The organism is Zavarzinia sp., from assembly GCF_041650655.1.
GTDB lineage: Bacteria > Pseudomonadota > Alphaproteobacteria > Zavarziniales > Zavarziniaceae > Zavarzinia.
The window spans coordinates 1-53,507 of record NZ_JBAZKR010000018.1; the positions used below are offsets into that span (position 1 = coordinate 1).

A 53,507-nucleotide genomic window follows, 5' to 3' on the forward strand; every position below is an offset into this window, starting at 1 on the left:
GCGCGGTCGTCGCCGACTGGATCGAGGATTACAATACCGAGCGGCCGCATTCCTCGCTCGGCTACGAGACGCCGGCGGCCTATGCCGCCGGCCTACGCAAGCAACGGAGGGGCATGCCCCTCCCGTTGCTTCAATCTCCAACATGCGGAATTCTAACCACGGATCTCTGCTTCCAGCTGGATGAAGCACCGGGGTCAGGTCAGTGCGCCGGGCCTTGTTGGTCGTACTCCTGGCACCACATTCACGATAGGGGATATCGGAGATCGGAATATTCGGAATAGCAGAGTGACAAGGTTTGATATTTATAGATTTGAAACATTACAAAGTGCACTAAATTCTGGTCGACAAACAGTTCCTATCACTATTACCGGCGTACCAGACGACTGGAGTTGTCCGCCATGACGACACCGCTCAAAATAACTTCTCTAGTAATCGCCTTATTCGAACTTTGTGCTGTGGCCACGTTGGCAGGCCCCTCTAGCGCAAGTGATGGCAGGCAAATTGGAATTTGGAGTGAGAAGGGGCGGATTCCTCAGGTTGTCGATGGTGCCACGGCGGATGTTGTTGCCCCGGACGGTGGGTATGCGGTTCGTGGAACCGCCAATGGCCTTCAGCTGGTTGACGTCAACGGTAAGGTAGACGCTCTGCCTATATTGGCAACTGCGCCGCTTTGGGAAGTGATTTGGGCTCCTAATTCAAAAAGTTTCGCGATAAATGCGAGCGACGGTGGAACGGTGGGTACCTGGGATTCTGTTGTCTACAGATTGGACCATGCGCCTCCTTTCGCATCACTCGATGTATCATCCTTGGCTCGAGCAGCATCCGCCGATCTCCCTCAGTGCCGTGAACGCGAAGACCTAAACGTGGCCGTTGTGGGGTGGGCAGCAGATGGGGCCGAGGTTCTGGTCGTGGCGGAAGTACCACCGCATTCATCGTGCATGAATATGGGGGACGTCGTTGGATTCCGAATTTCTGTTAGATTGGGAAAAATTTTGGAACAACTGCCGGAACAAGCATTGCGACAGCAGTGGGGCCCTGTGCTTGGCTGCAGGTTTCAACAAGCATGCAGACTCAACTAGCTTGTCAGGGAATGACATACATAAAGTACCCTGGAAACTTAATTTCGCTGCTGTGAGCCGCTTAGCATATCATTGTGAAAGCACTACTTCGCCCTGACCACCAATTTCCTCCGCGTGACCCACCCGGCGTGTCAGTGTAGTAGCCATACTTCACACTATGCGGCGTCCGAGTGATCTTCAGTATCACTCGCGGGCTTGCCGATCCATTCCGGCGAGACGCGCCGACAACGCCCGGCTCATGCCGTCCAATGCGTTCGCGATCGCCAGCATCCGCCGTGCAACCCGCGGGCCTTTCTCCCGACGGGCATATCCCCGCAGCTCTGACGCCGAGAGGTCGCCCCTGATCCGAAGGCCTCGCATGGCACCTCCACTACCGCCATGCCTCCCTTGAATCAGATTTCGACCCCGCCGGGAATCCCTCACGAGTCAGCCATTCATGGAACTGGTATAAGAGATAACAGACCGGAAAAACTCTAACTTCAAACGATCCAGTTTTCTGGGCTCACATCAGCCGGACCAAAGGTTCCGCTACAAAGGGAATGGAGCGCCGCCGATAACGCGCAGCCAGCCGTTCCCGATTTCGAACGTGGATCGATTGAGCCTCAATGTCATGAGGGACAGGATAAGCCAGCCCGCCGGAAGGTAAGATTGTACCTGAGCGGGTCCGCCGCCGGATGGTGGCCGGCCCTAAGCGGCGCGACGCCGTGGAAGAACAGGCGCGACGGGCCGCCCCAGACCACGACGTCGCCCTGGACCAGGGGAATGCGGCGCGCCGGATCGTTCCGTTTCGGCCCGCCGAACAGGAAGACGGCCGGCAGACCCAGCGAGACAGAGACGATGGGTTGCGTGAAATCCTGTTCGTCGCGGTCCTGGTGCAGGCCCATGCGGGCGCCTGGGGCATAGCGGTTGATCAGGCAGGCGTCGGGGGCGAAACCGGGGTAGCCGCCAGCTTCCGCTGCGGCCGTGGCGACGGCGGCGAAGGCCGGCGGCAGGCTGGGCCAGGGCGCGCCGCTCGCCGGGTCGGTCGCCTGGTAGCGGTAGCCGCGGCGATCCGTGACCCAGCCGAGCGAACCGCAACAGGTCATGGCGACCGACATCGTCTGGCCGCCCGGCGTTACCATGTGACGAAAGGGCGCTGCCGCCGCGACCGCCTCGATCCCGGACAGCAGCGCGGGCGCTTCGGCACAAGCGAAGCCGCGCAGCAGGACGGCGCCCGGCGCGATCGTTTCCGTCCCGGCCTCCGGGTGTGTCAGGGGGGCGAAAAGGTCGCCGGTCATGCGCAGGCCGCGATCAAAGCCCGGGCCGCGGCCGGATTGGCCTCCTTGAAGCCGCCGATGACGAAGAGGAAGACGTCGCGGGGCGGTCCCGGCGGCTGGGGCACCCCGGCGCAGGCGAGGTCTTCGGGCACACGGCCTTCGGCGAGGTCGCGGGCGCGGGCCGCCCAGCGGGCGATGGCCGCCGCGTCGTAGCCGCCGGCCATTTCGGTCGTGCCCATGATGCGGAGATAGGCGAAGGGGGCCGTCGGGTCGGCGATCTGGGGATAGGGACTGTCGCCGGCCGTGATCACGGCAACGCCGTGGCGGCGGGCGAGCGCGACGAATTCGGGACAGGCGAAACTCGGGTGGCGCACCTCGACCGCATGGCGGAGCGTGATGCCGTCGCAATCCCGCGGCAGCAGCGAGAGAAAGGCGGCGAAATCCTCGGGTTCGAAACTCTTGGTCGGCATGAACTGCCAGTTGATCGGACCGAGCTTGGCGCCCAGCCGGGTGATGCCGCCGGTGACGAAACGCTCGATCGATGGGCCCGCCTCGGCCAGGACGCGGCGATTGGTGGTGAAGCGCGGCCCCTTCAGGGTGAAGACGAAACCGTCCGGCGTCTCGTCGTGCCAGCGCTGGAAACTTTCCGGCTTCTGGGAGCCGTAATAGGTGCCGTTGATCTCGATCGCGGTGAGCTGTCCGGCGGCATAGGCGAGTTCCTTCGCCTGCGCCAAGCCCGCCGGGTAGAAGCGGCCGCGCCAGGGCGGGAAGGTCCAGCCCCCGATACCGATCCTGATCCGCCCTTCCGCCGCTTTGCCCTGCTCCGCCATGGCCGTCTCCTTCGAGACCAGGAAAGCAAATCCCGGGGCCGAAGGCGACCCCGGGGCTAGAGCCGATTGACGATTCATTGAATCGGCAATCGGCTCAAATGCTTTGATAGCGCGGTTTCTGACGGCAAACCGGTTTCCACTTCGCCGGAAACCGCGCTGGCGTTTCTATTCTGGCTTCAGTCCGTCAGCACGCGATTGGCGCCCTGGCGTTCCAGCATCCAGCCCGGGTATTCGGGCGGCAGGATGCTGACCGCGTCGAGCGCGGCGATTTCTTCCGGCGTCAGGCGAAGCCCGGTCGCCGCCAGATTGTCGTCCAACTGCTCGACCGTCTTGGCGCCGACGATGACCGAGGTCACCACCTTGCGCTGGAGGAGCCAGGCCAGCGCCACCCGGGCGACCGAGACGCCGTGGGCTTCGGCGATCGGCCGCATGGCGTCGATACAGTCGAAAGCGCGTTCCTTGTTCACGGGCGGGAAGTCGAAATTGGCCCGCCGTGCGCCCTCCGGACCCTGGCCCTCGCGGGCATATTTGCCGGAGAGCAAGCCGCCGGCGAGCGGGCTCCACACCATGAGGCCCAGTTTCTCGGCTTCCAGCAGCGGCGCGATCTCGCGTTCGAGGTCGCGGCCGGCGATCGTGTAATAGGCTTGCAGGCTGACCGGCCGGGTCCAGCCGTGCCGGTCGGCGAGGCCGAGCGCCTTCATGATCGTCCAGGCCTGCCAGTTGGAGAGGCCGATGTAGCGGACATGGCCCTGGGTCACCAGGTCGTCGAGCGCGCGCAGCGTCTCCTCGATCGGGGTCAGCGGGTCGAAGCCGTGGATCTGGTAGAGGTCGATATAATCGGTGCCGAGGCGGCGGAGGCTGGCCTTCACGCCGTCCATGATATGCCCGCGCGAGGCGCCGCCGTCGTTGGGACCCGGTCCGGTCGTGCCGAAGACCTTGGTCGCCAGCACGATGTCGCTGCGCGGCCGGCCGGCGTTCTTCATGGCGCGGCCGGTGATCTCTTCCGCGAGGCCTTCGGAATAGACGTCGGCCGTGTCGATGAAATTGACCCCGGCGTCGAGGGCGCGGGAGACGATGCCGTCGGCCACAGACTGGTCGAGGCTGCCGATGGCGGTCCAGAAGCCGCGACCGCCGAAGGTCATGGTGCCGAGGCAGATTTCGGAAACCAGCAGTCCGGTTCCGCCGAGCTTCTTGGTGCGCATGGGATCACCTCGTCGTTGGGGGCAGGCTCCTATCTAGGCGCCCGCGCCGGCCGGCATAATGCCCGATATTCGCGACAGGCTGTTCCGGGGGAGCGAACAATCAGCCTCGCCCGGTTTCGAAGTCGCCCTTCTGGGGCGGTGCGATCGGCTTGAACTGGCTGCGCTCGGGCTTGAGGTCGAGCAGCGGCGTGCCGTCCAGGCAGTCGAGCCCCCGCACCAGGAGGACATTGCCCTCCCGCCCATCGAGGACGGCGATCGACGTGCCGATCGGATTGGGCCGCACGGGCGAGCGGATGGCGAATGTGCCCTTGGTCCGGCCGTCGCTGGCCGGGCTCTGCCGCACCAGGTCGCGCCGCGAGCGGTCGAGCCAATAGAGCACTTCGAGCTTCGAGAAGGCGTCGATCCCGTCCAGCGCCTGGTCCCAGGGCGGAAACACTTCGATCCGGCACGGCGGGCCGTCGTCCCGGCCCTGGCGCGGGCATTCCAGGCGCGAGGTCCAGGGGGTCCGGATCACGCCGATATAGACGAGACCGGCATCCCGGGGCGCCGGAGCGTCGACGGCGACCTCGTTCGGGCGGATTTCATCGAGGCGCACCATGATCCCCCCACTTCGTTATTGGACGAGGCCCCAGAATTTCAGGAGTTCGAGCGAGGAACAGACGCCGACGTCGCTGACCAACTGGCTGACTCCCCTCGGCACGACACCGCAGCCGTGGGCGGCATCGACCGGCACGGAATGGCCGATGCCCTGGAGGTCGGTGAATTGTACCGCCGGGCGGCCCGAAGCGTCGACCCAGGTCTGGCGCTGGTAGGGACCGATGCGGTCGAGCCGCGGCTGCGTCTTGTCGAGGTGGAGGAGGCCCAGCCACTGGTCCCGCACCCGCGGCCCGTTCGAGGGCGCGACCATCGGATCGTCGCTGCCCTGCCAGACCGAGAGCCGGGGCCAGGGGCCGGGCCAATCGGTCTTCGTGGTGATGCGGGCGGCCAGTTCGCCGGGATCGTCGGTGCCGAGCCCGGCCATGGCGACCGGCGCGGTCAGTACCAGGTCGGCCTGGCCGACCGGCAGCGAGCCGAACACGCCGCCTGCCGCGATCAGGTCCGGATAGCCGGCCATCAGGATCAAGGCCATGCTGCCGCCCGCCGAATGGCCGGTGACGAAGACGCGCTTCGGGTCCAGGTGATAGGCCGCGATCATGGCGACGATCATGGAATGGATCGACACCGGCTCGTCGCCACGCGGCCCCTGCTGCCAGGAATTGAACCACTGGAAGCAATAGTTGGGGTCGTTGAAGACGCTCTGCTCCGGCGCCAGCACGGCGAAACCATATTGATCGGCCAGGGTGAGCCAGCCGGTCTCGGCGACGTAGTCTTCCGCCTTCTGGAAGCAATGGTGCAGGGCGACCACCAGGGGGGCGCCGGGCTTCAGGCTCTTCGGCACATAGGCGCGCATGCCGATCTCGCCCGGGTTGTCGCCGAAGTGGCTGAACTCGGTCGTGCGCTCTTGCCGCGGCGATAGTTGAAGGGCGCAGGCACCGACCAGCAGCAGCGCCAGGCCGGACATTGCCCGCAAAAGGAACAAGCGCTTCGCCACCAGCCACCTCCCATGGTCAGGCGGGCACCATGCGGCGGCGAGGAACACTTTGCAAGACGGGGGCCGCCGCCTATAGTCCGGCCCGACCGGGCGGCCCGCAGCGGATGCCGGCTCGACGAAGAAGACCCGATCCCGATGCGTCTGCCCCAGGAAATCCTGCTCTATCTCGCCAGCCTGATCTTCATCGCCTTCACTATCGGCTATGTCGCCCATTTCCGCCGGCCGGAGGGCACGCCCTGGCCGATGCGGGTGCTGGCGATCCTGTCCGGGGCGACCACCGCCGGCGTGATCGCCGAGATTACGGGAACCAGGGCGACCTGGCCGTCCTTCGGCTTCGCCACGGTCTTCCTGCTGGCCTCCGCCGCCCTCTATGGCTGGACCATCCTGACCACGCGGCGGAGCCGCCTGTCGGTCGCCTTCTCGGGCGATTCGCCGACCTTCCTGTTGGAGAGCGGGCCTTACCGCCTGATCCGCCATCCCTTCTACACCGCCTATCTGCTCTATTGGATCGGCGGGGTGATCGCGGCGCGCCAGCCCCTCTTGATTCCGGCGGTCGCGCTCATGGCGGCCGGATTCGGCTGGGCCGCGATGCGCGAGGAACGGAAGTTCGAATCGAGCCCGCTCGGCGGCCATTACGCCGCCTATCGCCGCCGTGCCGGCATGTTCCTGCCCCGGCTCTCCGGTCGCGCATGACCCGCCATGCTTCACCCGACGCGGGCCACCGGCGCCGTGAGCTGGACCTGTTGCGGATCTTCGCCTGCTTCGTCCAGTTCCCGTTCCATACCGCGAAAGTGTTCGACTTCGATCCCGAATACCATGTGAAGAACGCGGTCCATTCGGGGGCGCTCGACCTCTTCGCCGCCTTCTGCCACGTCTGGCGGATGCCGCTGTTCTTCTTCATCGCGGGCTTCGCGGCGGCCACCATGCTGTCGTCGCGGACGACGCTGGTCTTCATCAAGGACCGCTTCAAGCGCCTGCTGCCGCCGTTGCTGGTCGGCCTGGTGCTCTTCGCGCCGGCGATCAAATATCTCGAACGGCTCGGCGGTATCGACCTCCGGCCGAGCGGGCTCCGCCCGACCAGCGGGCCGATCACCATCGACTTTGCCGATTTCTACTGGCGCTTCTTCTCGCGCCTCAACCAGTTCACCTGGTCGCACCTCTGGTTCATCGTCTACCTGCTGCTCTTCGCGCTTCTGTTCGGCTGGCTGCTGCGCCTGATGGCGCGGGGCTACGACCGCATGGAGGGGAATTTCCTGTGGGCGATGGCGCCGGCCGTGGTCGCCGCCCTGTCGGAGGTCTTCCTCCGCCCGATCTATGGCGACCTGCCCAATCTGTTCGGCGACTTCGCCAATATGACGATCGAGGTCGCCTTCTTCCTGATGGGCGGCCTCGTCTCGCGCCAGCCGCGCATCGAGCGGGTGATCGCGGCCCGGCCGCTCGCCCTGCTGGCGCTCGGCCTCGCCGCCTTCGCCCTGTTCTACTGGGGCCAGGCGGAATTCGGCTGGATCGCGCGGGCGGCCCGGGGCGTCGCCGCCTGGTGCCTGGTCGCCGGCCTGCTCGGTCTCGGCCGCCGCCTCGGCACGCAGCGCACCGCCTTCGACCGTTACATGGGCGAAGCGACGCTGCCGCTCTATGTCCTGCATCACCTGCCGGTGGTGGCGCTCGCCTTCGTCATGGTACCGACGGCGCTGCCCCTCTGGGTCAAGGCGGCGGTGATCTGCTTCGGTTCCGCCGCCATCACCTTCGCCGCCTATCACGCGGTGGTCAGGCCCTTTGGCCCGACCCGCTTCCTGTTCGGCCTGAAACCCCGGGCGGTACCGCCCGGGGCGCACCAGGTTCAGTCGACCCAGGCTCAGGCGGCCCGGGAATAGGCCGCGGACTTCTCCAGGATGTATTCGGCCACCTTCTCGGCGGTCATGATGGTGGGCGCATTGGTGTTGCCGCCGATCAGGGTCGGGTGCACCGAAGCGTCGACCACGCGGAGGCCCTCGATGCCATGGACGCGGCATTGCGGGTCGACCACGGCGAGATCGTCCGTGCCCATCTTGCAGGTGCCGACCGGGTGATAGACCGTCTCGGCATAGCGGCGGAGATAGGCTTCGATCTCCTGGTCGGTCTTGGCCGCTTCCCAGGCGAAATCATGGTTCTTCGCCCGCTTTGCGGCGAAGGCCTGGTCCAGGATGATGTCGCGCGAGAGCTTGAAGGCGCGGATCATGCACTCCACGTCCTCGCGCTTCTCGAGGTAATTGGGATCGATCGCCGGATCGGCGAAGGGATCCGCCGACTTGATCCACAGCCGCCCGTGCGAGGTCGGGCGGAGCTGGCAGGCATGGGTCGAGAAGCCGTGGCCGAACTTGGTGTTCAGCCCGTGGTTCTCGAGCAGGGCCGGAATGAAGTGCATCTGCACGTCGGGCCGCGGATCGTTCGGATTGGTGCGGGCGAAACAGCCGGCCTCGGCCACATTGGTCGTATAGATGCCCTTGCGGCGGGTCATGTAGTCGAGCAGGCCGATGATGCCGCGGTAAGACATGCGCCACGAGAAGCCGTAGGACTCGCTGGACGCCGTGCGCTGCTGCAAGGTGATGTCGAGATGGTCGCGCAGGTTCTTGCCGACGCCCGGCAGCTCGTGCTTCACCGCGACGCCGGCAGCCGTCAGGTCGGCCGGATCGCCGATGCCGGAGAGTTGCAGGATCTGGGGCGAGTTGATGGCGCCGCCGGACAGGATCACCGATTCCGCGGCTTCCTCGTAGCGGACTTGGCCGTTCTGGCGGAAGCGGACGCCGCGGGCGCGCTTGCCGTCCAGCTCGATCGCCATGACATGGGCGCCGGTCGCGATCGAGAGGTTGCTGCGCTTGCCCATGATCTCCCAGAGATAGGCCTTGGCCGCCGAATAGCGTTCGCCTTCCTTCTGGGTCAGTTGGTAGTAGCCCACACCTTCCTGTTCGGCGCCGTTGAAGTCGGTCGTCCCGTGCAGGCCCCAATGCTTGCCGGCCTCGATATAGAGGTCGCACAGCGGGTTCGGGTGGCGCGGGTCGGTGACGTTCAGGGGCCCCAGGTTGCCGTGGAACTGGTCGACGATCCGCTCGTTGTGCTCGGACTTCTTGAAATAGGGCAGCACGCGGTCATAAGACCAGTCGGCCAGGCCGAGGGCGGCCCAGTCGTTGTAATCGTCCCGGTGGCCGCGGGTATAGATCATGGCGTTGATCGAGGACGAGCCGCCCAGCGTCTTGCCGCGCGGCCAGAACATCTCGCGGCCTTCCATGTGCTTCTGCGGCACCGTGTGATAGCCCCAGTTCCGCGTCTTGGACCGCATCAGGGCGACCACGCCGAAGGGCATCTGCACCGACCAGTGGCGGTCGCTCGGGCCGGCTTCGAGCAGCAGGACCTTGGTGTTCGGGTTGGCGGTCAGGCGGTTCGCGAGGACGCAGCCGGCCGAGCCCGCACCGATGATGATATAGTCGTACATGTCTCTCCCCTGACGTTCCCACCCGAACGGGGCCGGTCTGTGCCGGCTTGAACGGTGCTCAGGTCCGTTCCGACAAATTGTCAGTCGAAAAATACCTGATCCCGGGCGGCTGAAAAGCTAAATCTCCCGCCGCCACAAAGAAAGCGGCCGGAAGGGAGAGTCCTTCCGGCCGCGACGTCGGCCCCAAGGGGCAGTCGGGGACCGACGCTATTCGGCGGCTTGACGCGGTACCGCGACCGGGGCGGCGTGATGCGGCTCCGGCAGTTTGCCCGAGAGGGCAAGGTGGAGCCGTTCCTTGTCCAGTTCGCCTTCCATGCGGGCGACCACGATGGCGGCGACCGCATTGCCGATGAAATTGGTCAGCGCCCGGCATTCCGACATGAAGCGGTCGACACCCAGGATCAGCGCCATGCCGGCGACCGGCACGGCCGGCACGACCGAGAGGGTGGCGGCCAGCGTGATGAAGCCCGAGCCGGTGACGCCGGCAGCGCCCTTGGACGACAGCATGGCGACCAGCAGCAGCAGGATCTCGTCGCCGAGGGCGAGATGAGTATCGGTCGCCTGGGCGATGAAGAGGGCGGCCATCGTCATATAGATGTTGGTGCCGTCCAGGTTGAAGGAATAGCCGGTGGGCACCACGAGGCCGACCACCGAACGGGAGCAGCCGGCCCGTTCCAGCTTTTCCATCACCGAGGGCAGCGCCGATTCCGACGAAGACGTGCCGAGCACCAGGAGAAGCTCGCCCTTGATGTAGCGGAGCAGGGCCAGGATCGAGAAGCCGTTGTAACGCGCGACGATGCCGAGCACGCCGGTGACGAAGACGATCGCGGTTAGATAGAAGGTGCCGACCAACAGGGCGAGGTTGGCGATCGAGCCGATGCCGTATTTGCCGATGGTGAAGGCCATGGCACCGAAGGCGCCGATCGGCGCCGTCTTCATCAGGATGTTCACCATGGCGAAGATTGCGGCCGAGACCGACTTCAGGAAGTCGTTCACCACCTTGCCCTTTTCGCCGGTGAGGGCGAGGGCGACACCGAACAGCACCGAAACGAGCAGGACCTGCAGGATGTCGCCGCCGACGAAGGCGCTGACCACGGTGGTCGGGATCACGTTCAGCAGGAAGGCGACCAAGCTCTGCTCATGCGCCTTCTCGGCGTAAGAAGCGACCGCCTTGGCGTCCAGCGTGGCGGGGTCGATGTGCATGCCCGCACCCGGCTGCACCAGATTGGCGATCACGAGGCCGAGGATCAGCGCGAGCGTCGAGAAGAACAGGAAGTAGAGGAAGGCCTTCAGACCGACCCGGCCGACCTTGCCGAGGTCGTTGGCGCCCGCGATCCCGGTCACCACGGTGAGGAAGATCACCGGCGAGATGATCATCTTCACGAGCTTGATGAAGCCATCGCCCAGCGGCTTCATCTCGGCGCCGAGATCGGGCCAGAAATGGCCGAGCAGGATGCCCACGGCGACCGCCATCAGCACCTGGAAATAGAGCACCTTGTAGAACGGACGGTGCCCGTGGGGCACGGCGCCAGCGGCCGGAATTTCCATTGTGACCTCCCTTGTGCCGGGCCGCCCCCGGGCGCCGCGGCATTCGCCCGCTTGTTGCGGGCCATGACCGCTTCACCTTTTGGCAAGCATTGTGCCAATGGCCGAAAGCGACTACCTAAGGGGCCAAGTGCTTGAAATTCCACGGCCACGGCGGAGTGCCGGGCCGATCCCGGAGGGTCTTCGGTGCGGCAGGCCACACAGGCTTCGGGGGCGTTGGGCGGAAATCCGCACGGGGCCAATCCGCAGGGGGCGGAAGCCTGGGCCCGCCGTATCCGGCGCGACTGGGTGGTCTTCCTGCTGGCCGGCCTCGTCCTCCTCGTGATCGCGGCGCTGGCGGCCGGCTCGCGCGCCGGCAGCGCCGCCCTCGACCAGTCGCTGGCCCAGGCGGCGACCGCGGCCCGCCTCAAGGTCGCCGTGCTGCGGGCCGAGATCGAGAAGCACCGTTCCCTGCCCTTCGTCCTGGCCGAGGATCCGGAAGTCGCCGCCCTGCTGGCCGCCCCCGGCGATCCGGCCAGGGTCGATCACATCAACCGCCGGCTCGAAGAGCTGAGCCGGGGTACCAGGGTCGGCGTCATCTATCTGCTGAACGACCGGGGCAAGACGCTGGCGGCCAGCAACTGGCAGGCGCCGGACAGTTTCGTCGGCCAGGACTATAGTTTCCGGCCCTATTTCCGGGATGCCCTGGCCAATGGCACGGGCGAGCATTTCGCCCTCGGCTCGATGTCGCACCGTCCCGGCCTCTATCTCGCGCGGCGGGTCGGCGACGAGGCGGGCGTGGTCGTCATCAAGCTCGAATTCGATGCGCTCGAGGCCGAATGGGCGGAAGACGCCATGCCCGTGCTGGTCGCCGATGCGCGCGGCATCGTGCTGCTGACCGACCGGGCCGACTGGCGCTTCCGCACCCTGGCGCCGCTGCCGCCCGAGACGCTGGCGGCGCTCCACGCCGGGCTTCAATTCGGCGACGCCCCCCTCGACCCGCTGCCCCTGGCCCTGGCGCCGGAGGGCGGCACGGCCCGCATCGGCGGCGCCGATTACGCGACCGTGGTCCAGCCGGTGCCGGGCACGGCCTGGACCCTGCATCTCTTTGCCGGCCTCGAACCCGGGCGCCGGCAGGCGGAGACGAGCGCCGCCCTGCTCGCTGCCCTCGCCGTGCTGGTCGCCATGGGGCCGGCCGGGCTCCTGTTGCGGCGGCGCCACCGCGGGGTCGAGCGGCGCGCCCGCGATGCCCGCCACCGGGAGGTGCTGGAAGCCGAAGTGGCGGCCCGCACGGCCGATCTCGTCGCGGTCAATGCCAAGCTCTCGGCCGAGATCGCGGAACGGCAATTGCTTCAGGACGAGCTCGCCCAGGCCAACCGCCTTGCCATCCTCGGTCAGATCGCCGCCAGTGTTGCCCATGAGATCAACCAGCCGGTCGCCGCCATCCGCGCCTATGCCGACAATGCCGCCGTCTTCCTCGACCGCGCGGACGGTGCCAATGCGCGCGCCAACCTCGGCCTGATCGCCGGCCTGACCGAGAAGATCGGCGCGATCACTGGCCAGCTCCGCAATTTCGCGCGGCGCACTTCGGGCGCCGTCGGCCCGGTCGAGGTGGCGGCGGTGGTCGAGGGTGCGCTCCTGCTGCTCGGGCCCCGGCTGCGCCGGCAGGACGCCCGGGTGACCAAGAAGATCGCCGACGGTCTGCCGCCGGTGCAGGGCAAGGCGGTGCGCCTCGAACAGGTGCTGGTCAATCTGTTGCAGAACGCCCTGGACGCGGCCCCCCAGGCGCCGGCCATTACGATCGAGGCGGGATTGGAGGACGGCCAGGTGGTGATCCGCGTCGCCGACAACGGTCCGGGTCTGGCGCCCGAGGTGATGGCGCGTCTGTTCACTCCCTTCGTTACCTCGAAGCCGTCGGGCCTCGGCCTCGGCCTCGTCATTTCGAGCGATATCGTGAAGGATTTCGGCGGCACCCTCGGGGTCGAGAACAGCCCCCAGGGCGGCGCCATCTTCAGTGTGAGATTGAAACCGGCATGAGCGCTTCCCCGCCCCTGGTCGCCTTCGTCGACGACGAGGCCGACCTCCGCGCCGCCAACGCCCAGAGCCTCGGGCTCGCCGGCTTCGCGGTGCAGGGTTACGACGGTGCGGCCGCGGCGCTGGCCGCGATCGGCGCCGATTTTCCGGGCGTCGTGGTGACCGACGTGCGCATGCCGGGGATCGACGGCATCGAGCTGTTCCGCCGCCTGAAGGCGCTCGACCCGGACCTGCCGGTCATCCTGATCACCGGCCACGGCGATATCGAGATGGCGGTCGGCGCCATGCGCGAGGGTGCCTATGACTTCATCTCCAAGCCCTATGCCGCCGAACGGCTGATCGACAGTGTCCGCCGCGCCCTCGACAAGCGCCGCCTGGTGCTGGAGAACCGGCGGCTCCGCCAGGCGCTGGAACAGGCTGGGGGCGATCCCCCGCTGCTCGGCCAGACCCCGGCGATGGAGAGGCTGCGCGCCCGGATCCGCAGCTTGGCCGATCTCGACGTCGACGTCCTGGTGCTGGGCGAGACCGGCTCGGGCAAGGAGATGGTGGCCCAGGCCCTGCACCAATGGGGCAAGCGGAAATCGGGCCGCCTGGTCGCGCTCAATTGCGGCGCTCTGCCCGAGACGGTGATCGACAGCGAACTCTTCGGCCACGAGGCAGGCGCCTTCACCGGCGCCGCCAAGCGGCGGATTGGCCAGATCGAATACGCCGATGGCGGCACCCTGTTCCTCGACGAGATCGAGAGCATGTCGCCAGCACTCCAGATCAAGCTGCTCCGCGTGCTCGAAGACCGAATGGTGACGCCGCTCGGCTCCAACGAGAAACGGCGGATCGACATGCGGGTGATCGCGGCGACCAAGCTCGACCTCGGCCGCGCGGTGAAGGAGGGCGGCTTCCGCGCCGATCTCGCCTATCGCCTCGACGTGGTGACGCTCACGATCCCGCCGTTGCGCGAGCGGCGGGACGACATCCCGCTGCTGTTCGAACATTTCGTGACCCGCGCGGCGGCCCGTTTCGGGCGCGAGCGGCCGGCTCTGAGCCCCGGCCTGCGCCATCACCTGGAAGGTCACGACTGGCCGGGCAATGTGCGCGAACTGGCCCATTTCGCCGATCGCGTCGTGCTCGGCCTGGTCGAGCACGAGGATGGCCCGCTGGCCGGCCGCGGCCTGGCCGACCAGGTCGCGGCCTTCGAGGCCAGGCTGCTGCGCGACGCACTCACCCGCCACCGCGGCAATGCCGCCGCCGCGATCGAGGACCTGGGGCTGCCGCGCAAGACCTTCTACGACAAGCTCCAGCGCTACGGCCTCGTCCCCGCCGATTTCCGGGAGAAGTGAGTGCGGCGCCGTCTCGGTGGCCAGCGCGCTTCGGGATCAGGCCGCCGACATGCCGCCGTCGGCCGACAGCACGGCGCCGGTGACATAGGACGCATCGGCGCCGAGGAGCCAGACAACGACGCGGGCGATCTCCTCGGCGGCCGCGATGCGGCCGAGCGGGATGGCCGCGTCATAGGCATGGTCGTCGCCCCCGGTCACCCGGTCGTAGGAGGCGGTCTTGGTGGCACCCGGGCAGACGGCGTTGATGCGGATGCCGCGGCCGGCATAGTCGAGGGCGGCGGCCCGGGTCAGGCCGACGACGCCGTGCTTGCTGGCGACGTAATAGGCGAGATGCGGCATCGCCTTCAGGCCGAAGATCGAGCTGTTGTTGACGATGCCGCCGCCGCCCCGCCGCAGCATGGCCGCCAGCTCGTAATGCATGCAGTTATAGATGCCCTTCAGGTTGACGTCGATGACGCGCGAGGCGTCGGCGGGCGAGAATTCGTGGACATCGGCGAATTCGAGCTGCAGGCCCGCATTGTTGAAGGCGAAGTCGAGGCCGCCGAAACGCCGCTCGGCAAAGGCGACCAGGGCGCCGCATTGTGCCTCGTCGGCGACATCGGTGGCCATGAATTCGGCCTCACCGCCGGCAGCGGCGACCGCGGCCGCGACCTCCTCGCCGGCGCTGCCCCGGCTGGCCAGGACGAGGCGGACACCCTTTTCGGCGAGGGCGAAAGCGGTGGCCCGGCCAATGCCGCTGCTCGCACCGGTGATGATGGCGACCTTGCCCTTCATGGTTCGTCGTCCTTTCGCCGTTTCAAAGTCCCGCCGCCCATTTGTCGGCCCAAGTGTCGCGCAGCAGGTTCTTCTGCACCTTGCCCATGGCGTTGCGCGGCAGGTTGGGGACCACGACCGCCTGCTTCGGCACCTTGTAGTTGGCGAGCTTGTCTTTGAGGCTGGCCAGCACGGCCGCCGCATCGGGGACGGGGACGCCCGCCCGGGGCACGATCACGGCGAGGCCGGCTTCACCGAAATCGGGATGCGGCATGCCGACCACGGCCGATTCCTCGACCCCGGGCAAGGCGTTGATCAGAAGCTCGATCTCACGCGGGTAGACGTTGTAGCCGCCCGAAATGATCAGGTCCTTGGAACGGCCGACGATATGGACATAGTCCTCGTCGTCGATCAGGCCGAGGTCGCCCGTCCTGAAGAAGCCGTCGGCGGTGAATTCGGCGGCGGTCTTCTCGGGCATGTGCCAGTAGCCCTGGAAGACGTTGGGGCCGCGCACCTGCAGTTCGCCGATCTGGTTGCGGCCCTGAGGCTGGTCGTTCTCGCCGGCGACGCGAAGCTCGACATCGGGCAGGACCTTGCCCACCGTGCCGGCCCGCCGTGCGCCGTTCAGCGGATTCGAGGTCAGCATGCCGGTCTCGGTCATGCCATAGCGCTCGAGGATGGGCTTGGCCGTGCGCGCCGCGAAGGCATCGAACACCGCCGGCAGGAGGGGGGCAGAGCCCGAGATGAACAGGCGCACGGGGGCCGCCGCCTCGGCCGTGAAGGCCGGTTCGGCCAGGAGCCGCGTATAGAAGGTCGGCACGCCCATGAACACGGTGGCCTGCGGCAGCCGGGCGATCACCTCGCCGGCGTCGAAGCGCGGCAGGAAGATCATCTGCGCGCCGCTGACGAGCACGATGTTGCAGGCGATGAAGAGGCCGTGGGTGTGGAAGATCGGCAAGGCGTGGAGCAGCACGTCGCCCGCCGTGAAGCCCCACAGCGCCGACAGGGTCAGGGCGTTGGACGCCAGGTTGCGGTGGCTCATCATCGCGCCCTTGGGCCGGCCGGTGGTGCCGGAGGAATAGAGCAGGGCGGCGACGTCGTCGTCGTCCCGCTCGACGACGGTCTCCAGCGGGGTGCCGGCGGCGGCCGCCTCGGCCAGGCTGCCGCCGCCCGCGGTGTCGAGGGTATGGACGGTGCGGATGCCGCAACGGGCGGCGATGGCGCCGACGGTTTCCACCGCCTCGGGTGCGCAGACCACCGCGGCCGGTTCGGCATCGCCCAGGAAATAGGACAGCTCGTCGGGCCGATAGGCGGTGTTCAGCGGCAGATAGACGGCGCCGGCGCGCAGGCAGGCGAGGTAGAGGAAGACGGCATGGGGCGACTTGTCGACCTGCACCGCGACGCGGTCGCCCGCCCGGATGCCGGCGGCCGTCAGCGCCCCCGCCATCGCCGCCGTTTCGCGCAGCATGTCGCCATAGGTGAAGCGGCGTCCGTCGGGCGTGGCGATGAACGGATGATCGTGCCGGCCGTCCAGGCGCTGGCGGAACAGGTTGAAGAGGTTCATGCGCTCCTCGCGGGTCGATGGAACCGGACAAATATCATGTCGTCCGACCTCGTCCGGTAATCCTTGTGATTACGGGCGGACGGCGACGACCTTAACAACTGCGCCCTCGCCGCCCAAGTCCGAGATTGGGGCTGGATCTCAATGGCTGAGACGGTGGCGCTCCATCGGCGTTGCCCGCCGCCGCGACGAGCGATGTAATCTCGATTGAAAATCACTCGATGATGGAGATGGCGAGATGGACGGCAACGCGAGGCGGACACGGCGGATCAAGATGATCCTGCCGGTACCGGTGCCGGCGGCGGCGATGACGATGTTCGAGCAGCAGTATCCTCCCGGATTCGTGCGCCCGGACCTGGCGGTCGAATTCGTCGCCGCCCGGGAAGGGGCGAGCACGATCGACTCGCTCTACGAGGCCGCGCTGGCCGACGTCTTCGTGCTCGAGGCCGGTGCCAGGGCAGAGGAGGAGGGCTATGACGCCGTCTGCCTCAACACCATGAGCGATTCCGGCCTGGCCGCGCTGCGTTCGCGCCTGTCGATCCCGGTGATCGGACCCGGGCAGTCGTCACAGCTCTTCGCAGCGGCTCTCGGCAAGCGTTTCTCGGTCATCACCATGTGGGATCGATGGCATTACATGTACGAGAAGACGGCACTCGAACTCGGGCTCGATCACCGTCTGGCCTCGGTGCGTTCGATCGATGTCCGGCCCGATACCGCCGAATTGCTGGCGGGCAAGGAGGATGCGGTCTTCCCCAAGCTCGAAGCGGCGGCGCGCAAGGCGATCGAGGAGGACGGCGCCGATGTCATCCTGCTCGGCTCGACCACCATGCATCAGTCCCATGCCTATCTGGCCGGCTGCCTGCCGGTGCCGGTGATCAATCCGGGCCTGGTCGCGCTCAAGATGTGCGAGGCCATGCTCGACCTGGGCCTCACTCACAGCAAGCGCGCCTATCGCGCCCCCGAACGGCCGCGCGATGGGCTTTTCGCCGCGATACCGTCGCGCTTCTGACGCGCCTATTGCGCGGCGGAATAGAGCCGGGCGCGGATGGCATCGGCTGCCGCGCTCAGCTCGGGGACGATCGCCCTCATCCGGTCCGCGTCCAGCCGCTCCGCCGCGCCGGTACAGGACAGGGCGGCGATCACCTTGCCGGTCGCCGAGCGGACCGGCACGGCGACGCAATGCACACCCCGGTAGGTCTCGCCGAAATCGAGAGCATAGGCCTGGACCTGGACGTTCATCAGTTCGCTGCGCAGGGCCTCGGGATCGGCGATGGTCGTCTCGGTCAGGCGTACGAAATTGCCGTCGTAGAGGTAGGCCGACAATGCCGTGGCCGGCAGATGGGCGAGCAGCACCTTGCCGAGCGCCGTGCCATAGGCTTCGAGCTGTGCGCCGGCACGGGTCCGCTCGCCCGAGGGCCGGGGCGACGCCGCCTTGTAGAGATAAGTCACCATGTCGCCTTCAAGGACGCCGACATGGAGCGTCTCGCCCAACCGGGGCGCGACCGGACCCAGGGCATCCTCGCAGGCGTCGAGGATGATGCGGTGGGCCGGCACGACCAGGCCGAGCTCGGCGAGCGTCATGCCGAGACTGAAGCGGCCACCGCGGTCGCGGGTTACCGCCCCCACTTGTTCGAGCGTCGCGATGAAGCGATGCGCGGTCGCTTGATCCATCCCTGAACAGCGCGCGACTTCCCGCGCTGTGCCCTGTCCGCCCAATTGGCGGAAGGCGTTGAGGATGGCGAAGGTTCTGATCACGGAACGATTGGTCGGCGTCGCCAAGGCTTGATCCCCCATCTTCGGTCTCTCCCTGCAACCGGACCGGCGGCCGTTCTCGCGGTTCCTGCCGTCTCGGCGGTTGAGACACCCTGTCTGATATTTTTTTGACAGTTAGGAAATATTATCAATAGATTTCACATGTAAATTGAATTGATATTAATTGGAGTGGAGATGCAGGCGACACCGGCCCCCACCGCCGCGGTTCCGCGCGAGACGGCCCGACCCACGGCTTCCACGCTCGCGTCAGTGATCGCGCGGGTGCTGCCGATCCTCACGGTTGCTGCGCTCGCCGCGGCCGCCTTCTACATCAAGCCGACGGCCAAGGTGCTGACCGTCGAAGTGCCGGCGATCGAGACACGCGACCGGTTCTATGGCGCGGCCCGGCTGCCCGACGGTGCCCTGATGTTGGCCGGTTCGCGCGGCAAGATCGTGCGCTCGGTCGGCGACACCGGAACCTGGAAGGTTTTGAAGACCGGGGTCGCGGTGGATCTTCAGGACGTCGTCAGCCTGCCCGCGGGCGGTGCGGTGGCGGTCGGCGACGACGGTACGGTGATCGCGACGGCGGACAATGGCGATCGCTGGCACCGTGTCGACGCCGGGACGGCGTTCAAAGGGGTGAAACTGCTGCGCCTCGCCCTGGCGCCCGCCGGCGGCTTGTGGACGGTCGGCGAGCGCGGTCTACTCGCCCGCTCGAACGATCAGGGCGCCAGTTGGCAGGTGGTCGGCACGGGCGAGGAGGCGACCTATAACGCCATCGCCTTCGCCGACGCCGGGCACGGCGTCGTGGTCGGCGAGTTCGGTGCCGTCCTCCTCACCTCGGATGGCGGCCGGACTTGGCGGCGCGGCAAGGCGCCAGGCGAGATCAGCCTGATGGCTGTGGCCTTTGGCGATGCGGGTGCCGGCGTGGCGGTCGGCCTCGACGGTACGGTGATGACCACCACGGATCGCGGAGAGAGTTGGAACGTCTTGACCGGCGTCCGGCGCGAACACCTGTTCGGAGTCGCTTGGCGTGGCGCCGAGTGGATCGCCGTCGGCGAGAAGGGCGTCGTGCTGCGCGGCGACGCCACGGCGGTGCGCGAGGTCCATGGACCTGGCGAAATCGGTGGCGGTTGGCGGGTCGCCGTGCTGCCGACCCCTGAAGGATTGGTCGCCGCCGGGGCCGAGCCAGGGCTCATCGACGGTACGTCCTGGAAACCGTTTGCCGCCGCACCGAGGGGCTGAACCATGATCGATATCTTTTCACGCGCCGTGGTGCGCCACAGATTTCCCGTACTGATTGCGATGGCGGTGGTGACCGTCGTCATGGGGTGGTTCGCGCTGCACGTTCAGATCAAGACGCGATTCACCGATCTGCTGCCGCGCAACCATCCCTATGTGCAGGTGGATCAGGACTACAAGGCGTCCTTCGGCTCGTCCAACCTGGTGACCATCATGGTCTCGGCCGACCAAGGCGAGATCTTCACGCCGGAAATCCTCGGCAACATCCGGGATATCACGCTGGCGTTGCGCACGATCGAGGGGGTCAATCAGTTCGGCATCACCTCGCTCGCCTCGAAGAAGCTGAAGGAGATCCGCTCCTCGACCTACGAGATCGAGACGCGGCCCCTGATGTGGCCGGACGTGCCGCGGAGTGCCGACGCGGTCGCTGCGCTGCGGGCCGCGGTCCTCAACAACGGCCTGGTCTACGGCCAATATGTCGCTCGCGACCTGAAATCGGCCTTGATCACGGTCGACTTCATCGACCGCCTGGTCGACTACGACACCGCCTTCGCCCAGATCAATCAGGTGATCGATGCCCACCGGCTGCCCGGCGTGACCTATCGTGTGGTCGGCGATCCCATGCTCTATGGCTGGATCGGCGCCAATCTGGGCGAGACGGGGCTCGTCTTCCTGCTCTCCGTGGCCGTGCTGGGCATCATCCTGTTCCTCTGCTCGCGCACCTGGTACGGCACCGTCCTGCCGCTGCTCTCGGGCCTGCTCAGTGCGGTCTGGGCGCTCGGTTTCGCCGAACTGATCGGCTTCAACTTCGATCCCCTGATCGTCGTGCTGGCCTTCCTGGTCAGTGCCCGTTCGGTCTCGCACACGGTGCAGCTGATCATGCGCTTCGAGGACGAAGTCGACCGAGGCCGCACCAACGCCCGCGCCAATGCGGTGGTCAGCGTGCGCAGCCAGTTCGTGCCCGGCACGCTCGGCGTGGTGGTCGACGCCGGCGCCATCATCCTGGTCGCGATGACGCCCATTCCGCTGCTCGAGAAGGTCGCGGTGATCGGCACCTTCTGGGTCTGCACCATCGTCGTCACCGCCTTCGTGGTGGCGCCCGTGCTGCTCTCCTACGTCCGCCGGCCGGGTCATGTGCTCCTGGGCCTCGACGTCAATCACCTGTTCGAGGGGCTGCTACGCATCTCGGCGACGGTGGCGAGTTCTCGCTGGCGCATCGGCATCTTCGCCTCGACGGCGGTGGTGGTCGGCGCCGCCGGCTTCTATGCCCTCGGTCTCAAGATCGGCGACGCCCAGGCGGGTTCGCCCATCCTGTGGCCGGACAGCACGTTCAATCGGGATTCCGCGGCGGTCAACGCGACCTTCCCGGGTTCCGACCGCATGTTCATCGTGATCGACGGCGGTTCGCAGGACGCCATGAAGGACCCTGCGCTGCTCGCCTACATGCAGGATCTACAGCGTTACATCGAGGCGCAACCGCAGGTCGGGGCCACGGTTTCGGTGGCCGACCTCCTGCCCAAGGTGATGCGCACCCTGCACGAGAACAATCCACGTTACGAGCAGATCGGCCCCGACGCCGCGACCAACGGCGAACTGCTCTACATGTATCTCCAAGGCTCCGACCCGGACGACCTCGACCAGTTCGTCGACCGCACGGCGGCTGCCGGCGCCATCACCATCTATTTCCGGGATCGCCAGGGCGACACCATCCGCACCGCCGTCGCACGGATCAAGGATTTCGTCGCGCATCATCCGCCGCCGCTCGGCCGGGTGCTGCTGGCGGGTGGCCTGATCGGCCAGATCGCGGCCGTCAACGAGGTGATCCTGGCCGATCAGATCATCTCGATCGCAGCCGCCCTGCTGGTGGTCATCCTGGCCTCGGCCTTCGCCTATCGCTCCATGGGGTCCGGCCTGTTGTTCATGGTGCCGGTGGTGATCGCCAATGTCATCACCTTCGCCTTCATGGCACTCGCCGGCATCGGCATGAACGTCAACACGCTGCCGGTCGCGGCCCTCGGTATCGGGCTCGGGGTCGATTACGCCTTCTATGTCGTCGATCGCATCAAGGAAGAGGTCGAAAGCGGCCTGCCGCTCGGCGAGGCGATCAGGATATCGCTGATGACGGCGGGCAAGGCGGTCTTCGTCACCGCCCTGACCATGAGCGTCGGCGTCTGCGTCTGGATGCTGTCGGCGCTCCGCTTCCAGGCCGACATGGCGTTGCTGATGAGCCTCTGGCTCTTCGTCTCGGCGCTCAGCGCACTCGTGCTGCTGCCGTCGCTGGTCGCCTTCTTCAAGCCTCGTTTCGTCATCGGGCACTCCGCCTAGGCGGGAGCAGAACCGCCGCCGGCAGATGCCGGCGGCGCAATGGGTGCGGCATCTCGGGCCGGCGCGACCGGCATATCTGGAAAACGGGAGAATGGGATATGGGGGCTTTCAGGGATTTCAGCTTGGCCGGTGCATCGCTCGTGGTCTGTACCCTGCTGGCGGGTCAGGCGAACGCCGATGATACCTGGAAAATTACCGACATCGGCGTGCATGGCTATCTGCGCCAATATATCTCGATGAATCTGCAGGACGTCCCCGAGACATCGGAAGACGACGCCTACGACCTCAGCATGGTTCGTACCCAGCTGCGTCTCGACCCCCGCCTGGTGTTCGGGCCGCTGCGCTTCTTCGGCCAGCTGCGCGCGGTCAAGGAGATCGAGACCAACTATCTCCGCCGGCTCGAACGCCTGGGCAACACGTCCGACGGCTCGCAGGACGAGATCCTCGGCAATTACGACGGGGTCGAGATTCGCGAGCTCTATGGTGAATTCGATCTCGGCGAGCGCGTCACCATGCGTCTCGGCAAACAGCAGATCGTCTGGGGTGAATCCGACTTCTTCGCTGCCAACGACCAGGTGCACGGCTTCGACTATCGCTGGCGGAGCTTCCTCGAACCCGAGAACGAGGAATTGCGCAAGGCCCTGATCATCGCCAATGCGATGGTCCAGGTGCCCGAACTCGACGGTTCGCTGCAGCTCTACGTCCGGCCCGGCATCGACCGCGACGAGGATATCGGCACCACCTACGACCTGTTCGGCGGCCGCTGGGCCAACCAGCCGAACAAGGGGCTCGACTTCTTCGGCACCTCCGGCGGGGTGCCGCTGGTGCGCTACAATTACGATCAGTCGGGCGCGGAGCAGCGCGAACCCACCTTCGGTGCCCGCTGGCAGGGCCTGGCCGGCGACGTCTCCTATTCCTTCATGTTCCTGCGCAGTCACAATCAGGACCCGGTGCTGAATCCGAGCGCGCTGCTCTCCAGCAACGGCTACAAGGGCGAACTCTCGACCGCCGTGCTGGGTGATCTGATCTATCCGATCGTGAACACGCTGGGTGGTACCGCCAGAGCGCACGATCGAGGTCGCCGACGGCGAAACCATCCTCGACGCCGCGCTGCGCCAGGGCCTGCCCCTGGTCCATCAGTGCAGGTCGGGCAGCTGCTCGACCTGCGCCGCCCGCGTCGTCTCGGGCGAAGTCGAGATGGCGAAGTCGACCGCAATGTCCCTGATCCCGGCCGAGGTCGCCGAAGGGGTGCGGCTGCTCTGCCTGGCGCACCCGCAGACCGAGGCGGTGATCGCGATGGACTATCCGATCAACCAGCTGTTCGAGGGCGGGGCGCAGCAGTTCCAGGCCAAGGTTCTGGAATTCGAGCGGGTCGCCCATAATGTGGTGCGTCTTCTGGTCACCGTCCCGCGCGGCCTGGACCTCGAGTTCCGGCCGGGCCAATACATGCGGATCAAGGTACCCGGCAGCGACGAATGGCGTTCCTACTCGCCGTCGTCGGCACCGCGCCAGCTGCCCAAGCTGGAATTCCTGATCCGCATCCTCGATGACGGGCTGATGTCGAACGCGCTGCGCGGCGGCCTGCGCCGCGGCGCCGTGCTCGACCTCGACGGGCCTTACGGCAACTTCTACCTGCGCGACGATCACGGTGCTCCCCGCCTGTTCATGGCGGGTGGCACCGGACTCGCCCCGGTGATGTCGATGATCGATACCATCCGCCATGTCGAAGGGGCGCGCAGCGGCCGGGTCACGGTCAGCTTCGGCTGTAATCAGGAACGCGACATCTTCTTCAAGGACGAATTGGAGCTCCGGGAGTCCTGGATGCCGGCATTGTCCCTCCGTGTCTCGGCGATGCAGCTCGAGACGGCGGGGCAGGGACTGGTCCAGGGCAATCCGGTCAGCCTGCTGACACCGGAAGAAGCCGGGCCCACCACCGTCGCCTATCTCTGCGGTCCGCCGGCCATGATCGAGGCCGCCCGCGAACGTCTGGTCGCCCTCGGCGTCCAGCCCGATCACATCCACTACGAACAATTCACGCCCAGCGCCTGAACGCGCCCCGGGGAGGACGGAGGAGGATCCAGCGATGCCCGTGACACAGGTCGGTTACCTCGCCTTGAGGACCGCTCATCTCGACGAATGGTGCACCCTTCTGCTCGACGTCGTCGGCGCCCAGCTGCGCGACGAGGGCGAGGACGGCACCCTCTATTTCCGCTTCGACGATCGCCACCACCGCCTCTCCCTGCGCCCGGCGGACGAGGAGGGGGTCGATGCCATGGGCTTCGAGGTCGCCACCGCGGCCGAACTCGAAGCACTCTCCGCCCGCCTCGCCGCCGGCGGCGTCGCGGTGACCGAAGCCGCGCCGGAAGACTGTGCCCTGCGCGGTGTCGATCGCATGATCCGCTTCGCCGATCCAGACGGCTGGCCGCTCGAGGTCTATGTCCATTCCCTGATCGACGAGAGCGGCTTCCACGCCGCCCGCGGGGTCAAGGGCTTCAACATGGGCCGCCTGGGCCTCGGCCATCTGGTCTGGTGCTGTCCGAACGTCCACGCTTCGGCGAAATTCTATCAGGATGTCCTGGGGTTCAAGCTCAGCGACTACATCCGCTGGGACGGTGCCGATGCCACCTTCCTCCACTGCAATCCGCGGCATCACAGCCTGGCGCTGATGAACGAGTGCTTCGGCATGAAGAGCGGGGTGCTGCACCACATCATGATCGAGGTCGCCGATCTCGACGACGTCGGCCGCGCCTACGACATCGTTCAGCAGCGCAAGGTGCCGCTGGTGATGACGCTCGGCCGGCACAGCAACGATCACATGACGTCCTTCTATTTCAAGACGCCGTCGGGCTTCGCCATCGAATACGGCTGGGGCGGCCTGCTGATCGACGACGAGACCTGGGACGTCAAGTCCTACGGCTCGCCCAAGATCTGGGGCCATGATCTGGTGACGGAGGCGCAACCTTGAATCCGCTCGCCGGCCTTTCCGGGGCCGAAGCCATCCGCCGGGTACGTCAGGGCGAGACCACGGTCGAAGCCCTGGCAGAAGCACAGCTCGACCGCGCCGCGGCGCGGGAAGCCCAGGTTCGCGCCTGGGCCTACCTCGCCCCGGAACAGGTGCTGAGCGAGGCGCGGCGGCTCGACCGCAGCCAGGACCTCCTGCCCCTCAAGGGTCTGACGATCGGCGTCAAGGACATCATCGATACGGCCGACATGCCGACCGCCTGCGGCTCGCCCATCTATGCCGGGCACCGTCCGGCCGCGGATGCGGTCTCGGTCGCGCGGCTGCGCGCGGCGGGCGCCCTGGTCATGGGCAAGGCCGTGACGGCCGAATTCGCCACCTATACCCCGGGGCCGACGCGAAATCCGCTCGATCCCGCCAGGACGCCCGGCGGTTCCTCCTCGGGGTCGGCCGCCGCGGTCGCCGACTGCCAGGTACAGACCGCCTTCGGCACCCAGACGGCGGGCTCGGTCATCCGCCCGGCCAGCTTCTGCGGCACCCTGGGCTTCAAGGCCAGCTATGGCCGCTTCTCCTATCAAGGCGCGCATCGGCTGTCGCTCACGCTCGACACGCTGGGTTTCTTCGCCCGCGATTTCGAGGATTTCCAGTTCATCGGCCGGGCGCTGTGCGTCGCCGGCCAGTGGCGCCCGGTGGCGATCAAGGACAAACCCCGGCTCGCCTATGTCCGCACCCCCTGGTGGGACCAGGCCTCACCCGCGGTGCGGGCGGCGATGGACGAGACCGTGGCCAGGCTGAAGGCGGCCGGGGCCGAGGTGATCGAGGTCGATCTGCCGCCGGAATATACCGCCCTGGCGGCGGCGCAGGCCCTGATCATGGCCTATGAGGCCTCGGTCAATCTGGCGCCCGAGGCGGCGAGCCATGGCGAATTGCTGTCGCCCCGGCTGCGCGAACTGATCGCCGCGGGTGCAGCCGCCACGACCGAAGAAATCCAGACCGCCCATGCCCTGGCCCGCGAATGCCGCGACCGCCTGCGCGGCGTCTTCGCCCAGGTCGCCGGCATCATCACCCCGGCGGCCCCGGGGGTCGCGCCGGAGGGGCTGGAGTCGACCGGCGATCCACTGTTCAGCCGCATCTGGACCTTCCTCGGCACGCCCTGCACCGGCTTCCCGGTCGCCGCGGGCGAAGGGGGATTACCGGTTTCGGCGCAGATCGTCGGTCCAGTCGGCCAGGACGAGGCGACGCTGGCGCTCGCCGCCTGGGTACATGACATCGCCGGCGGCTGGCGCCTGCCGGCCCTGGGGGAAGGAGCCTGACCATGTCCGCGACCACCACCACACCCCTGCCCTTCACGCCCGAGATGCAGGCGCTCTACGAGCGCGCCTGCGAGGCGTTGAACGGTGCGCGTCTCAAGCGGCTGCTGGCCGACCTGGTCGACATCCACAGCCCGACGGGCGGGGAGCGTGCGGCCAGCACCTTCATGGCGGGTTACATGCGCGACGTCGTCGGCATCGATGCCCGCTACCAGCCGGTCAACGAACTGACCGGCAACGCGTTGGGCGAGATGCGCGGCGCGGGCGGCGGTGCCTCGCTGCTGCTCTATGCCCCGATCGACACCCACCTCGAGGGTGACGAGACCGAGGACGTTCCCTGGGTCGGCCCCAGCCTGCGCGCCGACATGGTGCCCAAGGCGCGGATCGAAGGCGACATGGTGATCGGCCTCGGTGCCTCCAACCCCAAGGCCATGGTGGCCAGCCTGACCGAAGTGGTGCACGCCCTGAAGGATTCGGGTGTCGCCCTGAAGGGTGACCTGCTGCTCGGCTTCGCCGGCGGCGGCATGCCGGTCAGCCTGCCCCAGCGCAACAATTACGGCATGAGCAGCGGCGTCTATCACCTGCTCGCCCATGGCGGCCAGCCCGACTATGCCATCATCATGAAGCCGTGGTGGGTGGTGTTCAACGAAGAGCCCGGCATGTGCTGGTTCAAGGTGACGGTGTGGGGCACCCTCGGCTATGCCGGGATCGCCCGCGGCACCCCGGGCTTCCGCTCCTCGATCGTGCCGGCGGCGGCGATGATCGAAGAGCTCGAAGCCTGGATCCAGCGCTATACCGCCCGGAACAGTTCGGGCGGCATCAAGGCGGATGGTTGGCTCGCCTCGCTGCGGGCCGGCTGGCCCGAACGCCCGGCCTTCCCCTCGGCGGCGACCGAGATCTGCTTCGACATCAGGGTGAGCCCGCGCACCACCCCGGCCGAGGTGCGCGCCCAATTCGCCGAGGGCATGCGCGAGATCCTCTCGCGACATCCCGGAATCGAGGCGAGCTGGGAAATGTATGGTTCCACGCCCGGCGGCTTCACCGACCGCGGCAACTGGATCGTGCAGTCGGCGCTGCGCGGCTGGGAACATGTCGAAGGTGCACCCCACCCGGCAGTGCCGCCGATGGGCGGCCAGACCGACGGCGCGATGATCCGCCGGCTCGGCATTCCCTGTGCCCGCATCGGTTACCCCTGGCCGCCGGAGAACTGCGATCCCGCCTTCAAGGAAGGGCTCGGCGGCATGGGCGCCGCCTATGTGCCGGACCTCCTGAAGTCGGCCCGGGCGGTGCTTTATGCCGTGATCGACACACTGGCTCGCGAGCGGGCGGAAACCGGCCTCTGAGCCCGGCAACGGAGAAGACGATGGGCGAGCACAATCCCGAAATCGGCGCCGCACTTTCGACCGGCGGCTATCTGACCAATTACCACGACGTCGGCAGCGGAGAGCCGGTGGTGCTGCTGCACGGCTCCGGCGCCGGGGTTTCCGGCTGGGCCAACTGGCGCGGCACGCTGCCGGTGATGGCGGCGCGCTTCCGGGCGATCGCCCCCGATCTGGTCGGCTTCGGCTATACCGAACGGCCGGCCGACATCACCTACCGCTTCATGGATACCTGGATCGAGCAGATGGTGGCGCTGCTCGACGGACTGGGCATCGAGGCGGCCCATTTCGTCGGCAATTCCTTCGGCGGCGCCGTCACCCTCGCCATGCTGGCGCGCCATCCCGAGCGGGTGAAGCGGGCCGTGCTGATGGGCAGCGGCGGCGCACCCTTCGCCATGCCGGCCGAGCTCGAGGTGCTGTGGGGCGCCCAGCCGTCAGTCGAGAACATGAAACGCCTGATCGAGGTCATGGTGTTCGACCAGGGCCTGGTCACCGAGGAACTGGCGGAAGTCCGCTACCGGGCGATGATGCGCCCCGGCGTGCGCGAGGCGATGGGACAGCTCTTCCCGACGCCGCGCCAGCGCTGGCTCGACGCGCAGTGCCGCACGGTGGCGGAACTGCGCGACATCGAGAACGAGGTCATGGTGATCCACGGCCGCGAGGACCGGGTGGTGCCGCTCCACGCCTCGCTCGATCTGTTCCGCTATCTCCGGCATGCGCAGCTTCATGTCTTCGGCGGCTGCGGCCATTGGACACAGATCGAGCACGGCGACAGGTTCAACCGTCTGGTGATGGATTTCCTCACCAACGGCTGATCCGGTGGAGAAGGGGAGGCGGTGCCTCCCCTTCCTGTTTCAGTAGCGGCCGGACAGCAGGGCACCGGCCCCCGGCACCTCGGCCTTCAGGCCCAGTGCCTTCAGCATGTGATAGGCGGTCGAGACCGCCGCCGAGAGTACGGGCAGCCCGAGCTTGCGTTGCACGGGCTCGATCGCGGCGAGCGACGGCATCTGCACGCAGGCCGAGAGGACGACGGCATCGACCCCCTTGGTGTCCAGCCGGTCGACGATCTCGACCAGGGCCAGGGGATCGCGGGCACCGACCGCCAGATTGTCGTCTATCTCGAGCGACACGCTGTCCTTCACGGTGACGCCTTCGGCCTCGATATAGTCGACCACCATCGCCGTCAGCGGCTTCATATAGGGGGTGATCAGCGAGATGCGGCGGGCACCGAGGGCGGCGAGGCCGCCGATCAGGGCGCCCGCGCTGGTAACGATCGGGGTTTCGGCGCCGTTTTCCGCGGTGACGGCGCGCAGGCGCTCTTCCGAACGGCAGTGATAGCCGCGGCCCATCGACATGATGGCGACCAGGCAGGCATAGCCGATGACGTCGACCCGCGCATCGGCCAGTTCGGCGGCGCAACGGTCGGAATCGCGGTCCATGGCCTCGAGCTCGGCCTTGTTCACCTTCTTCATGCGCATGCGCGAAGAATGAAATGTGAAGCGTTCCGGTGCGATCGCGGCGCGGGCCTGGAGGATCGCCGGGACCTCGCTTTCCATGGTGGTGTTGGAGCTCGGCACGATCTGGCCGATGCGCAGGGGGCGGGGAATCATGATGATATCTCTGAGGTTGCCGAAGACCTGCGCATCATAACTCAGCGCGGATCATGAATCGAATCGCAATTGGAATTATGTGAAATTTCAATTGAATAATATCGATAAAATGGCTATTCCGCCGCCTCCCATGTTGGTGTAGACAGGCTGGGGGATCGACTCTCGCAGCCTTGGCGGAAGAGTCGGAAAGCATGTATGATGAAGTCCTGAATGGTGCGACAGTGGACCTTCAAGCATTTCGGATGAGCGGGGAGAATCAGTTGCTGATGGGCAACCGGCCCGGCCATTTGCGGGCGACCGTCGAAGAAGCGAGCCTGACCGAGTTCGAATTCGCGGCCATGCATCTGATCGAGGCGTTCCGGCGCTGGGCGACCCAGTGCACACAAGTCGTCTCGAACTACGATCTCGCCTACAGCGAGCTCCTGGTCCTCCATGTCGTGCGCATGCAGGACCGGCCCAAGGATACGGCGACCATCGCCAACATCCTGAACCGGGAAGACATTCCGAACGTCCAGTACAGCCTGCGCAAGCTGGTCGCCCTCGACCTGATCAAGAAGGAGCGGTCGGGGACCGCCTTCACCTTCTCGGTCACGCCCAAGGGCCTCGACATGACGGAACTCTATGCCGAGCTTCGGCGCGAGCTGCTGCTGCCCCAACTCAGCCATCTCGATGATTTTCCCCGTGTCCTGGTGGAAATGCGGCGGGTCCTGACCCTGCTCACCGGCATCTACGACCAGACCGCACGGGTCGCCGCGTCCTACGGTTCGACCTATATCGGTGCCGGCGCTACCCGGGAGGCGGAGCCGGCACCCGCCCCCGCCGCGAAGGGGGCGGGCGACGGGGCCAAGAAGCCGCGGCGCAAGGCCGCCAAGCGCTGAGCCTGGCGCCCTTCCACTTCACACGCGATCGTCGCGATAGACGAAGCCGCACGCGCCCAGGCCGCCGATCGCTGTACGCACGATGTTTCCCGGCTTCAGGGCGACCATGGGGCCGAGGGCTCCCGTGAGCACAACGTCGCCGGCGCGGAGCCCGTCGCCGAGCCGGCTCAGGGTGCGTGCCAGCCAGGCGGCGGCGACCAGCGGGTGGCCGAGGCAGGCGGCCCCGGCGCCGAGGGAGACGATGGTGCCGTCGATCTCCAGCACCATGCCGCAGGTCAGAAGATCCAGCCCGGCGAGCAGCCGGGGCTCGCGGCCGAGGACATAGAAGGCCGACGAGGCGTTGTCCGCCACCGTGTCGGCATAGGTGATCTTCCAGTCGGCGATGCGGCTGTCGACGATCTCGATCGCCGGCAGGGCATAGGCGGCGGCACGGATCACGTCGTGGATACCGGCCTCGGGATCATCGAGGTCCTTCTCCATCACCAGGGCGATCTCGGCTTCGGCCTTGGGCTGCAGCACCTTGGAGGCGAACAGGGTACCGCCGTCGTCGATCGCCATGTCGTCGAACAGGACGCCGTAATCCGGCTGGTCGACCCCCAGTTGCGCCTGCACCGCCTTGGCCGTCAGGCCGATCTTGCGGCCGGTGATGCGCCGGCCCTGTCCGACCCAATGTTCGGTGTTGAGGCGCTGCACCGCATAGGCCCCGGCGGCATCGGTCGGCTCCAGCCCGTCGCGGAGGGGGGGCACGGGGCCGGCGGCATAGGCATTGCGCAGCCGCGTGGCCAGGGTCGGGTGAACCTGCTCGGACATGTTTTCTGGATTCCTGCTGACTGTCACTTGTCTGGTCCCTGCGCGACCGGCGGTCGCCCGCGCATCATTGGCGAGTCGGGCCGAAGAGGAAACGCGTCTCTTGCCGCGCCGTTTCATTGGGTGAGACGGGGATGATCGCGTCCTGCCGGCCTCGCGGTCAAACGGTTCGACCGCACCGGCTCCGTCGGGAATCGATCACACCGGGAGGACGTGGCACGGCCCGGGCGACGGAGAGACTTTCCGCGTGTCAGTAATCTCTTGCGTCCTGTAGCGCCAGCCCCTGTGGAAGACGGCTTGATGCCTTCCGAGACGAAGCGGATGAAGCAGCTCGAGGAGGAGAACGTCAAGCTCGAGCGGATCGTGGCGGATCTGTCGCTCGACAGGAGATGCCAGGCTCGTCCCATCCAGGTTGGGATGAGCGCACCCCGCCGGTCGATTGACACGATCGCCGGCCTTCGGCGAGCAGGATCCTGCTTTTCTGACGGCTGCATTCGTTTTCACGACGGTGCGGTGCGCGGGTGGCGAGGCGTCGCCACCCGGCACGATCAGTTCTCGAGGAAGGCGAGGACGGTCCGGTTGAATTCGTCCGCCTTCTCCCACTGAACCCAGTGCCCGCATTTCGGGACGACGAGGAGGCGGGCGTTCGGAATCTGGCGGGCCAGGATCAGGCCCTGGTCCATCGGATTGACCCGGTCTTCCCGCCCCCAGATGATCAGGGTCTCGTGGGGCAGGCGGTCGAGCCGTTCGCGCCACAGCTCCTCGATGGGCGGCATGTTCGGCCCGGCGCGCAGCGGCATGTATTCGGCCGTCTCGGGGTCGGACGCCGTATCCACGCGCTGCTGAAGCAATTCGTCCGTCAGGGTCGAGGGATCAAAGACCAGATATTTGACGAACTCGCGCATGCGCGCCAGCGACGGGCCGGGCGGGAAATAGAAGGTAACCAGGGACAGGATGCCGTCGCTCGGCTGCTTCTCGAACAGGGAATAACCGCCGCCCGGCCCCATGAGGACGAGGCGCTCGACCCTTTCGGGATAGTCGAGCGCGCATTTCAGGCTGGCGGCGCCGCCCGCCGAATTGCCGACCAGATGGGCCTTGCCGAGTTCCAGGACTTCGATGAAACGGGCGATGACCCGGCCATAGAAGGTCCACAGCGGCTCCGTGATGCGAAGCTTGGTGGACTTGCCGTAACAGGGCAGGTCAATCGCGAAGACACGGTATCGCTCGGCGAAGGCTTCGACGTTGCGCGAGAAATTGGAAAGGCCCGAAGCGCCGGGCCCCCCGCCGTGAATGAAGATCAGGGCCGGTCCCGCGCCGGCCTCGTGATAGTGGATATTCAGGCCGTCGAACGCGACGAAACGGCTGACGATGTCCTTCGACATAGATTGTCTCCTGCTTGCCGACGTTTTCAGACCAGGTGGTGCCCCCAGGCGGAGATGCGGTCGTGCCGGGCGACGGTCCAGTCGCTCCCGTGGATCTCGATGGCACCGAAACCGTATTCCAGCTCGAAACCGGAAGGGGTCGAGCAATAGAAGGAGATCATCTTGTCGTTGGAATGCCGGCCGATCGTGCGGGTCAATTGCACGTCGCACTGCCGTGTCCGGTCGAGGGCATAGCCGACCTGGTCGAACTCCTCGACCTGGAACATCAGGTGGTGAATGCGCTTCGGCGGCGGGAACGGCAGCGGCGCCAGCGCCAGCGTGTGATGCCGTGGATTGCCATAGAAGAATTCGAGATCGAGGGCGAAATCGTCGGTCATGCGCATCCGGATCATGTCCGCCTGCCGGAAGCCGAGGGCCCCGACATAGAAGGCATGACATTCCGGGCCCTTGTCGGAGGCGAGGGCGAGATGGCCGAGGCCCTGTTCGCCGGTGACGAAACGTGTTCCCGTCGGCGAGGCGAAGGGCTCGTTCGAGAGGATGGTCGGGCCATAGTAGATCTCGAGCGGGATGCCCGACGGATCCTGGGTGAGGATCAGGCCCATGACGCCCCGTTCGCCGCGCTGCGCCTCCGTCCCTTCGGTAAAGGCGACCCCGGCCGCCGCGAGGCGGTTCCGCAGCATGTCGAGGGCCGGCGCGTCCTGCACCTCGAGCCCCATGTAACCGAGGTCGTCCAGATCACCCTGCTCGACGGAAATGCGCCAGGCGTGATCGTCGAGGCGGAAGCGGGCGGCGCCGGAGGCCGCGCGCGCGCCCTCCATCGCGCCGGTGAAGGCCGACAGATAGCGCCGCCAGGCGTCGACGTCGGTGACGCTGAGGCCGATGTATCCAAGGCTGATCGAAGTCATGGTTGTTCCTCCCGAGGTGATCTGCCCCGCCCCGCTTATGCCGGGGTCAGGTCAGCGAGTTTCATGTATTGGCCGTGTCCGTAGAGCAGCGGCATCTGCGAGGGCCCGAGTTCGACATTGGTAACCTTCGCGGTACACAGCTCGTGACTGCCATGAGCCGCGCAGGACGTGACCTCGAGCTGGAGCGAAGCCACGGCGCTGCCGAGGGAGGGCTGATCCCCGGCGCGCATCCGCCAGTCCCCCGCCTCGAAACGCCGCTCCACCGCAACCTCGCCGCCGAAGGCGCGCGCCGATGGGACATCGCCTTCACCGAGGATGTTGAGACACAGACGCGCGCCGACCTTCAGATGCGGATGGATCCGTGCCCTGGTGTTGACGGCGAAGGCCACGCTCGGCGGTGCCATCGACAGCGAGAGGAAGGCGGTCAGGGTCATGCCCCGCGGCCCCTCGGGCGTGTCGACGGTGACGATCCCCACGGGGGAGATCGTCCGGCGCATGGCCTCCCGCAGCCGGGTCGCGGTTTCCGTCTGCGCGCTCACAGCGCGAAGTCCGAAGTCCCCCCGCCCAGCGCGACCATGCCGGCATTGAGGGAGCCCTTGTCGGCATTGAGGAAGGCGTGGTTGGAGGCGGCGTGGACGTCCCGGAAGAAGCGCTGCATCGGGCTGTCCAGTTTCAGGCCGCGGGCGCCGCTCGCCTTGAACAGCAGCTCGATCGCGCGCTGGGCTTCCTTCGCGATATATTGGGCATCCCACTTGTTGCGCACGCGGAGGTCCAGGGGCAGGTCCTCGCCGGCGTCGATCAGGGCGTCCATCTCGGCGAAATTGCCTTCGAGCCGGGCGCGCAGGCCACGGATGATGGCGTCCGCCTCGGCCAGGCGCTGGCGGACGAAGGGGTCTTCCATCGCCTTGGCGCCGTCATAGGCGGCGAGGCGCACCTTCATGTCCTCGGTAAAACAGGCGCGCGCCCCTTCCGCCATGCCGATGGTCACGATCGCCAGGCTGTAGGCGAAGATCGTGCCGAAAGAGTAGCGGTAGTTGCGCGAGGTGAAGGTGGCGCGCCCGGGATCGGCCATGAAGAAGGAATGGGCGAACTGGTGGCTACGGTGCTCGGGAATGAAGGCATCCTCGACGACGATGTCGTTGGAGCCGGTGCCCTTGAGCCCCAGCACATGCCAGACATCTTCCACCCGGTAGTCGCCGCGCGGCACCAGGAAGGCACGAAGGTCGGGCATGGCTTCCGTCCCGTCACCCGGGACGACGCCGCCCAGGATCACCCAGGAGCAATGATCGGACCCGCTCGACCACATCCAGCGGCCCGACAGGCGATAGCCGCCCTCGACCTTGGTGACCTTGCCGAAAGGCGCGTAGGACGACGAGAAGCGGGTATTCGGGTCCTTGCCCCACAGGTCTTCCGCCGCGCGCGGGTCCATCAGCGCGGCTTCCCAATTGTGCACCGTGATCAGGCACAGGCACCAGGCGCTCGACGGGCAGCCCTTGGCGAGTTCGATCACGACCTTGAACAGGGTCAGCGGCGACATTTCATAGCCGCCATAGGCAGCCGGCTGCAGGATCCGGTAGAAGCCCGCGGCGACGAAATCGGCGATCGTCTCGTCGAGGACCCTGCGGTTTTCCTCCGTCCGGGCCGCGCGCTGGCGCAGCACGGGGGTGAGGGCGCGGGCCCTCTCCAGCAACTCCGCTTCGGTCGGAATTTCGGCGGGAACGATCTTGGCGGCGACAGTCATGCTGCTTTCCTCCCAGTAGGACTGTTTTTGTTAGGGACAGGAAGGCATGAACTTGACAGCCACCGGAACTTTTGAGTTCTGATCCGATCCATCACATTTCGTGATGACTGGGAGGGGCGATGCCGGGACCCGAGCGCAATCTGAGAACGGTGAACCTCAATCTGCTGCCGACGCTCCGCGCGGTATTGCGGCACCGGAACCTGACCAGGGCGGCCGAGGAACTGCATGTGACGCAGTCGGCGATATCCAACAACTTGAAGCAGCTGCGCGCGCATTTCGGCGACGAGCTTCTGGTGAAGGATGGTCGCGACATGCGCCTGACGGCCAAGGGGGCCAGCCTGATCGAGCCGCTGGAACAGGCGCTCGACGCCATTCGAGGTGTCGTCGATGCCGAGGCTTTCGACCCGGCGACGTCGAGGAGCACGTTCCGCATCGCCACGGCGGATTATGTCGCGGCGATCACCGCGCCCTTCATGGCGAGGATGCTCGAGGGCGAAGCCCCCGGCATCTCGGTCCAGATCGTCACGGCTCGCGAAGCCTCGATCGACGATCTCCGGAACGAGACCGTCGACCTGATCATCTCACCGTGGCGGATCGTCCAGGCCGGAAGTCCCGAGGTCACCCGGGCGCCGAAGGAATTCGCCTTCGAGCCCCTGATCAGCGAACCCCTCGTCTGCATGGCGCGAGACGACGACGAGGAGTTTCGCCAGGGCCTGACGGTCGAGCAATATCTGAGCCGCGCCCATGCCAGCTTTCACCTGGACCTGCGGTTCCACGCCAGCCTCGAGCATTCCTTCCTGATCAAGCGCGGCATCGAGCAGTTCGACCGGATCCGGACCTCGGATTTCACGGTGCTGCCGCTCATCGCCGTCCAGTCGAACTGCATCGTGCTGCTGCCGAGGAGCCTCGCCAACATGGCGGCGCATTCCATGCCGTTGCAGATCGCCCCTTGCCCGCTGCCCATTCCGGATCTCGAACTCGTCATGGTGTGGAACAGGCGGCGCGACCGGGACCCGGAGATCGAGTGGCTGAAGAGCATCGTCAAGCGTGCCGTCGGCAGGCATCTCGTCTGAGAGAGAAGCCTCGGATTACTTCGCCTGGCGGGCGAGATCGCGGCGGATCCGATCGGGCTGGCGGAGGTGCGCCTGCGCGGGCGGCAGCGCTGATGGGAAGCAAACGGCGACGCCGATTTACACCTGAACAGTGTGTGTCGGGAAGACGAGCGCGTCTTCCTCGGCCCAATTCACCCGAGCGATCGTGCCGGGGGTAAACTGGCCGGCGAGGGCGAGGGGGGCGCGGAACCAGAGTTCCTGCCCCCAGTGGCATTCCGCCTGGATCACGAGGTCGTCGCCGAGGAAGGTGCAATCGTCGATCCTGACCGCGAGGCCCTCGTCGGCGACCACGATCCGGCGCGGCCGGACCATCAGTTCCGCCGTCATGCCGGGGCCGGCCTTAGCACCGCGGCCGAGGGTGCCGCGGCGGCGGCTGCCATCGGGCAGGACCACACTGGCCATCGGCCCTTCCACGGACTCGATCGTGCCGCTCAGGAAATTGGAATCGCCGATGAAGGCGGCGACGAAATGGCTGTCCGGCCGGGCGTAGAGATCGGCGCAGGTGCCGATCTGCTCGATCCGTCCGGCGTTGAACAGGGCGATCCGGTCGGAGAGCCGCAGGGCTTCCTCCTGGTCGTGAGTGACATAGAGGATGGTGACGCCGGTCTCGCGGTGGATGCGGCGGATCTCGACCTGGATTTCCTCCCGCAGCTTCTTGTCGAGCGCGGAGAGGGGTTCGTCCATCAACAGCACGGGCGGGTCATAGGCGAGGGCGCGGGCGAGCGCCACCCGCTGCTGCTGGCCGCCCGAGAGCTTGGCCGGCAGACGGTCGGCGAATTTCTCCAGCCGGACGAGGGCCAGCATCGCCTTCACCTTGGCGTCGACCTCGGCGCCGGGACAGCCGCGCACGCGCAAGGGAAAGGCGACATTCTCGGCCACCGTCAGATGGGGGAACAGGGTATAGCGCTGGAACACCATGCCCATGTTGCGGCGATGCGGTGGCGTCTTCAGGATCGAGCGGCCTTCGAGCCGGATGTCGCCGCCGGTCGGCTCCAGGAGGCCGGCGATGGCATAGAGGGTCGTGCTCTTGCCCGAGCCCGAGGGGCCGAGGAAGGTGAGGAATTCCCCCTTCGGGATTTCGATCGACACGTGATCGACCGCGGTGACATGGCCGTAAGCCATGCGTAGTTCGTCGACGTGGAGGAAGGGATCGGTCATGCCTTGGACTTCCGGGTGAGCAACGCGGCGACGAGCATCAGGACGAGGGTGATGCCGACCAGGATCGAGGAGGCGGCGGCGACCGCCGGGCTGAGGTCCTGGCGCAACATGCCCCAGATGTGGACGGGCAGCGTCTGCAGGGTGGGGGAACCCATGAAGATCGCCACCACCACTTCGTCCCAGGAGATCAGGAAGGAGAAGATCGCGGCCGAGATCAGCCCCAGGCGGATGTTCGGCAGGGTCACCCTCCATTTGGCCGCCAAGGGCGAGGCCCCGCACAAGATCGCGGCGTCCTCGATCGAGGGGTCGAACTGGGCCAGCGCGTTCGAGATCGTCAACACGGCGAAGGGGAAGGCGAGCACGGTATGGGCCAGGACGAAGCCGAGCAGCGTGCCGTTCAGGCCGAGACGCAGATAGAAGCCATAGACGGCGACGGCGAAGATCACCACCGGCAGCACCATGGGGGTGAGGAAGACCAGGCGGAGCACCTGGCGGCCGCGAAACCTGCCGCGCACCAGGGCGAAGGCGGCGGCGAGGCCGAGCGCGACCGACAGGGCGGCGACCAGCACGCCGACCTCCAGGCTGGTGAGCGCCGTTTCCAGCCAGCGCGGGTCTTCGGCCAGGGCCTCGTACCAGCGCAGGGTCCAGCCCGGCGGCGGGAAGATCATCCACTGCGACGAGCCGAAAGAGAGAGCGACGATGAAGACGATGGGCAGCAGCAGGTAGAGGGTGACGAGCAGGGTGAGGCCGAGCAGTACCCAGCGCCAGGAACCGAGACGGGCATAGGTCAGCAGCATGGCGTCACCCCTTGACCCTGCCGGGCAGGCCGTCGCCGACGAAGCGCAGCTGCAGCGCATAGATGCCGAGCGTGACGACGAGCAGGATGAAGGCGGCGGCCGCGCCCAGGCCCCAGTTCAGGAAGGTCTGCACCAGTTGGGCGATGAATTCCGCCAGCATCATGTTGGCCGTACCGCCGAGCAGGGCGGGGGTCACGAAATAGCCGAGCGACATGACGAAGACCATGATGCCGCCGGCCGCGATCCCGGGCAGGGACAAGGGCAGCAGCACCCGGACGAAGGATTGCAGGCGGGTCGCGCCGCACAGGGACGCCGCCTGCAACACGGCGGGGTCGATCGCCCGCAGGGTCGTCTGCAGCGGCAGGATCATGAAGGGCAGCATGATGTAGACCATGCCGATGGTAACCCCGACCAGATTGTTCACGAGGGGCAGGGGCTCGTCGATCAGGCCCGCCGCCATCAGCCATTTGTTGATCACGCCGGTGCGCTGGAGCAGCACCATCCAGGCGTAGGTGCGGGCGAGCAGATTGGTCCACATCGAGAGCACGACCACGCCGAAGACGATCCGGCCGAGGGGTTGCGGCATGATCGCCAGCATCCAGGCGACCGGATAGGCCAGCAGCAGGGTGACCAGGGTGACGATGGTCGAGACCAGGAACGTGTTGAAGAGGACGCGGCCGTAGGTCGGCGTCGCCAGAAGCTCGGCGTAATTGCCGAGGCCGGGTTCCGGCTCCGTCACGCTGCGCAGCAGTAGGGTGACGACAGGGACGACGAAGAAGACCGCGAGCAAGGCGAGCGCGGGCACCGCCAGCCGCAGGTTCTTCCAATCGAGGTCTCTGGTCATCCACGCGCTCCCGCCATCGCAGGCCCCCGGATCGGGGCGGCTCCCCGCCTGGCCGGTCCGCCCGCTCGAAGGCAGGTGGCGCCGACGCAGGAGGGGAGCCCTTGGTGATTACTTCGACTGCCAGGCGTACCAGCGCGTGGCGATCTCGTCACGATGCTCCGCCCAATACTTCATGTCGACATCGACACGGAGGGCGGCATGGGCACCGGGCAGGGTGGCACGGATCGCCTCGTCCATGAGCGCGTCCGACTTCACGTTGACCGGGGCATAGCCGCTGGCGGCGGCCATGTCGGCCTGGCCCTTGGCGCTGGTCGCCATGGCGAGGAAGGCCATCGCCTTGTCCTTGTTCGGGGCGCCCTTCGGCACCACCAGGGCGTCGGCGGCGGCGACGTTCTGCTCCCACGACATCTGGGCGTTCACGCCGGTCTTCTGCAGGGCGAAGATGCGGCCGTTCCAGAACTGGCCGAGGTTCACCTCACCCGAGGCGAGCAATTGCTGCGACTGGGCGCCGGTGCCCCACCACACGATCTGGTCCTTGATGGTGTCGAGCTTGGCGAAGGCCCGGTCGAGATCGAGCGGATAGAGCTTCTCGGGCGGGACGCCGTCCGCGAGCAGGGCGATCTCGAGGGTGCCCGGGGTCGACCATTTGTAGAAGGTGCGCTTGCCGGGGAACCTCTTGGTGTCGAAGACGTCAGCCCAGGTCTTCGGCGCCTCCTTCAGATTGTCGGCGTTGTAGCCGATGACGAAAGAGAAATAGAAACTGCCAACCGCATGGTCGGTGGTGAAGCGGGGATCGAGTTCGTCACGCTTGACGACCGAGAAGTCGATCGGCTCGATCAGGCCGTCGCGGGCGGCCTGGACGGCGAAGTCGAATTCGACGTCGACGACGTTCCAGCTTACGTTGCCGCTCTCGACCATGGCCTTCAGCTTGCCGTAGTCGGTCGGGCCGTCCATCAGCACGGGGATGCCGGTCTCGGCGGTGAAGGGCTTGGCCCAGGCGTCGCGCTGCGCGTCCTGGGTGGTGCCGCCCCAACTGGTGAAGACCAGTTGTTCGGCCTCGGCCGGAAGGGTGAAAGCCGCGGCCATCAGACCGGCGAGCATCAATTTCTTCATCATGTCGTCTTCTCCAGCGGTCCAGTGTCGAAACGGCGTTCCATCCGATTATGGTTGTGGGATCGGCCTCGTCCCACCCAGGGGCGAGAACGGGGCCGGTTTCAGGATCTTGTTCTCGCCCTCGACGATCAGGTCGCGGATCGAGGGCAGGAAGTCGCGCCAGGCCGGGTCGGCCATCAGGGCGGCCCGGCGGCGCTCGCGCTCGTCGAGGCTCGGGAAAGCCCAGAGGTGCACGATCTGATTCAAGGGGCCGATCTCGGAGAAGAAGTAACCCACCAGTTCGCCGAGGTGGCGTCTCTGGATGGCGATGCCCTTTTCCTCGACCACCTTCAGGTATTCGGGAACGGTGCCGTTCCTCAGGCAATAGCTGCGCATCTCGTAGATCATCGCCGTCACCGCATCACGAAGGGGTCGGGGATCGGATCGTCGCTGGTGCGGACCCAGACCGTCTTGGTGCGGGTGTAGTCGAGCACAGACTGCAGTCCGCCCTCGCGGCCGAGACCGGACTGGCCATAACCGCCGAAAGGCGCGATGGGCGAGACGGCGCGATAGGTATTGACCCAGACGATTCCGGAGCGGAGCGCCCGGATCATCCGGTGCGCCCGGCCGACATGGGTGGTGAACACGCCGGCGGCGAGGCCGAAGGCGGTGTCATTGGCGAGCCGCACCGCCTCTTCCTCGGTGTCGAAGGTCTGGACCGAGAGCACGGGGCCGAACAATTCCTGGGCCAGGCTGGCGGCCTTGGGCGCCTGCGAACAGTCGAGGATGGTCGGCTGGTAATAGAAGCCCGACAGCCCCCCGGGCCGCGCGCCGCCGGTCAGCAGCTGGGCGCCGCCGGCGATGCTCTGGGCGACCACGGTCTCGATCCGCTCGCGTTGCCGCGCGGTGGCGAGGGGGCCGATCTCTGTCTCCATCAGCCGGGGATCGCCGATCCGGATCGCCTCGGCCTTTTCGATCAGGCGGGTGAGGAAGCGGTCCTTCACGCCGCGCTGGACGAGCAGGCGGGAACCGGCGACGCAGCTCTGGCCGGTCGCGGCGAAAATACCGGCGACGACGCCATTGGTGACACTCTCGACATTGACGTCGTCGAAGACCAGGACCGGCGACTTGCCGCCCAACTCCAGGGTCGTATAGGCGAGATTGTCCGCCGAATTATGCACCACCCGGCGCGCGGTCTCGGGGCCGCCGGTGAAGGCGATGCGGGCGACCAGGGGATGGCGGGTGAGCGTGCCGCCGCATTCGTCGCCGAAGCCGGTGATCACATTGATCACGCCGGGCGGGAAGCCGGCCTCGTGGACCAGGCGGGCAAAGGCGAGCGACGGCCCGGGAGCGTCCTCCGACGCTTTGAGGACGACGGTGCAACCAGCGGCGAGCGCCGGGCCGAGCTTCACGGCGGCGAGGAAGAGCTGGGAATTCCACGGCACCACGGCCGCGACGACGCCGATCGGCTCGCGCCGCAGCCAGACTTCCATGTCCTGCTTGTCGATCGGCAGGTGGCTGCCTTCGATCTTGTCGGCGAGACCGGCGAAGTAGCGATAGTAATCGGCGGTGTAACCGACTTGGGCCGAAGTCTCGCGGATGATCTTGCCGGTGTCGGCGGTCTCGATCTCGGCCAGGGACTGGGCGTCGCGGGCGAGCAGGTCGGCGAGCCGCTGGATCAGCTTGCCGCGCTGGGTCGGGGTCAGGCCGGCCCAGGCGGGTTCGGTCAAGGCGCGATGGGCGGCGCACACGGCCCGGTCGACATCGGCGGCGCCGGCCGCCGGCATGTCGGCCCAGGGGGCGCCGGTCGCGGGATCCAGGCTGTCGAAGCGGCGCGCACCATCCTCGAAACAGCCGTCGATATAGAGCTGGAAGCGGGTCATGGCGGTCCTCACGCGAAGGCGGGCAGGACGCGGTCGATGAAGCGGGCGAGGGCCTTCTTCTTCACCGCGTGCGACATGCCGGTGTCGATCCAGTAGCTGAACTGATCGTAACCCCAGGCTTCATATTGTTTCAGGCGCGTGATCACCTCGTCGGGCGTGCCGACGATGTTGTTGGCGCGCATCTTCTCGGGCGCGTATTGGGGCAGGGTGGCGCAATCCGCATCGGTCATCGGCTCGATGATGCCGTGGTCGACCGGCCGCTGGTTCTTGAACCAGGCGTCGAAAGTACAATAGAAACGGCTGAGGTCTCGGCCGGCCTGTTCGAGTTCAGCCTCGGTCTCGCCGGTGAAGAGGTGCCGGCAGACCATGATCTTCGGGCGCTTCACCTGCGGGGCGTTGGCGCAGGCGGTATTGAAGCGCTCCATCAGGCTGACGACTTCCTCGTCGCCGAGGCCGAGAGGCGTCACCTGGACGTTACAGCCGCTTTCGACCGCGAACTTGTGACTGGCGGGATCACGCGCAGCGATCCAGATCGGCGGTCCCTGGTCCTGCAGGGGTTTCGGCGCCGAGCTCGATTTCGGGAATTTCCAGTAATGGCCGTCGTGGGTGTAGTTGCCGGCCCAGAGCGGTCGCAGGGTCGGTACCAGCTCGCGCATCCGCAGCCCCGCTTCCTTGGCGTCCAGCCCGGGCAGCAGGCGTTCGTATTCGAAGGAATAGGCGCCCCGGGCGATGCCCAGTTCCAGGCGGCCGCCAGTGATGATGTCGGTGATCGCGGCTTCGCCCGCGGCCTTGATCGGGTGCCAGAAGGGGGCGACGATCGACGAAGTGCCGAGCCGGACCCGGTGGGTGCGATGGGCGAGGTCGGCGATCTGGACGAAGGGATTGGGCGCGATGGTGAAGTCCATCGCATGGTGCTCGCCCACCCAGATCATTTCGAAGCCGCCGGCGTCGGCCATGGTGCAGAGTTCGATGAACTGCTCGTAGATCTCGTCGTGGCTCTGGTTCGGATCGAACCGTTCCATATGCACGAAGAGAGAGAAGGTCATGGCCATGGTCGTCGAACTCCTCGGTCGGGATCGGATCAGCGTCCCGCCGGTTGCCGGATCGCTTGAAGCGGCCGGGCGAAATGCTCGGCCAGGATTCGATTGGTTTCCGCTGGCGCGGTGAGATTGAGCATGTGGCGCTCCCCGGCCATGATCACGGCCCGGCCGAAAGGGGCTGCGTCGGCCATGGCCTCGCTCATGGCCGGAGTCGAATTGGGGTCCAGTTCGCCGGTCAGGAACAGGGCCGGACAGGCGAGCCCAGGCAGGCGGCCGACATGGGCGCGGTCGCTGATGGCGAAAACCTGGTAGGCGGTGGCGTAACCTGCCGGCGGCACGGCGGCCAGCCACCCTCGGACCCGCTCGACCAGGGCCCGATGCCGGGGCTCGGCAGTGGCCCCGAACCAGCGGCGGAGGGGGGCTTCCACGTCGCCGGCGTCGCCGCTCGCCACGATTTCCGCGGCCCGGGCCTGCACGGCGGCGCGGGCCGCATCCTCCCGGTCGTAGACGGCGTTGAGGGCCGCGACCCGGGACACGAGATCGGGGCGGGCGAGGGCGAGACCCGTGACGATCAGGCCGCCCATCGAATGGCCGACCAGGTCGCAGGGCGCCGCGCCCAGGTCCTCGATCGCGGCCGCTGCCCAGGCGACATAGTCGTCGAGGCCGGGCGTGCCCGGCAGCGGGGGGGTCTCGCCATGGCCGGGCATGTCGAGCGCGATCACCCGGTGATCGGCGGCGAAGAAGTCCATCTGCGGTTCCCAGGCCTCGGCATTCATGCCGACGCCGTGGATGAACACGATCGGGCTGCCTGCGCCCCGCTCGAAACAGGCGGTGCCGCGCGCGGTCCTAGACGGCCGCGGGATTGTCGTGGTCATGCCCGAGTTCCTCGAGGTCCTGATAGCGGTCGCCGATCCGGTGATGCGGGCGGCCGCCGATGGAGGCCCCCAGTGCGATCACGATCTCGTCCGGGGCAGGGGCATCGGTGATCGAGAAATGGATGGTGAGGTAGTGGGACCGGCGGCCGGCGTCGTTCTTGTCCATCAGAGGGATCATGATCGGCGCATTGGCCGGTCCGCGGATGTTGGTGAAGGAGAGGTAGCTCTTCGCCCCGACGGCGTGCCGGTAATGATTGCCGAAGCGAAGCGTGTGGATGAGGGCCGAGGCGTGCTCGACCTCGCCGTCGGTGCCGACGATGGCGGCTTTGCCGTAGCCTTCGACCGCGTCGCCGGAGCCGGCGGCGTCCAGGATCATGCCAGTCAGCAACTCGCCGAGCACCGGGGCCGCCGCACTGATCTCGGGCTTCAGGTCCTCGACGAAGCCGCGCCCGGCCCAGGGGCTGGTGACCACCGCGGCGGCGGCGATGAGCTGCAGGGGCCGCGCCGCAGCCCGCCCGCCCTCGATCAGGGTCGTCTCCCGGTAGAGCACGGTCTTGCGGATCTGAAGCGGCATGGTGGTCTCTCGTTTACGCTATCTTGTCCGATGATCTTACGGTATACCAACAGACATGTGTCAACGGTCTTTTGCCGACCACCGAACCGGAAGCCGTGGCGACGATACTTGGGGAGGGCCTCTTTGACGGGCTATAACCGGAGCATGACGGACCAGACGCAACCTGCACTCGAAGACCGGGGCGATGATGCCGATGTGCTGCGGATCGACCGTCCGCCCCGCACGCTCCGCGAATTGGCGCTGGAGCGCATGCGGGCGGCCATCATCGATCTGCGCTTCAAGCCGGGAGAACGGCTGGTGGAACGCACCCTGTGCGAGCGCCTGGACGTCAGCCGCTCGGTGGTGCGGGAAGTCCTGCGTCACCTCGAGACGGAGGGGCTGGTCGACACCAAATCGAAGCAGGGGCCGATCGTCGCCATCCTCGACCGGGCCAGCGCCGCCGAGATCTACGAGATCCGCACGTTGCTCGAAGCGGCCGCCGTCGCTGCCTGCGCCGAGCGGGCGGACGCGGCGGCAGTGGCGGCGCTGGGGGAGGCGCTGGACAATATCGAGGCCGCTTTCGCCAAGGGCGACCCGCGCGCAACCCTGCACGCCTCGACCCGGTTCTACGAAGTGATCTTCCTCAGCGGCGGCAAGCATGTCGCCTGGGAGGTGGTGCAGCGCCTGAACGGCCGGATCAGCCGGCTGCGGGCCATGACCACCGCGTCGACGGGGCGGGCGGTCACCGGGCCGGCGCGCTTGCGGGCGATCTACGAGGCGATCCGGGCGCGGGATCCGGCGCGGGCCGCCGCCGCCTGCCGCGAGCATCTGGCCGAGGCGGCCGCCATTGCCGACCGCCTGCTCGCCGAGCTCGAAGCCGCTGCGGCTGGGGCCTGAAGGAAAGGGACGAACGATGGACGATGAACTGCGCGAGCGCGGCATGGCGGTACGCCGGGCGGTGCTGGGCGACGACTATGTCGACCGGGCGCTGGCCGGGGCCGACGACTTCTCCAAGCCGTTTCAGGATGTCGTCGGCGAATATTGCTGGGGTCTGTGCTGGACCGACGAGAGCCTGGACCGCAAGCAGCGCAGCCTGTTGAACCTCGGCATGACCGCCGCCCTCGGCCGGATGCACGAGTTCGAGATCCACTTCAAGGGCGCGTTGCGCAACGGCCTGACCGATGACGAATTGCGCGCCGCGCTGATCCAGATCGCCGTCTATTGCGGCATCCCTGCCGGTGTCGAGGCCTTCCGGACGGCGCGCAAGGCGCGGGCCGATTTCGCCGCGGAACAGGATTGATCTGGGCCTCGGCGCGGACGTACAGGGTCGCGTCCTGAAGGCGGGCCGGGGCGGGCACCATGGCCGCCCCGGCCTCGCAATCAGGCCAGGCCGGCCAGGAAGGGTTCGAGCACGGCGTCGAAACGCTCCGGCTGCTCGAAATAGGGGGCGTGGCCGGCACCCTCGACCAGGGCGAGTTCCGGGCCCTTCAGCAACGTCCGGCATTCCTCGCCGACCGAGAGGGGAACCGCCTTGTCCAGGGCGCCCCAGATCAGCAGGAGCTTTTCCGGCGGATAGAGGGCGGCGAGCTTCTCCGCCACATAATCCTTCTCGATCCCGTCGACCAGATAATTGCCGAGGCGGACGAAGCTCTCGTTGGCGCCGGGCGAGGTGTTGATGCGCCATTCCTCCTCGATCAGCTCGGGCGTGACCAGGGCGGGATCGGCGATGACGAATTGCAGCTTGCCGGTGATTTCGGCGATCGAGGTCGCTTTCACGTTCCGCTGGATGCCGCGGGCGGTCTCGATCGCCATGGGCGCGATGCCGAGGGCGCCGATCAGGCCGAGGCCGGGCACGCGCGCAGGCGCCAGGGTCGCGGCATAGGCGGCGATATGGCCGCCCAGGGACGTGCCGACCAGGATCGCGGTCTCGATCTCCAGCGCATCGAGCAGGGCCAGCAGATAGCGCGCCAGGGCCGGCACGTCGGCCGGGCCGCCGGCCCCCTTCTGCGCCAGGCCGTGACCCGGCAGGTCATAGGTGATGGCGCGGAAGCCCTTGTTGCCGTAACGGGCCACGGTCTCGGCGAAACGGTCGCAGCGCGCGCCCAGGCCATGGACGAAGACGACCGCCGGCCCCTTGCCGCATTCGATGACACGGGTGACGACGCCCTCGACCGCGAGGGGATAGGTGATGCTGCGCATGGAAACGGGTCCTCTGGTCACTGACGGATGGGGGCGATTCTGGCGATCGCCTCGATTTCGATCCGCGCGCCTGGATGCACCAGGGCGCTCACTTCGACCAGGGTGCTGGCCGGCTTCGCGCGCCGGAACCAGGCCTGGCGGATCGGATTGATGGCGACGCGGTCGCCGATATGGGTGAGAAAGATCGTGACCTTGGCGATCTCGGCGATCGAGCTGCCGGCCGCGTCCAGCACCAGGGCGAGCTGGCGGAACACTTCCTCCGCCTGGGCGGCGGGATTGTCGCCGCCGACCAGGGCGCCCGACGCATCGACCGGGATCACGCCGGAGGCGAAGACCCAGCCATCCTGCACCACCGCGTCGCAATAGTGGGAGACCGGCGCCCCCTTGCCGGCGACCATGATCTCGCGGCGTTCCATCGTCATTTCTCCATCCTTCAGGCGCGCATTTCAGCGGGGGGCGCCCAGCGCGACGCGGGACGCGGCAGGCCCAGGTGGTCGCGCAGGGTGTCGCCCTCGTAGCGGGTGCGGAACAGGCCGCGGCGCTGCAATTCCGGCACCACCATGTCGACGAAATCCTCGACCCCGCCGGGGATCGTCGCCGGCATCAGGTTGAAGCCGTCGGCGGCGCCGGCGCGGAAGCGTTCCTCCATCTGGTCGGCGATATCGGCCGCGGTGCCGCAGACCATCCAGTGGCCCCGGGCACCGACGGCGTGGCGCGCCAGCTCGGCCAGCGTCATGCCCTTGGTTCGGGTCGCCTGCTGCAGGATTTTCAATTGGGTCGAGCCGAAATTGGTGGTCAGGTCCTGGGGCAGGGTTTCGTCCAGCCGGTAACGCGACAGGTCGACATCGCGCCCGACCAGCATCTGCAGGAAGGCGACGGCCAGGGTCGGATCGAGCAGGGATTGCAATGCGCCGAACTTGTCTTCCGCTTCCGCCCGCGTGCGGCCGACGAAGGCGAGGAGCCCGGGCATGATCTTCAGGGCGTCGGGCGCGCGGCCGGCGGCGACCAGGCGGTTGCGGAGGTCGTCGGCGAAGGCGACCGCTTCCGTCAGGTCGCCCTGCACGCTGTAGACCATGTCGGCGGTGCGGGCGGCCAGGGCCCGCCCCGCCTCGGAGCCGCCGGCCTGTACCACTACCGGCCTTCCCTGGGGCGAGGGGCCGACGTTGAGCGGCCCGCGCACGGCGAAATGCTTGCCCCGGTGGTCCAGCACATGGATGCCGGAAGGGTCCATGAAGCGGCCGGAAGCGCGGTCGATCAGATAGGCGTCCGGGTCGTAGCTGTCCCACAGGCCGAGGGCGACATCGCAGAATTCCGCCGCCCGCTCGTAACGCTCCGCGTGCGGCGGCAGGTCGTCATGGCCGAAGTTGCGCGCCTCGCCCCGGCTGACCCCGGTGACGAAATTGCAGCCCATGCGTCCGCCCGAAATATGGTCGATCGAAAGCACGCGCCGGGCCACATAATAGGGATGGTCGTAGGTCGTGTTCTGGGTGATCACCAGGCCGATCTTCTCGGTCCCGGCGGCGATCGCGGCCGCCGTGGTGGCCGGCTCGATGAAGGCCATGCGGTCGGTCCGGGCCAGGATCTCCGGCGGCATGTCGGGTACCGCCGCCGAATCCGCCAGGAAGAAGACGTCGAACAACCCGCGCTCGGCGGTCTTCGCCACCTTCAGCAATTCCGCGAAGGGCGGCTGCGCTGCCGGCCGCGTCCCCGGGTGGCGCCAGGAGGCGATGTGATGCCCGGTGTTCAGCACGAAGAGGCCGAGGTGCATCCGGCGATCGGACATGGCGGTTCCTTGTCGGGGCTGCGGGGTGGGGTCAGATCGGCGTCGCCAGCAGGGAGAGCACGGCGCCCGTATCGGTGATCACCTTCTTGCCCCGGAATTGCAGGCCGGTTTCGCCGCGCACCACATGGTCGTGATAGCAGCCGACGCTGAACAGCACGGTCACGCCCTCGGGGTTGGTCTGGAACAGCGAGTAATTCGTGGTGACCCGGAACGAGCCGTCGTCCTCCATCTCGATCCGCGGCAGGGAGAGGATGTGCCTGTCGGTATGGAGATTGTAGATATTGGCGTTCCGGAGCGAGACGATGCGGTCCCGCATCATGTTCTTGTTCTCGCACAGCATGAGCGGCAGCGGCAGGCCGAGCGCCACATTCTCGCGCGAGACGATCTCGTAGCGCGCATCCTCGGTGAAGAGGTCGAGCCATTCCTCGAGCCGGTCCTCGTCGATCAGGCGGCAATGGGTCTCGAGCAGGGCTTCGATCTCGAAGATCCTTTCGCGCACCAACATCACGCCGCCTTTCCGGGTTCGATACCCATGAGTTCGCAGTAGTAGAGCCAGAATCCGCGCATCGGCACGTCGGTGATCAGGGTCGCCTGGTCGGTGACCGGGCCGCGGCCGCCGAATTCGACGATGGCATGTTCATTCTCGCTGCCCAGGATCGCCTCGTGGACGATCCGGATCGCCTCGCCGTCCTCCATCGAGACGAGGCCGGCGGGGCCGACCAGGTTCGACATGCGAAGCCGGTGGGCATCCATCTCGGCGGAATCGTCGGCGTAACCATAGAAGGTCCAGAAGATCTCGAATTCGCCGGCCGACTTGGTGCGGATCTGGCGAACGGCCAGCGTATTGCCGATCTGCTGGAAGATGCAGTTGGGGAAGATCGAGGCGATGGTCAGGTTGTAATCGTCCGGATATTCCTTGCGGTATTGCAGCAGCGTCGGGTCCTTGAGCTGAAGCTTGGTGTCGCCCCGCTCGGTCCCGGCATAGCCGTCGTCTTCGGCGAATTGGCCCATCTGCTGGGCCGCCCAGGACATGTTGTGACGGCCGCGCTTGTCCAGCTTGGCGCCGCCTGTCTGGTTCAGGCGGGCGATGCCGAAGGTGATCTGGAACATGTGCAGCAGGCCGCCATGGTTGGGGTCGCGCAGATTGTCGGTATAGAGTTTCCAGTTGCCGAAGACGCGCTGGCGCTGATAGCCGAGGATCTTGATCGGCCGGTTGAACTGGCGCCGCAACTGGTCGGCGAAGGGCTTGTCGAGATAGTCTTCGAGGGGTTCGATCTCATCGGCGAAGGTGCCGAAGATGACGCCGTTCAGGATCGCCACCCTGAGCGGGCGAAGGCCGTGCTCCTTGCGCTCGAAATCCTCGGGCAGGCCGCCCTTTCCGTCGATGCCGCGCTGGAACGGCACGCCGGTCAGCCGGCCTTCCAGGTTGTAACACCATTGGTGATAGCAGCAGATGTGCGCGCGGGCGTTGCCGCAGGTCTGGCGCTGCACGATGGCGCCGCGATGGGCGCAGCGATTGACGAAGGCGTGGACCTGGCCCTTGCGGTCGCGGTTCAGGATCACCGGCGTATCGCCGACCGCGATGGTGCGGAAATCGCCGCCGTTCGGAATCTCGGCTTCGAGCCCCAGGTAGTTCCACACCGGCCCCTGGAAGACGCGTTCCTGTTCCAGGGCATAGACCTCGGGGTTCGTGTACATGCCGTAGGGGATGCGGGTGCAATCCGCCGCGGGCCAGCGATAGAGGCTCTGGACGTCGGTCGTCATCGCGGTCACTCCGCCGCTGTCTGCAGTTCGAGGGGCTGCCGGGCCAGGCCGGCGGTATAGTCGCGGGTATAGAGACGGTTCCACATGCCCTGGGCCAGCTCGCTCGGATGGCGGCCGGGCTGGGGTTGCGGCGTCGTGTCGACCACTTCGCCGCCGAGGCGGAGTTCGACGAAATGGCTCGGGTCCTGGAGGATCGAAAGGTCCTCGATCGGGCTTGCGTCCAGGACCAGGAAATCCGCCATATGACCTTCCTTCAAGGTGCCCACGGGGGCGCCGCGGAGATAGGGGGCCGGGTTGGCGGTGGCGGTCAGCAGTGCCTCGCCGGGCGTGAGACCCAGGAGATCGCGCGAAATCTCGAGTTCGCGTGCCGCCCAGTCGCCGTAGAGGGTGACGGCGAAGCCGCTCTCCGAGCCGTTGATCAGGCGGACGCCGGCCTGGAAGGCTTCGGCGATGCAGATCCGGGCGGAGGCCAGTTCCTTCCGCTGGATGTTCGGCCACCAGGAATAGGAAGGGTCCTGCGGCTGCGCGAACTCGATGTTGTTCACCAGCATCAGCAGGGACGGACTGATGGCGCAGCCGGTATCGAGGCAGGCGCGGATCGTCTCGCCGTCGATGCGCGAGGCGTGATAGATGATGTCGGCGCCATGCTTGGCCGCGTAATAGGCGGCTTCTCGGCCGCGGGCATGGATACCGACGCGGCGGCCCAGGCGCTTTGCCTCGCGGATCATGGCCTTGGTCTCGTCCTCGTCGAAGGCGGCATAGAGACCGTGCTTGCGGTCGCCCATGATGCCGTCGAGGGCGAATTTGATCATGTCGACGCCGTCCTTGGCCTGACGGCGGATCTCGAGGATCGTCTCCTCGCGCGACTTGACCAGGATGCCGGTCGAGACGTCGGGGGCGCCGATCCAGCTCGGGTAATAGTCGTAGAGGCCCTGGTGCGTGGTCAGCGCCCTGCCCGCCGCCGTGATGCGCGGGCCCTTGTAGAGGCCGCAGTCGATGGCGTCGCGCACCGAGGGCGAGACCAGGCCGGAACAGGCCGGATCAATGATCGAGGTGAAGCCCCAGCGCAGCATACTCTGCGCCGCATGGAGGGCGCGGATCGCGCGGAATTCCATGGTGGCATAGAGGTCGAGATCCTCCTCGCCCAGCGCGCGGCCGTAGGAAATGTGGACATGGCCGTCGATCAGGCCGGGCATGACGAAGCGGTTGCCGTGATCGATCACGGCGTCGCCGGCCTGCGGCGGCGGCGCCTCTGCAGTCGGCCCGACATAGGTCAGCTTGGCACCGGCGAAGACCAGGGTCTGGTCCTTGTCGGGAAAGGCGGAAGTGGCCGTGAACAGGGTGCCGCAGCGGACGAAAGTATGGCTCATCTTTTCCGTTACTCCTGAATGATCAGTCCGCGATCACGGCATCGAGGACGGCAAGAAGGGATGCTGTCCGCTCCCAGGTTACATTGTGGCCGCAACGGCCGAAGACGACGAGGTCGGCATCCGGCCGGAGGGTGGTGAAGGCAAGCGCGGCCTCGGCCAGGGGCACGGCGCGGTCGTCCCGGCCGTGGATCACGGTGATCGGGCAGGCGATCGCCGCGGCTTCCGCCGGCGTCACCGCGGCCGCCTCGATCGCGCCGGCGGGATCGGCCAGCATGGCGGTGAAATGGGCGGCCTCGCCCGGGGCGGCGAAGGCGGCGAAGCGCGCCTCGACCAGGGCGGGGGCGGGTGGGGCGCCGCTCGCCGTCATCGGCGCCATGGCGGCGGCGAGATCGGCCGGCGTCTTAGGTGCCGTCCAGAAGCGGCGGAGCGCCTCGGGCACCGCGAAGGGGCGGAGCGGCGAGCCGATCGAGACGACGGCGGAAAGGGCATTCCGGCCGGCGGCCTTGAAGGCGAGGGCACCGCCGATCGAATTGCCGATCAACACGGTACCGGGACCCGTGCGGGCCAGCACGGCGTCGATCTGCTCGCCCCACAGGGCGACGTCGAAATAGGGGGCTTCGGGCTTTTGGTCGGAGGCGCCGAAGCCGATCAGGTCCAGGACATGGACCTCGGCCCGGGCCGCCAGCGGTTCCATCACGGCGCCGAAATTGGCCGCACCCATGGTGCCGGGGCCGATGCCGTGCACCAGCACGACGGGGCGGCCGCGGCCCTTGGTACGGGAACGGGCGATCACGCCCCCGACGCCGTCCTGGTGCAGGCGCCAGCCGTTTGCATCTTGTCGGGCGTCGGGGGTCATGACGGATTACTTCAGCTCGATCGCGTAGTCTTCGACCGGCAATTCCTTGTCGATCAGGCCGGCTTCGAGCAGGAACTTGCCGTAGGCGACATAGCGGGCCTTGTCGAGCGCCATCGGGTCGCGCGCGAAGGCCGGCTGGGTGTCCATCCAGGCGGTGTGGTTCAGGTCGTTGTCGAGGTCGGGATGGGCCTTGGCGAAGGCCGTCCAGGTCTCGGTCGGATGGGCCAGGAGGTAGTCCGTGCCCTTCTTCAGGGCTTCGAGGAATTTCTTGATCTTGGGATCGTGGGCATGGTCCTTCTGGGCCAGGATGATCAGCTCGTCATAGGCCGGTACGCCGTTCTCTTCGGGGAAGAAGAGCACGGGGGTGAGCCCCTTCTCGCGCAGCTCCGTCGCCTCGAAGGTACGATAGGCGCCGATCACGCCGTCGACCTGATGGGACATCAGGGCGGTGACGAGCTGGAAGTTGACGTTCACCATGGTGACGTCGTCCAGCGCCAGGCCGGCGTTGCGCAGCATGGTGCCGAGGGTCGCTTCCTCGACGCCGCTGACCGAATAGCCGATCTTCTTGCCCTTGAAATCGGCCATGGTCTTGATGCCGCTGTCGGACAGGGTGGCGACCGAGTTCAGCGGCTGCGACACCAGGGTGCCGACGCGGACCACCGGCAGGCCCTGCTTGGCCAGCAGATAGAGCTGCGGCTGGTAGCTCAGCGCGATATCGGCCTGATTGGCGGCGAGCAGGCGGGGCGGCGTCGAAGGATCGGCCGGCGGCACGATCTCGACCTCGAGGCCCGCTTCCTTGAAGGCGCCGATCTGTTCGGCGACCAGGATCGGCGCATGGTCCGGGTTGATGAACCAGTCCAGCAGGACGGTCACCTTCTCGGCGGCATAGGCCGACTGCACCATCATGACGGCGGCGATGGTCCCGACAACGATACGTTTCAGCATGGATACTCCCCTTACGATGGACTGAGGCCTTACGATGGATTCAGGCGGACTTGGCGCTGTCGGGCACCCAGTAGAGGACCCGGCGCAGGACGACATCGACGGCCTGCCAGAGCAGCACGGCCATCAGGGCGAGAACGAAGAGGGCGGCGAAGCAGACGTCGGTCTGCACCCGCGCGTTGGCGTTCAGCATCACGTAGCCGAGGCCGCCCGAAGAGCCGACCCATTCGCCGACCACGGCGCCGATCGGGGCCACGGCGGCGGCGACGCGCAGGCCCGAACCGAAGGCGGGTAGCGCCGCCATCAGGCGGACGTGGCG

The 53,507-nt window shown here is 67.0% G+C and carries 50 protein-coding genes and 3 pseudogenes; 19 read left to right on the top strand and 34 right to left on the bottom strand.

All coding sequences use genetic code 11. The annotated features are described in order from the left end of the window. A pseudogene (locus tag WC493_RS05860) lies at positions 1-104 on the top strand (integrase core domain-containing protein); the annotation flags it as partial. A 1,583-nt stretch (positions 105-1,687) separates the two neighbouring features. Here the strand turns inward: WC493_RS05860 and alkB are convergent. The 5 genes from alkB to WC493_RS05885 all read right to left on the bottom strand — a co-directional run bounded on the left by alkB (position 1,688) and on the right by WC493_RS05885 (position 5,958). Then, entirely contained in the window at positions 1,688-2,356 is a 669-nt protein-coding gene (gene alkB / locus WC493_RS05865; protein WP_373063503.1) for a DNA oxidative demethylase AlkB, read from the bottom strand. Next, on the bottom strand, positions 2,353-3,165 hold the full coding sequence (locus tag WC493_RS05870) for a DUF72 domain-containing protein (protein ID WP_373063505.1): 813 nt from the start codon (positions 3,163-3,165) through the stop codon (positions 2,353-2,355). Before WC493_RS05870 ends, alkB begins: the two co-directional genes overlap by 4 nt. A 176-nt stretch (positions 3,166-3,341) precedes the next feature. After that, positions 3,342-4,367 carry an aldo/keto reductase gene (locus WC493_RS05875; protein ID WP_373063507.1) on the bottom strand — a complete coding sequence of 342 codons (1,026 nt, stop codon included), beginning with the start codon at positions 4,365-4,367 and terminating at the stop codon, positions 3,342-3,344. Positions 4,368-4,467: 100 nt separating this feature from the next. Continuing rightward, a complete protein-coding gene (gene tsaA / locus WC493_RS05880) occupies positions 4,468-4,965 on the bottom strand; it encodes a tRNA (N6-threonylcarbamoyladenosine(37)-N6)-methyltransferase TrmO (protein WP_373063509.1) in 498 nt (165 codons plus the stop codon). 15 nt (positions 4,966-4,980) lie between these two features. After that, positions 4,981-5,958, bottom strand: a complete 978-nt coding sequence (locus tag WC493_RS05885) for a PHB depolymerase family esterase (protein WP_373063511.1) — start codon at positions 5,956-5,958, stop codon at positions 4,981-4,983. A 135-nt stretch (positions 5,959-6,093) separates the two neighbouring features. Between WC493_RS05885 and WC493_RS05890 the strand changes: the two genes are divergently transcribed. Further along, positions 6,094-6,651: an isoprenylcysteine carboxylmethyltransferase family protein gene (locus WC493_RS05890; RefSeq protein ID WP_373063513.1), complete on the top strand. Its 558-nt coding sequence runs from the start codon at positions 6,094-6,096 to the stop codon at positions 6,649-6,651. Beyond that, a complete protein-coding gene (locus WC493_RS05895) occupies positions 6,648-7,829 on the top strand; it encodes an acyltransferase family protein (protein ID WP_373063515.1) in 1,182 nt (393 codons plus the stop codon). The genes WC493_RS05890 and WC493_RS05895 overlap by 4 nt, the downstream gene beginning before the upstream one ends. Here the strand turns inward: WC493_RS05895 and WC493_RS05900 are convergent. Both WC493_RS05900 and WC493_RS05905 read right to left on the bottom strand, forming a co-directional pair. Further along, positions 7,811-9,424 (bottom strand): GMC family oxidoreductase, encoded by a 1,614-nt coding sequence (locus WC493_RS05900; RefSeq protein WP_373063517.1) that lies wholly within the window; start codon positions 9,422-9,424, stop codon positions 7,811-7,813. The two genes, WC493_RS05895 and WC493_RS05900, sit on opposite strands and share 19 nt — an antisense overlap. Positions 9,425-9,631: 207 nt before the next feature. Further along, entirely contained in the window at positions 9,632-10,972 is a 1,341-nt protein-coding gene (locus WC493_RS05905; protein ID WP_373063519.1) for a dicarboxylate/amino acid:cation symporter, read from the bottom strand. 183 nt (positions 10,973-11,155) lie between these two features. Here WC493_RS05905 and WC493_RS05910 point away from each other — a divergent pair, with 183 nt between their 5' ends. Further along, a complete protein-coding gene (locus tag WC493_RS05910; protein WP_373063521.1) occupies positions 11,156-12,985 on the top strand; it encodes an ATP-binding protein in 1,830 nt (609 codons plus the stop codon). Further along, entirely contained in the window at positions 12,982-14,316 is a 1,335-nt protein-coding gene (locus tag WC493_RS05915; protein ID WP_373063523.1) for a sigma-54-dependent transcriptional regulator, read from the top strand. The genes WC493_RS05910 and WC493_RS05915 overlap by 4 nt, the downstream gene beginning before the upstream one ends. Positions 14,317-14,352: 36 nt before the next feature. Here WC493_RS05915 and WC493_RS05920 read toward each other — a convergent pair whose 3' ends face one another. Both WC493_RS05920 and WC493_RS05925 read right to left on the bottom strand, forming a co-directional pair. Continuing rightward, entirely contained in the window at positions 14,353-15,090 is a 738-nt protein-coding gene (locus WC493_RS05920; protein ID WP_373063525.1) for an SDR family NAD(P)-dependent oxidoreductase, read from the bottom strand. Between the two features lie 22 nt (positions 15,091-15,112). Continuing rightward, complete coding sequence (locus WC493_RS05925) at positions 15,113-16,633, bottom strand: malonyl-CoA synthase (protein WP_373063527.1); 1,521 nt, start codon at positions 16,631-16,633, stop codon at positions 15,113-15,115. A gap of 235 nt (positions 16,634-16,868) precedes the next feature. Here WC493_RS05925 and WC493_RS05930 point away from each other — a divergent pair, with 235 nt between their 5' ends. Beyond that, a complete protein-coding gene (locus WC493_RS05930) occupies positions 16,869-17,639 on the top strand; it encodes an aspartate/glutamate racemase family protein (protein WP_373063529.1) in 771 nt (256 codons plus the stop codon). Positions 17,640-17,644: 5 nt separating this feature from the next. On the opposite strand, the gene WC493_RS05935 is transcribed toward WC493_RS05930, so the two are convergent. Further along, positions 17,645-18,424: an IclR family transcriptional regulator gene (locus WC493_RS05935; protein ID WP_373063531.1), complete on the bottom strand. Its 780-nt coding sequence runs from the start codon at positions 18,422-18,424 to the stop codon at positions 17,645-17,647. 153 nt (positions 18,425-18,577) lie between these two features. On the opposite strand from WC493_RS05935, the gene WC493_RS05940 reads away from it, so the two are divergent. From WC493_RS05940 to WC493_RS05980, 9 genes and pseudogenes are all read left to right on the top strand, one after another. After that, positions 18,578-19,627, top strand: a complete 1,050-nt coding sequence (locus WC493_RS05940) for a WD40/YVTN/BNR-like repeat-containing protein (RefSeq protein ID WP_373063533.1) — start codon at positions 18,578-18,580, stop codon at positions 19,625-19,627. Between the two features lie 3 nt (positions 19,628-19,630). Continuing rightward, a complete protein-coding gene (locus WC493_RS05945) occupies positions 19,631-21,949 on the top strand; it encodes an RND family transporter (RefSeq protein WP_373063535.1) in 2,319 nt (772 codons plus the stop codon). 290 nt (positions 21,950-22,239) lie between these two features. Further along, positions 22,240-22,896, top strand: a pseudogene (locus WC493_RS05950) (DUF1302 family protein); the annotation flags it as partial. A 103-nt stretch (positions 22,897-22,999) separates the two neighbouring features. Continuing rightward, positions 23,000-23,164: pseudogene (locus tag WC493_RS05955) on the top strand (2Fe-2S iron-sulfur cluster-binding protein); the annotation flags it as partial. An 81-nt stretch (positions 23,165-23,245) separates the two neighbouring features. After that, a complete protein-coding gene (locus WC493_RS05960) occupies positions 23,246-23,998 on the top strand; it encodes an FAD-binding oxidoreductase (RefSeq protein ID WP_373063601.1) in 753 nt (250 codons plus the stop codon). Positions 23,999-24,032: 34 nt separating this feature from the next. Further along, on the top strand, positions 24,033-24,914 hold the full coding sequence (locus WC493_RS05965) for a VOC family protein (protein ID WP_373063537.1): 882 nt from the start codon (positions 24,033-24,035) through the stop codon (positions 24,912-24,914). Further along, on the top strand, positions 24,911-26,221 hold the full coding sequence (locus WC493_RS05970; RefSeq protein WP_373063539.1) for an amidase: 1,311 nt from the start codon (positions 24,911-24,913) through the stop codon (positions 26,219-26,221). Before WC493_RS05965 ends, WC493_RS05970 begins: the two co-directional genes overlap by 4 nt. A gap of 2 nt (positions 26,222-26,223) precedes the next feature. Further along, complete coding sequence (locus tag WC493_RS05975; protein ID WP_373063541.1) at positions 26,224-27,561, top strand: M20 family metallopeptidase; 1,338 nt, start codon at positions 26,224-26,226, stop codon at positions 27,559-27,561. A 20-nt stretch (positions 27,562-27,581) separates the two neighbouring features. Next, positions 27,582-28,412 carry an alpha/beta fold hydrolase gene (locus WC493_RS05980; RefSeq protein ID WP_373063543.1) on the top strand — a complete coding sequence of 277 codons (831 nt, stop codon included), beginning with the start codon at positions 27,582-27,584 and terminating at the stop codon, positions 28,410-28,412. Between the two features lie 39 nt (positions 28,413-28,451). On the opposite strand, the gene WC493_RS05985 is transcribed toward WC493_RS05980, so the two are convergent. After that, the gene (locus WC493_RS05985) at positions 28,452-29,207 is read right to left on the bottom strand and encodes an Asp/Glu racemase (protein WP_373063545.1); all 756 of its coding nucleotides are present in this window, start codon (positions 29,205-29,207) and stop codon (positions 28,452-28,454) included. 242 nt (positions 29,208-29,449) lie between these two features. Here WC493_RS05985 and WC493_RS05990 point away from each other — a divergent pair, with 242 nt between their 5' ends. Beyond that, positions 29,450-30,085 carry a winged helix DNA-binding protein gene (locus WC493_RS05990; protein WP_373063547.1) on the top strand — a complete coding sequence of 212 codons (636 nt, stop codon included), beginning with the start codon at positions 29,450-29,452 and terminating at the stop codon, positions 30,083-30,085. A gap of 18 nt (positions 30,086-30,103) precedes the next feature. Here the strand turns inward: WC493_RS05990 and WC493_RS05995 are convergent, their stop codons facing one another. From WC493_RS05995 to WC493_RS06015, 5 genes are all read right to left on the bottom strand, one after another. Further along, positions 30,104-30,895, bottom strand: coding sequence for a 2-keto-4-pentenoate hydratase (locus tag WC493_RS05995; protein ID WP_373063549.1), 792 nt, complete (start codon positions 30,893-30,895; stop codon positions 30,104-30,106). A gap of 545 nt (positions 30,896-31,440) precedes the next feature. Beyond that, positions 31,441-32,274 (bottom strand): alpha/beta fold hydrolase, encoded by an 834-nt coding sequence (locus WC493_RS06000; protein WP_373063551.1) that lies wholly within the window; start codon positions 32,272-32,274, stop codon positions 31,441-31,443. A gap of 26 nt (positions 32,275-32,300) precedes the next feature. Beyond that, positions 32,301-33,179, bottom strand: a complete 879-nt coding sequence (locus WC493_RS06005; RefSeq protein WP_373063553.1) for a VOC family protein — start codon at positions 33,177-33,179, stop codon at positions 32,301-32,303. A 35-nt stretch (positions 33,180-33,214) separates the two neighbouring features. After that, positions 33,215-33,718 (bottom strand): flavin reductase family protein, encoded by a 504-nt coding sequence (locus WC493_RS06010; protein ID WP_373063555.1) that lies wholly within the window; start codon positions 33,716-33,718, stop codon positions 33,215-33,217. Beyond that, positions 33,715-34,920, bottom strand: coding sequence for an acyl-CoA dehydrogenase family protein (locus tag WC493_RS06015; RefSeq protein WP_373063557.1), 1,206 nt, complete (start codon positions 34,918-34,920; stop codon positions 33,715-33,717). Before WC493_RS06015 ends, WC493_RS06010 begins: the two co-directional genes overlap by 4 nt. Before the next feature lie 119 nt (positions 34,921-35,039). Here WC493_RS06015 and WC493_RS06020 point away from each other — a divergent pair, with 119 nt between their 5' ends. Then, complete coding sequence (locus tag WC493_RS06020) at positions 35,040-35,993, top strand: LysR family transcriptional regulator (RefSeq protein ID WP_373063559.1); 954 nt, start codon at positions 35,040-35,042, stop codon at positions 35,991-35,993. A 117-nt stretch (positions 35,994-36,110) separates the two neighbouring features. Here WC493_RS06020 and WC493_RS06025 read toward each other — a convergent pair whose 3' ends face one another. The 9 genes from WC493_RS06025 to WC493_RS06065 all read right to left on the bottom strand — a co-directional run bounded on the left by WC493_RS06025 (position 36,111) and on the right by WC493_RS06065 (position 44,295). Then, positions 36,111-37,190: an ABC transporter ATP-binding protein gene (locus WC493_RS06025; RefSeq protein WP_373063561.1), complete on the bottom strand. Its 1,080-nt coding sequence runs from the start codon at positions 37,188-37,190 to the stop codon at positions 36,111-36,113. Beyond that, positions 37,187-37,987, bottom strand: a complete 801-nt coding sequence (locus WC493_RS06030) for an ABC transporter permease (RefSeq protein ID WP_373063563.1) — start codon at positions 37,985-37,987, stop codon at positions 37,187-37,189. The genes WC493_RS06025 and WC493_RS06030 overlap by 4 nt, the downstream gene beginning before the upstream one ends. A gap of 4 nt (positions 37,988-37,991) precedes the next feature. Next, positions 37,992-38,831 carry an ABC transporter permease gene (locus WC493_RS06035; protein ID WP_373063565.1) on the bottom strand — a complete coding sequence of 280 codons (840 nt, stop codon included), beginning with the start codon at positions 38,829-38,831 and terminating at the stop codon, positions 37,992-37,994. Positions 38,832-38,939: 108 nt separating this feature from the next. Next, positions 38,940-39,947 (bottom strand): ABC transporter substrate-binding protein, encoded by a 1,008-nt coding sequence (locus WC493_RS06040; RefSeq protein WP_373063567.1) that lies wholly within the window; start codon positions 39,945-39,947, stop codon positions 38,940-38,942. 45 nt (positions 39,948-39,992) lie between these two features. Further along, entirely contained in the window at positions 39,993-40,331 is a 339-nt protein-coding gene (locus tag WC493_RS06045; protein WP_373063569.1) for an NIPSNAP family protein, read from the bottom strand. Positions 40,332-40,336: 5 nt separating this feature from the next. Further along, positions 40,337-41,806, bottom strand: a complete 1,470-nt coding sequence (locus WC493_RS06050) for an aldehyde dehydrogenase (protein WP_373063571.1) — start codon at positions 41,804-41,806, stop codon at positions 40,337-40,339. 8 nt (positions 41,807-41,814) lie between these two features. Continuing rightward, positions 41,815-42,858: an LLM class flavin-dependent oxidoreductase gene (locus tag WC493_RS06055; protein WP_373063573.1), complete on the bottom strand. Its 1,044-nt coding sequence runs from the start codon at positions 42,856-42,858 to the stop codon at positions 41,815-41,817. A 29-nt stretch (positions 42,859-42,887) separates the two neighbouring features. After that, positions 42,888-43,721, bottom strand: a complete 834-nt coding sequence (locus tag WC493_RS06060; RefSeq protein ID WP_373063575.1) for an alpha/beta fold hydrolase — start codon at positions 43,719-43,721, stop codon at positions 42,888-42,890. Next, a complete protein-coding gene (locus WC493_RS06065) occupies positions 43,693-44,295 on the bottom strand; it encodes an amino acid synthesis family protein (RefSeq protein ID WP_373063577.1) in 603 nt (200 codons plus the stop codon). Before WC493_RS06065 ends, WC493_RS06060 begins: the two co-directional genes overlap by 29 nt. A gap of 144 nt (positions 44,296-44,439) precedes the next feature. Between WC493_RS06065 and WC493_RS06070 the strand changes: the two genes are divergently transcribed. Together WC493_RS06070 and WC493_RS06075 are read left to right on the top strand one after the other, a co-directional pair. Then, positions 44,440-45,171 (top strand): GntR family transcriptional regulator, encoded by a 732-nt coding sequence (locus WC493_RS06070; protein ID WP_373063579.1) that lies wholly within the window; start codon positions 44,440-44,442, stop codon positions 45,169-45,171. 16 nt (positions 45,172-45,187) lie between these two features. After that, a complete protein-coding gene (locus tag WC493_RS06075) occupies positions 45,188-45,574 on the top strand; it encodes a carboxymuconolactone decarboxylase family protein (protein WP_373063581.1) in 387 nt (128 codons plus the stop codon). An 80-nt stretch (positions 45,575-45,654) separates the two neighbouring features. Here the strand turns inward: WC493_RS06075 and WC493_RS06080 are convergent, their stop codons facing one another. The 9 genes from WC493_RS06080 to WC493_RS06120 form a co-directional block, all read right to left on the bottom strand. Beyond that, positions 45,655-46,473 carry an alpha/beta fold hydrolase gene (locus WC493_RS06080; RefSeq protein ID WP_373063583.1) on the bottom strand — a complete coding sequence of 273 codons (819 nt, stop codon included), beginning with the start codon at positions 46,471-46,473 and terminating at the stop codon, positions 45,655-45,657. 17 nt (positions 46,474-46,490) lie between these two features. After that, positions 46,491-46,895 carry a RidA family protein gene (locus tag WC493_RS06085; protein ID WP_373063585.1) on the bottom strand — a complete coding sequence of 135 codons (405 nt, stop codon included), beginning with the start codon at positions 46,893-46,895 and terminating at the stop codon, positions 46,491-46,493. Positions 46,896-46,906: 11 nt separating this feature from the next. Continuing rightward, the gene (locus WC493_RS06090) at positions 46,907-48,256 is read right to left on the bottom strand and encodes an LLM class flavin-dependent oxidoreductase (RefSeq protein WP_373063587.1); all 1,350 of its coding nucleotides are present in this window, start codon (positions 48,254-48,256) and stop codon (positions 46,907-46,909) included. Positions 48,257-48,287: 31 nt separating this feature from the next. Further along, on the bottom strand, positions 48,288-48,761 hold the full coding sequence (locus WC493_RS06095) for a nuclear transport factor 2 family protein (protein ID WP_373063589.1): 474 nt from the start codon (positions 48,759-48,761) through the stop codon (positions 48,288-48,290). After that, positions 48,761-50,020, bottom strand: coding sequence for a Rieske 2Fe-2S domain-containing protein (locus WC493_RS06100; RefSeq protein WP_373063591.1), 1,260 nt, complete (start codon positions 50,018-50,020; stop codon positions 48,761-48,763). The genes WC493_RS06095 and WC493_RS06100 overlap by 1 nt, the downstream gene beginning before the upstream one ends. Before the next feature lie 5 nt (positions 50,021-50,025). After that, positions 50,026-51,390, bottom strand: coding sequence for an amidohydrolase family protein (locus tag WC493_RS06105; RefSeq protein WP_373063593.1), 1,365 nt, complete (start codon positions 51,388-51,390; stop codon positions 50,026-50,028). A gap of 22 nt (positions 51,391-51,412) precedes the next feature. After that, the gene (locus WC493_RS06110; protein ID WP_373063595.1) at positions 51,413-52,246 is read right to left on the bottom strand and encodes an alpha/beta fold hydrolase; all 834 of its coding nucleotides are present in this window, start codon (positions 52,244-52,246) and stop codon (positions 51,413-51,415) included. 6 nt (positions 52,247-52,252) lie between these two features. Next, positions 52,253-53,191, bottom strand: a complete 939-nt coding sequence (locus WC493_RS06115) for an ABC transporter substrate-binding protein (RefSeq protein ID WP_373063597.1) — start codon at positions 53,189-53,191, stop codon at positions 52,253-52,255. Positions 53,192-53,231: 40 nt separating this feature from the next. Further along, positions 53,232-53,507: ABC transporter permease (locus tag WC493_RS06120; protein ID WP_373063599.1), on the bottom strand; the 276-nt coding region annotated here is incomplete at its 5' end.

What these genes read in the sequence shown, in the direction of transcription:
- WC493_RS05975 (WP_373063541.1), top strand. Translation starts at nt 26,224, where the DNA reads ATGTCCGCGACCACCACCACACCCCTGCCCTTCACGCCCGAGATGCAG.
- WC493_RS05900 (WP_373063517.1), bottom strand. Translation starts at nt 9,424, where the DNA reads ATGTACGACTATATCATCATCGGTGCGGGCTCGGCCGGCTGCGTCCTC.
- WC493_RS06035 (WP_373063565.1), bottom strand. Translation starts at nt 38,831, where the DNA reads ATGACCAGAGACCTCGATTGGAAGAACCTGCGGCTGGCGGTGCCCGCG.
- WC493_RS06085 (WP_373063585.1), bottom strand. Translation starts at nt 46,895, where the DNA reads ATGACGATGGAACGCCGCGAGATCATGGTCGCCGGCAAGGGGGCGCCG.
- WC493_RS05980 (WP_373063543.1), top strand. Translation starts at nt 27,582, where the DNA reads ATGGGCGAGCACAATCCCGAAATCGGCGCCGCACTTTCGACCGGCGGC.
- WC493_RS06075 (WP_373063581.1), top strand. Translation starts at nt 45,188, where the DNA reads ATGGACGATGAACTGCGCGAGCGCGGCATGGCGGTACGCCGGGCGGTG.
- WC493_RS05870 (WP_373063505.1), bottom strand. Translation starts at nt 3,165, where the DNA reads ATGGCGGAGCAGGGCAAAGCGGCGGAAGGGCGGATCAGGATCGGTATC.
- WC493_RS05935 (WP_373063531.1), bottom strand. Translation starts at nt 18,424, where the DNA reads ATGGGGGATCAAGCCTTGGCGACGCCGACCAATCGTTCCGTGATCAGA.
- WC493_RS05930 (WP_373063529.1), top strand. Translation starts at nt 16,869, where the DNA reads ATGGACGGCAACGCGAGGCGGACACGGCGGATCAAGATGATCCTGCCG.
- WC493_RS05985 (WP_373063545.1), bottom strand. Translation starts at nt 29,207, where the DNA reads ATGATTCCCCGCCCCCTGCGCATCGGCCAGATCGTGCCGAGCTCCAAC.
- WC493_RS06115 (WP_373063597.1), bottom strand. Translation starts at nt 53,191, where the DNA reads ATGCTGAAACGTATCGTTGTCGGGACCATCGCCGCCGTCATGATGGTG.
- WC493_RS06020 (WP_373063559.1), top strand. Translation starts at nt 35,040, where the DNA reads ATGCCGGGACCCGAGCGCAATCTGAGAACGGTGAACCTCAATCTGCTG.
- alkB (WP_373063503.1), bottom strand. Translation starts at nt 2,356, where the DNA reads ATGACCGGCGACCTTTTCGCCCCCCTGACACACCCGGAGGCCGGGACG.
- WC493_RS05890 (WP_373063513.1), top strand. Translation starts at nt 6,094, where the DNA reads ATGCGTCTGCCCCAGGAAATCCTGCTCTATCTCGCCAGCCTGATCTTC.
- WC493_RS06070 (WP_373063579.1), top strand. Translation starts at nt 44,440, where the DNA reads ATGACGGACCAGACGCAACCTGCACTCGAAGACCGGGGCGATGATGCC.
- WC493_RS05915 (WP_373063523.1), top strand. Translation starts at nt 12,982, where the DNA reads ATGAGCGCTTCCCCGCCCCTGGTCGCCTTCGTCGACGACGAGGCCGAC.
- WC493_RS05960 (WP_373063601.1), top strand. Translation starts at nt 23,246, where the DNA reads ATGGACTATCCGATCAACCAGCTGTTCGAGGGCGGGGCGCAGCAGTTC.
- WC493_RS06060 (WP_373063575.1), bottom strand. Translation starts at nt 43,721, where the DNA reads ATGACCACGACAATCCCGCGGCCGTCTAGGACCGCGCGCGGCACCGCC.
- WC493_RS06110 (WP_373063595.1), bottom strand. Translation starts at nt 52,246, where the DNA reads ATGACCCCCGACGCCCGACAAGATGCAAACGGCTGGCGCCTGCACCAG.
- WC493_RS05905 (WP_373063519.1), bottom strand. Translation starts at nt 10,972, where the DNA reads ATGGAAATTCCGGCCGCTGGCGCCGTGCCCCACGGGCACCGTCCGTTC.
- WC493_RS06050 (WP_373063571.1), bottom strand. Translation starts at nt 41,806, where the DNA reads ATGACCCGCTTCCAGCTCTATATCGACGGCTGTTTCGAGGATGGTGCG.
- WC493_RS05920 (WP_373063525.1), bottom strand. Translation starts at nt 15,090, where the DNA reads ATGAAGGGCAAGGTCGCCATCATCACCGGTGCGAGCAGCGGCATTGGC.
- WC493_RS05990 (WP_373063547.1), top strand. Translation starts at nt 29,450, where the DNA reads ATGAGCGGGGAGAATCAGTTGCTGATGGGCAACCGGCCCGGCCATTTG.
- WC493_RS06105 (WP_373063593.1), bottom strand. Translation starts at nt 51,390, where the DNA reads ATGAGCCATACTTTCGTCCGCTGCGGCACCCTGTTCACGGCCACTTCC.
- WC493_RS06055 (WP_373063573.1), bottom strand. Translation starts at nt 42,858, where the DNA reads ATGGCCATGACCTTCTCTCTCTTCGTGCATATGGAACGGTTCGATCCG.
- WC493_RS06100 (WP_373063591.1), bottom strand. Translation starts at nt 50,020, where the DNA reads ATGACGACCGACGTCCAGAGCCTCTATCGCTGGCCCGCGGCGGATTGC.
- WC493_RS05965 (WP_373063537.1), top strand. Translation starts at nt 24,033, where the DNA reads ATGCCCGTGACACAGGTCGGTTACCTCGCCTTGAGGACCGCTCATCTC.
- WC493_RS05945 (WP_373063535.1), top strand. Translation starts at nt 19,631, where the DNA reads ATGATCGATATCTTTTCACGCGCCGTGGTGCGCCACAGATTTCCCGTA.
- WC493_RS05995 (WP_373063549.1), bottom strand. Translation starts at nt 30,895, where the DNA reads ATGTCCGAGCAGGTTCACCCGACCCTGGCCACGCGGCTGCGCAATGCC.
- WC493_RS06090 (WP_373063587.1), bottom strand. Translation starts at nt 48,256, where the DNA reads ATGTCCGATCGCCGGATGCACCTCGGCCTCTTCGTGCTGAACACCGGG.
- tsaA (WP_373063509.1), bottom strand. Translation starts at nt 4,965, where the DNA reads ATGGTGCGCCTCGATGAAATCCGCCCGAACGAGGTCGCCGTCGACGCT.
- WC493_RS05925 (WP_373063527.1), bottom strand. Translation starts at nt 16,633, where the DNA reads ATGAACCTCTTCAACCTGTTCCGCCAGCGCCTGGACGGCCGGCACGAT.
- WC493_RS06030 (WP_373063563.1), bottom strand. Translation starts at nt 37,987, where the DNA reads ATGCTGCTGACCTATGCCCGTCTCGGTTCCTGGCGCTGGGTACTGCTC.
- WC493_RS05895 (WP_373063515.1), top strand. Translation starts at nt 6,648, where the DNA reads ATGACCCGCCATGCTTCACCCGACGCGGGCCACCGGCGCCGTGAGCTG.
- WC493_RS06025 (WP_373063561.1), bottom strand. Translation starts at nt 37,190, where the DNA reads ATGACCGATCCCTTCCTCCACGTCGACGAACTACGCATGGCTTACGGC.
- WC493_RS06040 (WP_373063567.1), bottom strand. Translation starts at nt 39,947, where the DNA reads ATGATGAAGAAATTGATGCTCGCCGGTCTGATGGCCGCGGCTTTCACC.
- WC493_RS06065 (WP_373063577.1), bottom strand. Translation starts at nt 44,295, where the DNA reads ATGCCGCTTCAGATCCGCAAGACCGTGCTCTACCGGGAGACGACCCTG.
- WC493_RS06015 (WP_373063557.1), bottom strand. Translation starts at nt 34,920, where the DNA reads ATGACTGTCGCCGCCAAGATCGTTCCCGCCGAAATTCCGACCGAAGCG.
- WC493_RS06045 (WP_373063569.1), bottom strand. Translation starts at nt 40,331, where the DNA reads ATGATCTACGAGATGCGCAGCTATTGCCTGAGGAACGGCACCGTTCCC.
- WC493_RS05875 (WP_373063507.1), bottom strand. Translation starts at nt 4,367, where the DNA reads ATGCGCACCAAGAAGCTCGGCGGAACCGGACTGCTGGTTTCCGAAATC.
- WC493_RS06000 (WP_373063551.1), bottom strand. Translation starts at nt 32,274, where the DNA reads ATGTCGAAGGACATCGTCAGCCGTTTCGTCGCGTTCGACGGCCTGAAT.
- WC493_RS06005 (WP_373063553.1), bottom strand. Translation starts at nt 33,179, where the DNA reads ATGACTTCGATCAGCCTTGGATACATCGGCCTCAGCGTCACCGACGTC.
- WC493_RS05940 (WP_373063533.1), top strand. Translation starts at nt 18,578, where the DNA reads ATGCAGGCGACACCGGCCCCCACCGCCGCGGTTCCGCGCGAGACGGCC.
- WC493_RS06095 (WP_373063589.1), bottom strand. Translation starts at nt 48,761, where the DNA reads ATGTTGGTGCGCGAAAGGATCTTCGAGATCGAAGCCCTGCTCGAGACC.
- WC493_RS06080 (WP_373063583.1), bottom strand. Translation starts at nt 46,473, where the DNA reads ATGCGCAGCATCACCTATCCCCTCGCGGTCGAGGGCGTCGTCACCCGT.